The organism is Bradyrhizobium uaiense (assembly GCF_010811875.1).
Lineage (GTDB): Bacteria > Pseudomonadota > Alphaproteobacteria > Rhizobiales > Xanthobacteraceae > Bradyrhizobium > Bradyrhizobium uaiense.
The window spans coordinates 1-44,937 of the sequence record NZ_VKHP01000046.1 but is presented as its reverse complement, the minus strand read 5'-3'; the positions used below and the strand labels follow the sequence as shown (position 1 = coordinate 44,937).

The 44,937-nt window shown below is 58.3% G+C and carries 35 protein-coding genes, 1 tRNA gene and 2 pseudogenes; 27 read left to right on the top strand and 11 right to left on the bottom strand.

The genetic code is table 11. The features are described 5' to 3' along the window. Positions 1-228: 228 nt before the first annotated feature. Both FNJ47_RS14030 and FNJ47_RS53915 read right to left on the bottom strand, forming a co-directional pair. On the bottom strand, positions 229-771 hold the full coding sequence (locus FNJ47_RS14030; protein WP_163153931.1) for a hypothetical protein: 543 nt from the start codon (positions 769-771) through the stop codon (positions 229-231). Positions 772-812: 41 nt separating this feature from the next. Next, complete coding sequence (locus FNJ47_RS53915) at positions 813-2,042, bottom strand: tyrosine-type recombinase/integrase (protein WP_347341665.1); 1,230 nt, start codon at positions 2,040-2,042, stop codon at positions 813-815. 381 nt (positions 2,043-2,423) lie between these two features. On the opposite strand from FNJ47_RS53915, the gene FNJ47_RS14020 reads away from it, so the two are divergent. The 6 genes and pseudogenes from FNJ47_RS14020 (at position 2,424) to FNJ47_RS13995 (ending at position 6,446) form a co-directional block, all read left to right on the top strand. After that, the gene (locus tag FNJ47_RS14020; RefSeq protein ID WP_347341664.1) at positions 2,424-3,593 is read left to right on the top strand and encodes a tyrosine-type recombinase/integrase; all 1,170 of its coding nucleotides are present in this window, start codon (positions 2,424-2,426) and stop codon (positions 3,591-3,593) included. Positions 3,594-3,795: 202 nt separating this feature from the next. Continuing rightward, positions 3,796-4,014 (top strand): helix-turn-helix transcriptional regulator, encoded by a 219-nt coding sequence (locus FNJ47_RS14015; RefSeq protein WP_163153927.1) that lies wholly within the window; start codon positions 3,796-3,798, stop codon positions 4,012-4,014. Between the two features lie 28 nt (positions 4,015-4,042). Then, entirely contained in the window at positions 4,043-4,423 is a 381-nt protein-coding gene (locus FNJ47_RS14010; protein WP_163153925.1) for a hypothetical protein, read from the top strand. Between the two features lie 743 nt (positions 4,424-5,166). Then, positions 5,167-5,350, top strand: a pseudogene (locus FNJ47_RS51195) (DUF2312 domain-containing protein); the annotation flags it as partial. Between the two features lie 196 nt (positions 5,351-5,546). Next, complete coding sequence (locus tag FNJ47_RS54685; protein WP_163153940.1) at positions 5,547-5,621, top strand: GapR family DNA-binding domain-containing protein; 75 nt, start codon at positions 5,547-5,549, stop codon at positions 5,619-5,621. A 99-nt stretch (positions 5,622-5,720) separates the two neighbouring features. Then, positions 5,721-6,446: a hypothetical protein gene (locus FNJ47_RS13995; protein WP_235999872.1), complete on the top strand. Its 726-nt coding sequence runs from the start codon at positions 5,721-5,723 to the stop codon at positions 6,444-6,446. A 1,730-nt stretch (positions 6,447-8,176) separates the two neighbouring features. Here the strand turns inward: FNJ47_RS13995 and FNJ47_RS13990 are convergent. Then, entirely contained in the window at positions 8,177-9,091 is a 915-nt protein-coding gene (locus FNJ47_RS13990) for a hypothetical protein (protein ID WP_163153924.1), read from the bottom strand. A gap of 6 nt (positions 9,092-9,097) precedes the next feature. Next, positions 9,098-9,502 (bottom strand): hypothetical protein, encoded by a 405-nt coding sequence (locus tag FNJ47_RS13985; protein WP_163153922.1) that lies wholly within the window; start codon positions 9,500-9,502, stop codon positions 9,098-9,100. 176 nt (positions 9,503-9,678) lie between these two features. Here FNJ47_RS13985 and FNJ47_RS13980 point away from each other — a divergent pair, with 176 nt between their 5' ends. Continuing rightward, on the top strand, positions 9,679-9,915 hold the full coding sequence (locus FNJ47_RS13980) for a helix-turn-helix domain-containing protein (RefSeq protein ID WP_163153920.1): 237 nt from the start codon (positions 9,679-9,681) through the stop codon (positions 9,913-9,915). Positions 9,916-10,164: 249 nt separating this feature from the next. Here the strand turns inward: FNJ47_RS13980 and FNJ47_RS53200 are convergent, their stop codons facing one another. After that, on the bottom strand, positions 10,165-10,293 hold the full coding sequence (locus tag FNJ47_RS53200) for a hypothetical protein (protein ID WP_283811243.1): 129 nt from the start codon (positions 10,291-10,293) through the stop codon (positions 10,165-10,167). 517 nt (positions 10,294-10,810) lie between these two features. Further along, positions 10,811-11,116 carry a hypothetical protein gene (locus FNJ47_RS13970; RefSeq protein WP_163153918.1) on the bottom strand — a complete coding sequence of 102 codons (306 nt, stop codon included), beginning with the start codon at positions 11,114-11,116 and terminating at the stop codon, positions 10,811-10,813. A 444-nt stretch (positions 11,117-11,560) separates the two neighbouring features. Between FNJ47_RS13970 and FNJ47_RS54680 the strand changes: the two genes are divergently transcribed. The 4 genes from FNJ47_RS54680 to FNJ47_RS13950 all read left to right on the top strand — a co-directional run bounded on the left by FNJ47_RS54680 (position 11,561) and on the right by FNJ47_RS13950 (position 16,070). After that, a complete protein-coding gene (locus FNJ47_RS54680) occupies positions 11,561-11,740 on the top strand; it encodes a histidine kinase dimerization/phosphoacceptor domain -containing protein (RefSeq protein ID WP_430649378.1) in 180 nt (59 codons plus the stop codon). Then, positions 11,734-12,120 carry a sensor histidine kinase gene (locus tag FNJ47_RS13960; protein ID WP_163153914.1) on the top strand — a complete coding sequence of 129 codons (387 nt, stop codon included), beginning with the start codon at positions 11,734-11,736 and terminating at the stop codon, positions 12,118-12,120. Before FNJ47_RS54680 ends, FNJ47_RS13960 begins: the two co-directional genes overlap by 7 nt. A gap of 217 nt (positions 12,121-12,337) precedes the next feature. Further along, positions 12,338-14,116 carry an adenylate/guanylate cyclase domain-containing protein gene (locus FNJ47_RS13955; RefSeq protein WP_347341663.1) on the top strand — a complete coding sequence of 593 codons (1,779 nt, stop codon included), beginning with the start codon at positions 12,338-12,340 and terminating at the stop codon, positions 14,114-14,116. 196 nt (positions 14,117-14,312) lie between these two features. Beyond that, positions 14,313-16,070 carry an adenylate/guanylate cyclase domain-containing protein gene (locus FNJ47_RS13950; RefSeq protein ID WP_235999871.1) on the top strand — a complete coding sequence of 586 codons (1,758 nt, stop codon included), beginning with the start codon at positions 14,313-14,315 and terminating at the stop codon, positions 16,068-16,070. 76 nt (positions 16,071-16,146) lie between these two features. Here FNJ47_RS13950 and FNJ47_RS13945 read toward each other — a convergent pair whose 3' ends face one another. Together FNJ47_RS13945 and FNJ47_RS13940 are read right to left on the bottom strand one after the other, a co-directional pair. Continuing rightward, positions 16,147-16,992 carry a metal-dependent phosphohydrolase gene (locus FNJ47_RS13945; RefSeq protein WP_163153912.1) on the bottom strand — a complete coding sequence of 282 codons (846 nt, stop codon included), beginning with the start codon at positions 16,990-16,992 and terminating at the stop codon, positions 16,147-16,149. Between the two features lie 113 nt (positions 16,993-17,105). Then, positions 17,106-18,278, bottom strand: a complete 1,173-nt coding sequence (locus FNJ47_RS13940; protein WP_163153910.1) for an OpgC domain-containing protein — start codon at positions 18,276-18,278, stop codon at positions 17,106-17,108. Between the two features lie 353 nt (positions 18,279-18,631). Here FNJ47_RS13940 and FNJ47_RS13935 point away from each other — a divergent pair. The 15 genes and pseudogenes from FNJ47_RS13935 (at position 18,632) to FNJ47_RS13865 (ending at position 41,803) form a co-directional block, all read left to right on the top strand. Then, positions 18,632-19,314, top strand: a pseudogene (locus FNJ47_RS13935) (TenA family protein). A gap of 174 nt (positions 19,315-19,488) precedes the next feature. Then, entirely contained in the window at positions 19,489-20,091 is a 603-nt protein-coding gene (locus tag FNJ47_RS13930; RefSeq protein WP_163153908.1) for a recombinase family protein, read from the top strand. A 627-nt stretch (positions 20,092-20,718) separates the two neighbouring features. Next, positions 20,719-21,297 carry a BrxE family protein gene (locus tag FNJ47_RS13925; RefSeq protein WP_163153906.1) on the top strand — a complete coding sequence of 193 codons (579 nt, stop codon included), beginning with the start codon at positions 20,719-20,721 and terminating at the stop codon, positions 21,295-21,297. Continuing rightward, positions 21,294-22,064 (top strand): hypothetical protein, encoded by a 771-nt coding sequence (locus FNJ47_RS13920; protein ID WP_163153904.1) that lies wholly within the window; start codon positions 21,294-21,296, stop codon positions 22,062-22,064. Before FNJ47_RS13925 ends, FNJ47_RS13920 begins: the two co-directional genes overlap by 4 nt. Beyond that, positions 22,061-22,636 (top strand): BREX protein BrxB domain-containing protein, encoded by a 576-nt coding sequence (locus FNJ47_RS13915; protein WP_163153902.1) that lies wholly within the window; start codon positions 22,061-22,063, stop codon positions 22,634-22,636. Before FNJ47_RS13920 ends, FNJ47_RS13915 begins: the two co-directional genes overlap by 4 nt. Positions 22,637-22,648: 12 nt before the next feature. Then, the gene (brxC, locus tag FNJ47_RS13910) at positions 22,649-26,179 is read left to right on the top strand and encodes a BREX system P-loop protein BrxC (RefSeq protein WP_163153900.1); all 3,531 of its coding nucleotides are present in this window, start codon (positions 22,649-22,651) and stop codon (positions 26,177-26,179) included. A gap of 10 nt (positions 26,180-26,189) precedes the next feature. Beyond that, a complete protein-coding gene (locus tag FNJ47_RS13905) occupies positions 26,190-28,115 on the top strand; it encodes an Eco57I restriction-modification methylase domain-containing protein (RefSeq protein WP_163153898.1) in 1,926 nt (641 codons plus the stop codon). Next, entirely contained in the window at positions 28,112-30,175 is a 2,064-nt protein-coding gene (locus FNJ47_RS13900) for a BREX-1 system adenine-specific DNA-methyltransferase PglX (RefSeq protein WP_163153896.1), read from the top strand. Before FNJ47_RS13905 ends, FNJ47_RS13900 begins: the two co-directional genes overlap by 4 nt. Continuing rightward, a complete protein-coding gene (locus FNJ47_RS13895) occupies positions 30,172-32,751 on the top strand; it encodes a PglZ domain-containing protein (protein WP_165445680.1) in 2,580 nt (859 codons plus the stop codon). The genes FNJ47_RS13900 and FNJ47_RS13895 overlap by 4 nt, the downstream gene beginning before the upstream one ends. 3 nt (positions 32,752-32,754) lie before the next feature. Continuing rightward, positions 32,755-34,791, top strand: a complete 2,037-nt coding sequence (brxL, locus tag FNJ47_RS13890; protein ID WP_163153894.1) for a protease Lon-related BREX system protein BrxL — start codon at positions 32,755-32,757, stop codon at positions 34,789-34,791. Positions 34,792-34,877: 86 nt separating this feature from the next. After that, positions 34,878-35,669, top strand: coding sequence for an FRG domain-containing protein (locus tag FNJ47_RS13885; RefSeq protein ID WP_163153893.1), 792 nt, complete (start codon positions 34,878-34,880; stop codon positions 35,667-35,669). 96 nt (positions 35,670-35,765) lie between these two features. Continuing rightward, positions 35,766-37,466 (top strand): SIR2 family protein, encoded by a 1,701-nt coding sequence (locus tag FNJ47_RS13880; RefSeq protein ID WP_163153891.1) that lies wholly within the window; start codon positions 35,766-35,768, stop codon positions 37,464-37,466. Beyond that, positions 37,463-38,050 (top strand): hypothetical protein, encoded by a 588-nt coding sequence (locus FNJ47_RS13875; protein ID WP_163153889.1) that lies wholly within the window; start codon positions 37,463-37,465, stop codon positions 38,048-38,050. The genes FNJ47_RS13880 and FNJ47_RS13875 overlap by 4 nt, the downstream gene beginning before the upstream one ends. Beyond that, positions 38,050-40,500 carry an AAA family ATPase gene (locus tag FNJ47_RS13870; RefSeq protein ID WP_163153887.1) on the top strand — a complete coding sequence of 817 codons (2,451 nt, stop codon included), beginning with the start codon at positions 38,050-38,052 and terminating at the stop codon, positions 40,498-40,500. The genes FNJ47_RS13875 and FNJ47_RS13870 overlap by 1 nt, the downstream gene beginning before the upstream one ends. Positions 40,501-40,681: 181 nt before the next feature. Then, positions 40,682-41,803, top strand: a complete 1,122-nt coding sequence (locus FNJ47_RS13865) for a hypothetical protein (RefSeq protein WP_163153885.1) — start codon at positions 40,682-40,684, stop codon at positions 41,801-41,803. Positions 41,804-41,922: 119 nt separating this feature from the next. Here the strand turns inward: FNJ47_RS13865 and FNJ47_RS13860 are convergent, their stop codons facing one another. Next, positions 41,923-42,984, bottom strand: a complete 1,062-nt coding sequence (locus FNJ47_RS13860) for a hypothetical protein (protein WP_163153884.1) — start codon at positions 42,982-42,984, stop codon at positions 41,923-41,925. A 932-nt stretch (positions 42,985-43,916) separates the two neighbouring features. Between FNJ47_RS13860 and FNJ47_RS13855 the strand changes: the two genes are divergently transcribed. Continuing rightward, a complete protein-coding gene (locus FNJ47_RS13855) occupies positions 43,917-44,309 on the top strand; it encodes a hypothetical protein (RefSeq protein WP_163153882.1) in 393 nt (130 codons plus the stop codon). A gap of 74 nt (positions 44,310-44,383) precedes the next feature. On the opposite strand, the gene FNJ47_RS13850 is transcribed toward FNJ47_RS13855, so the two are convergent. Together FNJ47_RS13850 and FNJ47_RS50505 are read right to left on the bottom strand one after the other, a co-directional pair. After that, positions 44,384-44,473: transfer RNA gene (locus FNJ47_RS13850), tRNA-Ser, on the bottom strand. Between the two features lie 245 nt (positions 44,474-44,718). Next, positions 44,719-44,937 (bottom strand): hypothetical protein (locus FNJ47_RS50505; RefSeq protein WP_206685316.1); only part of this gene is annotated, 219 nt, incomplete at its 5' end.

The following is a 44,937-nucleotide window of genomic DNA, read 5'->3' as shown; positions in this document are numbered from 1 at the left end:
GCCGCCGCCGCTCTACCGATGTGATCACCTCTGCCCGCGATATCGTCATAGCGCTTCTCCTAGGATTACCCCTAGGACCTGCAGCGCTCGCCTTCCTCAAACAAGGCGGCCGTCAGCGGAGGCGTACAATGATCCGGCGTAGTCGTGCCTCGCTATTCTCGAAAATCTGGCAAGGCTCGCTGCGCTGTTGAAACAGCGATCTTCGTTCACGAGCGCGTATTGGAATTCTCAGTCTTCAGAAGACGAAAAGGCCTTCTCGTATAAGAACCGATGAATGGAACGGGCCGGCGGATCATGAGGTACATGGTCTGGCCCCAGGAAATCAGCCATCGATCGCATCGAATCTGCAAAACCCTGAGTCTGAATTGCTGAAAGACGATCGAGGTCGGCAGTGCACGACCATCCCTCATAAACGTCAGCGAGGCGGGACATCTCCAGGCTTGAAAGCGTACCCAGCAATCCTCCGCCGGGCACAGCGTAATAGCCTCGCAAAGCCTCCACTTCGACCGGTGTTATGTCGCGTGCCAATTGAACCTTGCGATCGCTCCACCTTTGGAGATCGTCTGGCAATTGCCGCCGGCGTCGCTCACGCTCAGAATTAGTCTCCTGAACCGCGGATTGTCTGACGTATTGCAGCAATGCATTCAGCTTGTCCCGCTGCTCCGCATCCACTGCCAAAATCAGCTGCCGAGTGAGGTCCGCGAATTTACGTGCGCAAAGCGCGATGTAGTAGTTTGGGTCGCGCATATGGTCGCCCATCCATTGCGGCACGAAAATTATCTCGGCGGTAGCCGCCGTATCTACCGAAAAGTCTAGGCACGCGCCAAGCGGGTCACATTTCCTGGCGCAAGGAGGAGTTCAGCCCAGTCGCGCATAAGGGTACGACGCTTTTCCAGCTTAGCCCCACGCTGGTAGGCGGCGGTCGTTTCAGATTTGTATTTGTGGGCCAGCGCAGCCTCTCGAACGCCGTCGGGATAGTCTGTGCATTCCTCCGCCCAGGTCGCAAAAGTCGCCCGGAAGCCATGGACAGTGACGTGCCCGTAACCGATCCGATCGAGTACCGCGAGCATCGCGTTCTCAGAAAACTCGTGGCCGTCCGGGTTGGTGAAGATTAGTTCGGTCTGCTGGCCTTTGCTCAGTTCGTCGAGCACATCCAGCGCGGGCTGCGAGAGCGGGACGCAGTGGTCCTGGTCCATCTTCATCCGCTCGCCGGGGATCCGCCACACCGCACCGGTCGGATAGGTCCGATCGATCTCGGACCATCTGGCGCCGAGGATTTCATTCGTGCGGCACACCGTGAAGATTAGGAAGCGCAGCGCCATAGCAGCGCGTCCCTCAGCCGTACGAAGCTCACTCATGAAGTGCGCCGCATCGGCATAGGGAAGGGCCGGGTGGTGACGAATGACTCGCTTGGGCCGCTTTGGTAGCTTTTCGCGGAGCTGCTTCGTCAACTCGGCCGGATTGCGGAAGTCGAGGTCATCAATGTCGGCGTTCTTTGCGATGATAGTTTCGATCCGGCCGCGCACCCGGTTGGCGGTCTCCCGCTTGGTCAACCAGATGGGCGCGAGCAGTTCGTGGATATGGCTCGGCTTGATATCCGCGATGGTCAACTTTCCGATCGTCGGATAGGCATATCGCTTAAGCGAGGAGGGCCACTGATCGCGATGTTTTTCGCTCCACGTGGTCCACAGCGCGCGGATGTAGACCTCTGCGCACTCCTCAAAGGTCGGCGCAGCTTTCTGCACTTCTACCGCCTTCGCCTCTTGGCGAGCCTCACGGCGCTCCTGCACGATGTCTATGCCGGGCGTGTTGCGGTCCCCCTTCACGCATAGACGAGCTGCGTCTCGTGCGAGCCGAGCGTTCTTAAGGGATACATCCCTGAAGGAGCCGAGGCCATGCCATCGCTCCTTGCCGTCCTTCCAGTAACGATAGGACCAGCTCTTCGCCGCGGGACCAGTTACGATCAGGTAGAGCCCGTCGCCGTCAGCATACTTTCCGGGCTTCGTTTCGCGTTCGACGTCGAGCGGCTTGAGTTTTCCCACCACGTGCTCCTCCGATGAAAACCATCCTCCGAACCCACGGTCCCAAGCTACGGTTTGCGCTTTGATTGTGAGGAACGACGGCGAACTAAGGAATACAGTCTGCCGACGAAAGCGCTGATTTTACTGGGGATTCCGAACGGTGGAGAACAACGGAGAACAGTGTACTGGCGGAAGGGGTGTCCGCCGAACTGGAGTCCAGCGACGTCTCGCGACGTCTAAATTATCCACATTTTCCAGTTACTTATATGAATCGGCTGTCCGACGCGGTCTTGCCAAATCCGGCTCGATCCCACATAAAATGTGGGATCAAATGTGGGGCGCGAGTTAGGCGGAGCGATGGGGAATCGAACAAGGAAGAAGCATCCCGAAAAGGCGCTGACCGTGGTTCAGATCAGGGCGCTGAAGAAGCCCGGTCGCTACGCTGATGGCAACGGCCTGTATCTGAAGGTGGCCGAGTCCGGCGCCAAGCGCTGGGAGTTGCGCACCGTGGTCCGCGGCAAGCGGTGCGACATCGGCTTGGGTGGGCTGAAACTGGTCTCCTTGGCCGAGGCGCGCGAAGAGGCGCAAAAATACCGGAAGATGGCTCGCGACGACGGCGACCCGCTCGCCGAGAAGCGCCGGGCCAGGCGGGTGATGCCGACCTTCAAGCAGGCCGCCGAGGCCGTCCACAAAGAGCACGCCAAAGCCTGGAAGAACGCCAAGCACGGCGACCAGTGGATCAATACCCTGAAGGCTTACGCCTATCCGGCCTTCGGCGATCGCCGTATCGATCAAATCGACACTCCCGAGATCCTCAAGGCGCTGTCGCCGATCTGGCTGACCAAACAGGAAACGGCGCGGCGGGTCCGCCAACGTATCGGCACAGTGCTCGATTGGGCCAAAGCGGCCGGCCATCGCACCGGAAACAACCCCGTCGAGGAGATCAGCAAGGCATTGCCGCGGCAGTCCGAACGCAAGAGTCATCATGCCGCGCTGCCCTATATCGAGGTGACGGCATTCCTCCAACAATTGAAGGAGGAGGGCGAGCCCACCAAGGCCACGCTCGCCTTTGAGTTTTTGGTGCTGACGGCCGCTCGGACCAATGAGGTGCTTGAGGCCCGCTGGGCCGAAATCGATCTGGAGCAGGCAGCCTGGACGGTGCCGGCAAGCCGTATGAAGGCGGCCAGGGAGCACAGAGTACCCTTGGCGCCGCGCTGTATCGAGCTCTTGCGCCATGCCAAGCAGCTAGCGGCCGGAAGCGAGCTCGTTTTTCCGGGGCGCTCGAACGACAAGCCGATGTCCAACATGGTCCTGCTGATGATCATGCGCCGAATGAAGTCGACCTACACCGTGCACGGTTTTCGCTCCGCCTTTCGGGACTGGGCGTCCGAACGCACAAATTTTGCCAGGGAAATCTGCGAGGCCGCGCTTGCCCATATCGTCAAGGACAAGACCGAGGCGGCCTATCGCCGCGGCGACCTGTTCGAGAAGCGGCGTGAACTGATGGCGACGTGGGCCGCGTACGTCGAAGCACGAGGTGCCGAAGTCATCACTCTTCGACAGTCTGGCTGAATGCCGATTGATCCTGCTCGAAAGTCGTGGATGGCGCTCAGAAATTTCATTGCACCGAGAAAGTCTGGTGTAGTCTAGCAACACGTCGAGATGCCGTAATGCATCCTTCCCTTGCCCTCTATGGCGAGGGATTGCCTTGGCTGATGGCAGCCGCTTTCCCAGAATTGACCGGCCAAAGTCCTTCAGCAGGAGCGTCACACCTATGACCAAAATCCCCAAAAGCAACAACGATGCCTGGCCCGAAAATGGGTTTGTTCGGCTGACATCGATCTTGGCACCCAACGGACCGTTGCCGATCTCGCGCTCGTCCTGGTGGGCGGGCGTCGCATCGGGGCGTTATCCGAAATCGGTGAAACTCGGACCGCGCATCACGGCGTGGCGGGTGGAGGAACTGCGTGCCTTGATCGACACCGCGCGATGAGCCCGATTGTCAAAGCGGTGGTGGTGACGTGAGCAGCTATCAAGAGGAAGGTCCGGACATCTCCGACGCCGTTATCCCCGACCAGGACGCGATCGCGGTTTACAAAAACGATCAGGGAGACATCGCCATCAAACAATTTCGATGGCCCGATGAAGATGGCTCCATCTTCGTTCGCCCGGAATATGCTTTCGCATTTTGCAGAGCGGTTCTCGAAAAGGCGGGATTCGATCCCGACTTGTTGCTGCGCGAAACGAAAGCAAAGGACGTGACCGCGAACGAACGTCAGCGTCGTCACCGCGAAAAACTGCGTGACGGTCACGGCAAAGATAGCGTGATCGTCACGGCAGAAAACAAATCCCTCCAACCTCGGCAAGAAGACCACACCGGGCAATCGTCGGGAGCGCATTGACGGAGGTGCAGAAAAAAGCCGCCTGATCTTACAAACGAGACTCGTGCGCCGCGAGGCGCATGGGCATAGCCAGCCCTCCAATGGGCCGATCTCCGGGACTACGACCGGCGTGGCAACAGCCGAATGGCATCGGCGACAAGGTGTGCTGAAATGTACACTAGGAGTGGGCGCCGGCTAGCGCCGACCCACAGACAGTCCCGACACTGACGGATGGTGCAGGGATGGTTCCGCGTCAAAGCGAGTGTAAAGGCCGACCGCATGACCCCGGCCTTCCTCATTCAGAGGTTTCTTCAATCCGTCTGTGTCTGATCCATCCCGGCTCGGAGGTTCAGACAGCTTCGCCCTCAAAGGCGAAGCTGTGCCCAAAACCAAGCCCTCTCAAAGGTTCACTGAGGGCCGGCACACCAGGCGGCCCTTAACCCGTGCGGCGGCAAAACGCGCACTCGACCCAATCTGCGTATCGGAATTGATAAGGCGGCGACAAGTCCGGGACCTCGAGCAGCACGCGGCCGGCAATGAACTGAAGTTCTGGGCGGAGTGGGGCATCGATCCCTTCGCCCTAGGGATCTCGTACCAGTCCTAAACCCCCAGCAAAACCGGAGAAGACCATGACGCTCAATGTCGAGAGCACGACCACGCACATCGGCGCGCCACCGCCCGCCGGGCACAACACCGCAACCGGCGCGCCGAGCGTCGCGAAGGAAAGCGCGACTGGTAGCGCGACTGGTAGCGCAACCGGTAGCGTGACCGGCACCGCAACCGATGCGAACGGCCCGTCGAAGGTTGCGCGTGACCAACTGCGCTCCATCGTCGGTCGCATCGAAACCTTGGAGGAGGAAAAGAAGGGCCTCTCCGACGACATCCGAGACATCTACACCGAGGCCAAGGGCAACGGACCTGAAGGCCCTGCGCACCATCGTCCGGCTCGCGATCCGGACGGCACCATCTATTTCGCGTCGCATGAGGCGCGACTTCGAGAAGGCCGAGCAGGATAAGGCCAATGGCAGAGGCGGAGAATCCGAAACTGAAATCAAAAGACACGGCTGAGGTTAAGGGGGGTAACCCCCCGGTTAACCCCGGTTAACCCGGGGATGGCGAGGGGGATAAGCCGACGCTCCGGAAGATGAAGGATGGGGACCGGCAGGAGCAGGAAGCAATCCTCGACACCTACATGCAAGCGCTCGGGATGCTCGTGTGACCGCAAAGCATCCTTGGTTGAAATTCTACCCGTCAGACTGGCGATCAGACCCGATGCTTCGGCTCCGCTCGCTGGCCGCGCGGGCTCTGGATGGAGATGATGTGTCTGATGCACGAAGCGGAGCCATACGGCTCGATGCTCGTCCAACGGCAAGCGACTGAGCAGACAGCAGATGGCGGCGTAAGCCTCCGTGTGACAATCAAAACAACTGAGAAGGAGAACGAACAAATGTCGGATGCAACTTATAATCTCAACGGCGGCTTCAAGCCCACGATGAAGCGTTTTGCCGATCTCAACGGGCCGGACTTCTTCCCCACTCCGCCTTGGGCTACCCATGCCCTCATCGAGAACGAAAGCTTCGAGGGCGAGATTTGGGAATGCGCGTGCGGCGACGGTACCATGTCGCGTGTTTTGGAAAAGACCGGCCAACCCGTTCGCAGTTCTGATCTCTACGATCGGGGTTTCGGCGAGTCGGGTGTCGACTTCTTAACTTCGCAATCAGGAGCGGACAACATTGTGACCAATCCGCCTTACAATTGCGCCGAAGGGTTTGTCGCGAGCGGTGTTCAGCGCGCAAAACGCAAGTTCGCACTTTTGCTCCGGCTGGCGTTTCTGGAAGGAGCAAACCGGCACAGAACGATCTTCGGAAACAGTCCGCCCTCCCGGGTGTGGGTGTTCAGCGAGCGGATCACTTTTTATCCGAGTGGCGTTAAGCCGAAGGGTAGTGGGACCACGGCCTACGCATGGGTTGTCTGGGATAAGATGGCGCCCACCGCAACAGAATTGAAATGGTTCAAGCCAGGCTATAAATCGAAGTTCAGTTAGATCGCCGAAGCGAACGTTCCTATTCGCTCAGCCTGGACCAAATATCTCTCCAAAAACCTCTTCCAGCATCGCCATGCAACTCGGCGCCGGTCACTGGGCGACGGACAGTGCCGTGCTCGTAGCACGTCGCCGGGCGAGGGGACGACGGGGTTCCCAACGAACGGAAGCATAAACGCTTTGAAGACGGAGCTCCGCGACAGCGGAAGAGACCTTATACCGGACAGCGGGCAGCCCCGAATGCGCCGGTTGGGACCAGAGGATTGTAGCAGTGAGCGCACACCTTATGACGGATTCTTCGTACCGCCCGCTAGCCGATCGCTAGCGATCAGCTAGCGAATGGGTGGCAATGCTTGAGCTTGTGCATCATGCAATGCTCGAAGCATGCCCAGAGCATCCGCTAAGCATCGCTTAAAGCAGCTCAGCAGGGACCGGCCAATGGGTCACTCACCCAGCGGACGGAGGATCCTGTGAGACCGCCTGTGACAGCAGCGAAGCTCAACGATTTGAAAGCGTTAATTTGGACGGCTGGGACATCTGTGACAGAAAGCTGGGACATCTGTGACAGAAAAAGGCCCCTTAGCGTCGGTTGTGACAGGGGGCATGTCACGGTGAGACAGACTCGCACCGAATTGGAAGCCGATCAGCGTCTAGTTCAAGGCAAACAGAGGCGGGGGCCGGCCTTCCCAACAGACGGAACGTTTGATTGCCGCGGCGCGAAGTGGCCGAGGTTGACCCCGATGGTGCCTTGCGCTCCCTGCTCGCCGCTACTGACGATCATGGACCGTAACCATGGACCGTAACAACGTGGAAGGCTTCGGTAGGCTTTCGCCGTCACGTCCAAAACGAGAAAAAACGGCGAGGGGGCCGAATTCGGCCCGACGGGGGGCGTGCACCTGCGGAGCACAACTCCAGCAACCTGCAAGGGGTGTTCGCGAACATGCTCTCGAACAGTTCGCGAAGGGTTCGGCCGAACGAACCGAACAAGGTTCGCGAACTCTGTCGTGTTACGATCAGGTAACAAGGGAGGCCTCGCGCGGCCTCGCGAATGCTCGCGAGCCTTCTCTACCCTTATGATGATGACGCGCGAGTCCTCATCGAGGGATCGCTGAACGAGTTGGAGGCAGGCTCCGCGGTCCCTTAGCGGGGACGACGCGCAAAAGGCAGCTGAGGCCCCCGTTGGGGCCAACTGGCAACGCCACGCTACCTCGCTGGGCCCGTGCTTTTTGCGCGCTCCAGGTTGGGGATGAAGCGACTATCCCTAGCGTTTATTGCGCAGCGTCGCTGCCAGCATCTAGTCCGCAGGCGCTCAGGTTACGATCAAGGAAAGCGATAATTTTATGCGAGTGACCGATCGGCTGCCTCACGAAATTGCCTCTCAGCGCCTGCGCGTCGTCCTACCAGAGAACCTCAATCGCCTTATCGAACGACCGCACAGCCATGAGCTTTTCGACCAGGGACCCGATCTCCTGGAACAAACTTCTTGGTGTAGTCCCGGTAGGCATTCGCGATAGTTTGAATACTGACTGGACAGTTGTCCGCCGGCGTGACTGCCTCGATTGGAGGAGCATCGCCGGCGCGACTCGCCGATCAAGGGCACATCCGCCGGGGCGGGTGCCCGGCTTGAGGGGCGCTCTATCGGTGCATCCGGACGTTCCGATGCGGCGCGTTTGCCTAATTGTGCGAGGGGGTTCGCTGTTTGCTACAGAAACGAGCTGCCCGCGCGAGACCGGTCATCCGTTACCATCAGGCATTTGTTGACGTCGAAGCCCCAAGGGCGCTCGCCCCATTTGTTCGATCAGCAACACAGACTTGATGACTCGATCAAGGCTGATGGCAGGAGTAACAGGGCATCTCCGAACATAGGCTGCGAGATATTCATCGGAGGCAGTGTCGATGCCGAGCCTGGTGCAAACCAGATAGCTGACGGATTCAGCCTCAAACTCGCAAACGGCAAGAGATAGGTTTTGCCGATCTGGCCACCATCGAGGATTCGGCGTCCCCAAGTGGCCACAATACACATGCGCCAGCTCGTGAACGAGAGTCCCATATCGGGCTTCAGCCGAAAGGAGGCTATTCAACAGAAGCTCGAACCATACAGGGACATGCGTCGATTTTAGTGACGGGTTTTTGGCAGGAATTTCCAGGTGCTGCCCGGCTGCGGCCCATTCGATGGATCCCGCCTGCTGTGAACCGTCGGCACGCTCGGAGACCCGGATGCCGTCGCGCTTCGCATTGTCGATAGTCAGCATCAATTGTCCGCCGATCTGGCCGTTTCGTACTTGAAACGGGTCTTCCACCTGAGGGGGCAGGGAAGGCGCGGTCGGCAATGGCGTAGTATCGCTTACATCAAACACAAACAAAACGGGTCCCATCGGTTGCAGGATCACAATCGGTCGGGCGCCGATTTTGATTTCTCGACGGTAGTCCTTCCGCCACCGACCAGCCGTGCAGACGAAGTGCGCGCCCGGCATTTGCGTGTAGATCAGCATTGCATTGAACGGGGAATAGAACCGGAACCGGCCCACAAACCGCATCAATTCGAAGTAGGCATCGCTCGAATTATATTTGCCAGCGAGGGTAAAAAGTTCGTCGAGCGCCGTGCGCGCCGAATCCTGATCCAACGGAGCTACGCCACGCTCAGTCATCGCTGCCTATTGATGTGGGTTGCCGTCGTCAAAGCCGCCGAGACCGTCGTCCGGACAGGCCGCCGCCTGGGTGTCTAACAACTGGCGGGTCTCCACGGGCAGTGAGGATGACGTCTCATCGAGCGCGCCCAGATAGTATTTCAAAGCCTCACACGAGTTCAGATGCAGCGGAGGCGTTCGGTTGACCACGAGGGCGACGCCCCAAATGGCCACTAAGCACAGGAGCGTAAAAAAACCTGCGCGGTAACCGAACAGCCGCTCTTGAAGCCGCTTGTTCTCGCCTTGCACCTCGTGGAGGCGGGCGAATGGAACATCCACGGTCAACTTTCGCGCAGTAAACTCCTGCTCAACTAGATCAGCCTCCCTCGGCGGTAGGCTTTTGAGGAGTTGGTAGAAGCTTTCACGTTCCATCACTTGCCCCCAGAGTGTCAGCCCGCGCTGCAAAGCATCCGCGCTCGTCCTCGTCCGGAATCGGTGCTGCGGCATCTTGCGATCTGGGTCGCCCAGGTCGGGCATCTAGGCCGATTGAGGGTCATTACATATTATAGTTGGTAAACTTAAATTGTGTAATCCCTTTCTTTCTGTGCATGGATATGCGCAGATTGGTGGGGGAAAACGTAAAGCGAATCCGGCTCGAAAAACGCCTGACGCAAGAAGAATTCTGCGAGATTTCTGGATTTAGCCAGCAGTATCTTAGCGGTCTTGAGAATGGCCGCCGTAATCCTACGATAGTTACGGTATACGAGCTCGCAAAGGCTCTGGGCGTCAGCCATATTGACTTGCTCAAAGTACCTTCGTCTCGTCAAAAGCGCTCGCAGTCCTAGCCGCCCACTCGGGGGCCCGCCACGATGGATAACGAACGTTTCTATGTGGTCACCTCAAAGTTGGTGGACTACGTCAACAGTCCATCCTAGGGCACATCCGCGATAGTCTTCATAAACTCAAAAGAGATTGTGCAATGGAAGACTGCCCAAAAGAGTAAGGTCGAGGCATATCACGCGAGCAGGTCCTTACCCGGTTGCAGCATCCTCACGAACGTTCCGCTCTCGTGGTACTCGAGCCAGCCCTGATCTCTAGCTTGCTGTAAGCCAGCCCACTATTCGGACCGGCGTCGCCTTGTCCTCGTCGATCAACGGGCGGTTGATCTTCTCGATATAGATGCGGCCATCCTGGATCGGCTCGAACGCGCAGGCATGCTCCATGAGCCTGCGGGCGGCCCGGGATCCGCGTAGGGACGATCTGCGGTGAGTTTCATCGGCGGGGAATCACGACTTCCGTGCCGCACTGAATGGCATCGCGTGACCGACCCTGTCATGCCAATTCGGAACGATGTTAACCAGCGTCAGCGGAGCCGCAGACGGTGCACACCAGGCGCCAGCTGACACGAGACCAGGGTTGATCTTGGGGCAGGGCGTCGAGCCTGAAGTCGACCATGCGCCCCGCCAGCCGACGCCGTGGCATTGAATGCTGCATCTGACATGGCCATCCGCGAGCCAAGCCCCAGGGCTGCCAGGTGGGCAGTGACGGCGACGCTGGCGCATGGCCAGATAATCGCACCGATCATGCGCGGAGAGAAGCCGCTAGGGATTAGTCGCCTATGGCGGCAATCACCGAGTGCTTGGTCAATAGAGTTCGGCTGAAAGCGTGTCTCATCGACCGCCATCGGACAGTCCAAAAGGGGACGACGCAGTGGTCTTATCGATGAGACCGGTCTTACGATTAGCCAACAACAATCCAATCGACGGGAAGATCAGGCACGTTCCAACCGTTTGGCTTGACGGCAGCTACGACTAAATTGAAGTAGCCCTTTCCTTTAAGCGTGACGGCTGCGTTAAATAGCGGACCGTAGCCTTGGGGAAAACATGTAGCTGGCGGATTTACTCCGTCAGGCGTTCCGGACCGGACCGAAAGAAAAACGAGGCTGCTTTCGGTCATCTTCTCAACGTCTTTGCCGTTGATCGCGTGATTGCCGACGTCGTTTTGAACCGCAACGTGTACCGTTCCCGAAGCAATAATTGACGCCATATCTTTTCCTCACTGTCTATATGAATGAGTAGAACAATTTAAAGTAGTGTTCTGAGCGTCGCATGGATGCGAACGACGCGCTACTAAAAAGTGCACGTCAATTTCCAGGCGAGCGGCCTGCAGTCCGTGATTTTACGGAGGAAAACACCGGGCGAGCGTGACCCTTGCTGCCCAAATATTCTGACCGACTCAGCCCTTTTGCACGTCGGGCGCAATTCCGCGCTTGTGACGGAGCGAAACTATGTGGCGTTCACCTGTAGGTGCCGTTCAACGGAAGGGGCTCACGGACGAAAGGCAACTCGGATGTTACAGACGTTCCGCGGCGGGCGCACTTAAGGGGCTTTGGGTAACGAAGGCTCGCTTCAGGGCCTATTGCGATGCTCAACGGTCTGGTGCGTCTCGCAACCAAGGCACTTGACCTCAAGATGGCAGCACCCGGCGTTTATGATGAAGGCAAGATCGGTGGAATCGGAGGAAACGCGACGCCATCTACACGACGCTCACACTAGGGTGATTTCGGTTGCGGCCGTGCAAGAACACCTTCACGCTTCGGCGGGTCTTGGCTCAATGGAAATGCAGCCCTATCTCACCAAGCTTGTGAGGCGCTCGCCCACTCCATGGTAGGCGAGGACCAGCCAATTTCGTTGAGGGTGCTCGGTCAGGGCGGGAGAGCGACTTGTCGCGACGCCGAGAGCCTGGGATTAATCGTCACCGAACTTGTGATCAACTCGCTAAAGCACGCATTTAAGCCAGGAACGAAGGTCGGACAGATCGCCGTCTCCTATGAAGTTTCCGGGACGGACTGGAAACTTTCCGTCGTTGATAACGGCGTTGGAAAACCTGACGGCGTCTTTGCACAACCCAAATCCGGGCTTGGCACCGGCATTGTCAAGGCGCTCGCCAAGCAGCTCGACTCCCAAGTCGTTACCCTGAGTGGAGCAAACGGAACGGCCGTCACCGTTACTCACGCGACCTTTGCAGGCAGTGAGTCGAAAAACCAATAGGCGGCGTAGCTGCGCGAGGCTATCGACCTTGAGTCCGGAACTGGCCCTTTTCGGAAGTGCCGCGCCAGCTAGCGAAGCTCCGGTGTCGGGGGGTGAAGCGGACCTTGCGGCTGCGCGTTCCGACTTCCGAGTGTGATCCAACAGAGGCATCGACCGAGGTCGCCAGACCTACTATGATCGCATATCGTCAAAGTGGCTCTTGGGTTGGGAAAAGCAGGTGAGCGGCAGTCGGGTTGAGCGACGACTGGTAGCTGTGCTGGCCGCGGACGTGGCCGGCTACAGCCGACTTATGGGGTTGGACGAGGTCGGCACCCTTGAAGCCCTGAAGTCCCACCGGCGCGATATCGTTGATCCCGCCATCAAAGCGCACTATGGGCGCATCGTCAAAACGACGGGCGACGGCATGCTGGTTGAGTTCGCCAGCGCCGTTGACGCTGTCACATGTGCGGTCTCGGTCCAGGAAAGGATGGCAGAGCGAAACGCCGCAAGTTCCGGTCCCCATATTGCTTTCCGTATCGGCATCAATATTGGTGACATCATCATCGAGGGTGACGACATATTTGGCGATGGCGTCAACATCGCTGCGCGCATTGAAGGCGAATGCAAACCTGGCGGCGTCAGCCTTTCGGCAAGTGCCTTCGAGCAGGTAAGAGGCAAGACAGAGTTTTCTTTTGAAGACCTCGGAGAGAAATCACTTAAGAACATCGACCGACCGGTTCGCATCTACGCTACGCATTCGCTCAAAGCGCCAGCGAGCGCACTTGCTGCAAGTCAGATTGCCCAACCTAAGGCGGCTCCTCCCATTCTCGAGAGGCCCTCGATCGCCGTCTTGCCATTTCAGAACATGTCTGGTGATCCCGACCAGGAGTATTTCGCGGATGGGATAGTTGAAGATATCATTACGGGTCTTTCTCACTTCAAATCGCTGTTCGTCATCGCCCGGAATTCGTCATTCACCTATAAGGGAAAGGCAGTCGACATAAAGCAAGTAGGTCGCGAGCTTGGTGTTCGATACGTTCTCGAGGGCAGCGTCAGAAAGGGAAGCGGAAGAGTGCGCATCACGGGGCAGTTGATCGATGCCACCAACGGCGCTCACCTTTGGGCTGACAAGTTTGATGGCGCGGTGGCCGACGTGTTCGAGTTGCAGGATGAAATCACCGAGAAGGTCGTTTCGTCGATTGCCCCCGCACTTGAAGTCGCCGAAATCGAGCGGGTCGGCCACCAGCCAGCGGCACTTCATAGCTATGACCTATTTTTGAAAGGTATGGCTTTCTATTATCGAAGGACGGGTCCGGATTTTATGCAGGCCTACGCCATCTTTAAACAAGCGTTGGAGATTGATCCAAGCTATGCCGCCGCGCATGCGATGTTGGCCTTCAGTGGCTTAGCCTTTCAGGCGTTCACCGGGGTAAAACTGTCCGTTGACCGATTACAGGAAGCACTCGAAAGTGCGGAGGCGGCAAGAAAGTTGGACGAAGCTGATGCATTCGTTCAAGCCGCCGCAGGGCATGTTCTTGTCTATCTTGGGCAAAAATACGATCTCGGTCTTTCACTGGTCGACCGCGCGGTAAAGCTCAACCCGAACCTCGCTCCGGCATGGTACAGTCGGGGGGCAGTAACGCTGATGTGCGATCAGCCGGAGGAAGCAATCAAGAGCTTCAATCATGTGATGCGGCTGAGCCCTCGAGATCCCTTGTTGGTTCGAGTCTGGTACATGACAAGTTGGGCATATTTTTCGCAGAATGACTATGCGAATGGATTTCGTGTCGCCGATCAGGCGCTACAGAGGGCACCTGATGTTCATTCGCTGGCAGCGTTCACTGCCAACGCAATTCGAGATGAGAAGCCGCTTGAGGCGAGGCAGGCAGCTCAACGTCTGCTCGAATTTCAACCGGATTTCCGAGCTTCCCACGCACACTATCTGTTTCCGATTAGATCACTCCTTGTCCGGGAAGGCATCCAGGGCGCGCTTCGGGACGCGGGCATCCCCGACTAATTGGTGGCCCATGACGGTCCGCTGTTGGCCCTTTTCGGGAAGTGCCGCGCTGGCTATGGAGAGTCCGGTGACGGAGTTTAAGCGGACGTCACGGTTGCGCCCCGCGACTTCCGCGTTTGACCCAACTGAGACATTGGACCTAGCCCAACTGCCCTTCGTCATGGTTTGATGGGGCGGCATTGAGAGAGGGAACGGTTTGGTCAACGAACCTGTGCAGCGGAGACTGGCGGCCATTCTGGCAGCGGACGTCGTTGGCTTTTCCGCACTGATGGAGCGCGACGAGGAGGGAACCTATGTTCGCATTGGCCGGTTGCGGCGCGAGTTGATAGAGCCGCGACTCTCCGAACATCAGGGAAGATTAATCAAATCGACCGGCGATGGCTTTCTGGCCGAATTTGCCAGCCCCATCGCAGCCCTGCGCTACGCGATCGCAATACAGGACGCCTTGAGCTGCGATCCCGATCCACTTCGGATGCGGATTGGCCTCAACCTCGGCGATGTCATCGTGGACGATGGCGGCGACGTCTACGGCGAAGGCGTCAACATCGCCGCGCGGCTGGAGGCGCTCTGCGATCCCGGAGGGGTCCTGATATCGGGAAAGATCCACGACGAAGTCGACGGCAAGATCGAAGCCGCTTTTGAGGATCGCGGCGAGCAGCAGGTCAAGAATATCTCACGACCCGTTCACATCTATGCTGTGCGGCCGGCCGGGATGGCCAAAGCACCGGCAACAGCCGCTTCCAAGGAGGTCAGGAAGCCGCTGCAACTCCCCGACAAGCCTTCGATTGCCGTGCTGCCGTTCCAGAATATGAGCGGCGATCCTGAACAGGAATACTTTGCCGACGGTATGGTGGAAGACATCATCACCGCGTTATCGCGGTTCAAGTCCCTGTTCGTGATCGCCCGCAATTCCAGTTTCACCTACAAAGGCAAGGCGGTCGATATCAGGCAAGTCGGTCGTGAACTCGGCGTGCGCTATGTGCTCGAAGGCAGCATCAGGAAGTCAGGCAACCGCGTTCGCATCACTGGACAAATGATCGAGGCCGCAACTGACAGGCATCTATGGGCGGATAAATTCGACGGTGCACTGGAGGACGTGTTCGATCTGCAAGACCGGGTGACCAGCAGTGTCGTGGGCCTGATTGCGCCAAAACTCGAGCAAGCCGAAATCGAGCGGACGAGACAGAAGCCCACCGAGAGCCTGGACAGCTATGACTTCTTCTTGCGAGGCATGGCGCTGACGAACAAGCGGAAGTTTGCGGAGGCGCGTCAATATTTCACCAAAGCCTATGAACAAGATCCCGAATACAGTTCCGCATATGCGATGGCTGCGGCGACCTTGATGTTCGAACAAGGGATAAGCGGCATGCCCTTGAGCGACGAACAGCGCGCCGAAGCAATTCGGCTCGCGCATTCTGCGGCCCGGGCGGCAGGCGACGACGCGTTTGCGTTGGCCAGAGCTGGTCATGTCCTGACCTATCTCGGCCGCGAATATGATCGGGGCGCATCCTTGGTGGAGCAGGCCGTTGCGGTTAATCCAAATCTGGCGATAGCCTGGTATAGTCGCGGGTGGGTCACCATGATGTGCGGCGAGGCGGAGCGTGCCATTGAGAGCTTCGACCGGATGATCGGGCTCAGTCCTCTCGACCCGTTGCGGGTCAGTGCCTGGAATGGAAGTTCATTCGCATTTTTCATTCTTGGACGTTATGAGGACGGCTGTGCAGCGGCGGCGAAATCAATTCAATTCGTCGCGGATTTTCATACGCTCGGAGCCTACATCATCAACGCCGTTCACGCCGGCCGGACGGCCGAAGCTCAAGAGGTGGCCGCGCGGCTCTTGAAATTGCAACCCGACGTCCGTGCCAGCGACGCGGAAGAAGCCTTTCCTACCCGCTCACCGGAGTTGCGCACTCGCCTGATCGCAGCTCTTCAGGACGCGGGTTTGCCGGGCTGAGTATGCAGTAGGCGACTTCCGCTTATGACCCGCAGACATTACAGCTTGGAAACAAGACCCTTCCTCGCGCCCGCCGTCATAGCTGTGGTCCGGATAGCCCCGGCTCGCGTTCAGCCCGGAAAACATTGCTATAAAGATTTGCGATCCATTGCCGGCCGCTCGAGGTGATATTGAGATAGCGTATTGCGGTCTGAATTTGTGGAGCAACATTGTTCCAGTAAAACTGCGGATACTTGTAGACGACGTCGGCAGGCGTCTCATAGCCGAGCTTTTTGTTTAAACCGATCTCCTCAAACTCGTGAAACAGGGCATTCGACTTTCTCAGGTAGTTGGGATCGCCTAGCTGACCGATCAGGTCGGCAGCGCGCAGCAACATACCTTCCTCTTCCATCGAATTGTCGTTTGCGGAGTCCGCATAGGGAAAGCGCGTAAATTCGATGGCTCGGGCAATTCGGCTTGCGTCGATCTCCTCAACGTCGTCGAGTCGTTCCAGGACGAACAATTTCGAGCGGTCCACATGATAGGGGGCGAGCGAAGCGTCGGAGGCCCCCCGTGGCAGACGAGTCATGCGACCAGTTAAATCCACGACATAGGAGTCGTCGTCATCCCCCTGAACGACTCCGCGCACGTACCCGATGTCATGGGCGAGGCAGGCCAGAGTAAAATTTGCGTAGTCTGCGGCTGTCGTCGGCCGCAACAACATCCGCCCCATCAGGATGTCGTGCCCCGCAAGCGTGACAAGCATAGTGTGCTCTATGTCGTGATAAAGGGCGTCGCTGTTACCGATGCATTCCAACGTAAGTCTGGCTGCAAACGGAAGGACTTCCGCGAGGCGGGCGTGCGAAGAACCAAACCGATCTCGAGTATCGGACGTCAGAAACGACGATAGAGTGTGCGCCAGCACTTCTGGAATCGTGATCATCTGAAGAATCGTCCCGTGTGTGAAACACAACAGAGAATGGCTCGTCGCCGCCAACCCAAGATCGGCGCTGATGTTTGCCCGAAAAGCTTGACCACTCGTGCTCCTTCGTTTGACTACTGAGCCTGGGCCTCAACAGTACTAGGTACCGCGAACAGGGTGGGAAGACTGCGGTACCAGGTAGCAACCCAGGCGATTCCAACCAGCAGAACGATGCCGGTGATGCCGACCAGAAGCTGCGCCAGGGCGCCGCCGTCGATCTGGACGAGGATCCAGTGCGCAGCGAACGACAGGAAGACGCCGAAACAAAAGACCGGGAGCGAGCGCTGACCACACAGGATCAGAGGTCTCAGCCATTTCGACGTGAGTGCCGGCAAATCGCGTGGGAGGAAACGAACCACGACAACGAGCAAGGCCAGGAAATGGGCGAGACGCAACGGATCGAGATTGGATTTATCGATCGGATACATCACGCTGATCAGGGCCTTCGGCACGAATTGCCCCAGGCTCGGTATGTGCCAGGTCATGACGATCAGGAACGCAAAGACGAGCCACGCCACCGCCGCTATCGTGACCGGGCGTGACAGTGCTGCGGACCTGAATTGGGGGCCGCCACCAAAACCACACCAGGCGCCGAAGACAAACAAGACCTGCCAGCAGAAGGGGTTGAAGTACCACTTGCCGCCCGGAAACGAAGGCAAATTCCAATCAAAATGCCGGGCTGCGAGGTAAAGGACAACCGAGCCGAGCATGGTCCAGTTCGGCCGCCGCAGCAGGCCCCATAAGGTCACCGGTGCCAGCAGCACCAGTACGACGTAGAGCGGCAGGACATCCAGGTTGACCGGTTTGTATTTGAGCATCAGGGCCTGCGCGATCATGATGTCGGTCCGCTGCAGAAACTGCGCGACGTTAAATTCATCCCTGTACATCGGGTTGTCGAAGCGAAGTGAGGTGCGAGCAATCTGCGCCGTGAAGAACAGGAACAGGAAAACGTGAGCAACATAGAGTTGCCAGGCGCGGGTCCAAAGGCGCTTGGTCGCAGCCACGAACTGACTGCTCCTGAGTGCTGGCCCATAGACAAATCCGACCGTATAGCCGGAAATGAAGACGAAAAACTCGGCTGCGTCGCTGAAGCCGTAGTTGCGAAGCGTAAACCAGTTCAGGAAGTCATACGGAATATGGTCCAGAAAGATCATCCACTGGCCGATACCTCGTAAGAGGTCGAGCCGCAGATCTCGCTTGGGGGGCCGCAGGAGAGCGGTGTTTCGAACCTCTGTGCTCTCGTCCATGGTCGGAATCCTTCACGGAAACGACAAAGCTCAGCAGAATTCCATCACGTGATAGCTCACCCTATTCTGAGGTAATTAAATAGGACGCAGTTGCTGCGATGCGTGGGGCCGGATTTGACCCTTTCGCGCCCCTACGACCCACGCTGAATGTCCGCTTGGCGGCCCCGAAGCGGATGTTGAACCGGTTTTCGTCGAAGACCGCTTGTGGCCCAAACTTGACGTAACCGCTGCCTTGAAGAATGTCCCATGTTGAGGTGAAGAGCGGACATTGTTCTTGACCTGAGAGGTCTGCTTATGACGGGGTAGGTAGCGAGCCAAAGACCCTTATTGAGAAGCAACCCCTGCGAAAGATCATGACCTTCTTCGAGCGACTCAAGGAAGCAGCATCAGCCGAGTGGCGGGCCTACACCGAGCACCCCTTCACGGAAGGGTTGGCAGACGGTTCGCTCGCCGAAGCGGGGTTTCGCCACTACCTCGTTCAGGACTATCTGTTCCTCATCGAGTTTGCTCGCGCCTACGCGCTCTCCGTTTACAAGTCGCCAAAGCTTGCTGACATGCGCGAAGCGGCTGCCGGCCTCTCGGCTATTCTCGACATCGAGATGAACCTGCATGTGAAGCTCTGCGCTGGCTGAGGCTTGTCACCAAGCGATCTTGAACAAACCCTTCCGGCGATCGAGATGCTGGGCTATACCCGCTACGTGCTCGACGCGGGAATGCGCGGTGATCTGCTGGCACTCAAGGTGCCGCTTGCCCCCTGCGTGATCGGCTACGCAGAGATCGCGACGCGGCTCGCCTCGCGACCCGATGCGCATGCGCACGCTGCAACGAATCCCTATCGCGTTTGGATCGCCGAGTATGCCGGTGCACCATACCAGGAGGTCGCGGCGAAGCGCGGGCGCACCTCGAAGGTCTTGCCCATCTCTACGCCACGCCGGCCGGCGAGGCAGAGCTGATCGCGATCTTCAAGGAGGCCACCCGGCTCGAAGCCGATTTCTGGGAAATGGGATGGCGCGCTGGTGCGACGTCCGTTCATTAGCGCAGAGCGGGGCGTCACTTTGATCCCTTTGTGCGCATACCAAAAACCCCCCGCGTAACCGATCCGAATAAGCCTGCGAAATCAAATGGCCATCTTATTCGTTCGAAGTATACGAAAAACAGTTGATTTGCGTATATTCCAACTTATTGTGCTGGTGGACAGGAGAAACCTTTTATGAAGCGCGTCGCCATCTACCTACGGGTCAGCACATCGAAACAGGACACCGAAAATCAGTTGCGCGAGTTGACCGCGGTCGCGGACAGATCGGGCTGGGAGATTTGGAAGGTCTATGAGGACGCGGGGATCAGCGGTGCCAAGGGCCGCGACAAACGTCCTGGGCTCGACGCCTTGTTGAAGGCAGTCAACGCCAAGGAATTCGACATGGTCGCGGCCTGGTCTGTGGATCGCCTCGGACGATCATTGACGGACCTGCTCAGCATCCTCCAGGGGCTCCACGAGAAGGGCGTCGACCTGTTCCTTCACCAGCAAGGTCTCGATACATCTACGACCGCCGGTAAAGCGATGTTTCAAATGCTGGGGGTATTCGCCGAGTTCGAGCGAGGCATCATTCGGGAACGGGTCAACGCCGGCCTCGCGCGGGCGCGGGCAAAGGGCAAAAAATTGGGCCGACGCCCAGTCGACGCTTCGGTGGAGATGCAGATACGAGATCTAAGGGCCAATGGTGATGGCATCCTCAAGATTGGCAGGAAACTTGGCGTCGGCACCAGCGTCGTTCAACGAGTCGTTCGCGGAGTCCCCAAACACCTGACCGCGTAAGAAACAATTGGGGATAGTCGGTCAAGGCAAGCGGAGCGGGTTCTCCGGCAGATCGAAAAGGCCCTGACCGAGCGAGACCGTGCAGCTTGATGATGTGCGTCGCGAAAGTGAGCGGATGCGCAACCCAAGTTCACCGGTAGCGCGGGGAATCAGCAAGCTTCAAATTCCGGCCGCGTCGGCCGAGGCGCTGTCGGACCGGATGCTGATCCGGACACGGGCCGGGGAGGGCGTGAACGAAGGCGGGGGAGTAATCCTCGGTATGTGCGTGCTGCTCCCGCTAAAGAAGCGGTTGTCACCTAGTGAGAAGAGTGAAAGCACTGAAACTAAAAGATAAATCGATTCGATCTGGCTGGGCAGTTTAGGGAAACTTGGCCTCGGATATGCAGCCTGAGGAACCGGCTAAAAGCGCGCGTGGATTGTGCTTGCCGCCAATTGCAACGCGTGGGACTGTTTCGACGGTTCGAAGCAAGAAGATGATCCATCAGAAGGCAAAAAGAGGATGACGAAGTCTGCCTTAAATCCGCGACAGGCGGCGAACCGGAAGGAGCGAACCCGGGGCGGCGCCCTACGAAGAAACAGCGTAAGAATTCTTCTCGGTTTTCACGCGGAGATAAAGGCACGGACGCTATGAGCGCGGCCGATACCTATAACGACATCGATCTGGCCTGGCTGATGAAGTTGAGGACCGTTGTGGCGCGCTTAGGCGAAATGGACTGTGCCCGCTGGTGGAACTCCCAGGGGCAGCTCGGGCGCCAAGGCGTGACCGTGCTGAGGCGAAGCTTTCCCCGGACCCATTTTTTTGCCCAGGCGAAATCTGTGCAGATGATCGCGGCCGCCCGCTGCGCGGAGATATTCAACCCGCCGGGATCCGTCAATCTGTGGCATCTCACGGATGATCTGGAAGACCGTCTGGATTCGATCTGGGAGAGCTGGCTCGACGCCGCCTCGACTTGGCAGCCGTTCTTCGAGCACGTCGCAGGCATGAAGTCGACCGATGTTTTGGCTGCCTTGAACGACTTCGATCTGGTGACCGACGCCGACATCGAAGCCCATGCAAAGATCAAAAAATCGTCCGACGGCCGCTCGATCCCGATTCCGGAGAAGTTCGAGGGGCGCCGGCGCACCGTCGCCTTGCTGGCGCTATCATTCTCCGCAAGCGTGCCCGGCAGCCTGGTCGTTCCTTATGCGCGGAAAGCCGACGCGTGAAGATCCGTCCCCAATGGTCGCAGCGCCTGCTGCGAAAGGGCGTGTTGGTCCAGGAAACCTATGAGCTCTTTGCCTTGTGGGACGATGGCCTATTGGTCGCCGACAACCTGAAGTTGGGCCTATCCGGGCGACACAAGACCGCCGGCTGGGAGCGGGAGGTCAATGCTACCCTCAAGCGCCGGCTGCGTGACATCGAGCCTGCGCGGCCCCTGATAGCGCTCGCGAAGAGGGGCATGACCCTCGTCGACTGGCGCGACTGCCTGCGTCTGTGGATCGGCGCCACGGAGCAGCCGTTCCACGATTTCGCGCTGGGGTGGCTCTTCAACGAGCAGGGGAAGGGGCGGTACCAGATCCGGTCTGAGGACGTGCACCCGTTCATCGAAAGGGCCGCCGCCGGCCGTGGCTCGAAGGCGAAGCCGCTTTCCGAGTACGGTCAGCTCCGGAGTGCCCGGGATCTGCTCAGAATTGCCCTGGATCTCGGCATGTTGGTCGGCGACGGGCCTACCAAGACGTTCGCGTCCATCGCGATGAGCGACGACGTGATGATGTTCTACGTCCACATGATCAGCGATCTCGAGGGCAACGCCACGAAGATGCTCTCCAGCCCGCTTTGGCGTCTCGCTTACATGGCTCCGACGGATGTCCATGTCGCGCTTTTGCGCCTCCACCAGTACAAGCGGCTCAACTACGAGGTGGCGGGCAACATCGCCCAGGTGGGGCTCCCGTTTAGGAGCGCGTTGGAATGCGCCGAGAGGATCGCGGCATGACAGATTTCGAGAAGCGACTGCGCAAAGATCTGGAGCCGCACTTGGTGGCAACGGACCCACGCGCCAAGATCAGCGCCTATCACGACATGCCCTATGCGCTCTTCCGGTACGACCCGGAGCAAGAATACCCCTTGCGTCGGGAACTGACGATGCTGGCCACGCGCCTGATCCAGAGGGGCAAGAGAGTTACGCGTATCTCTCTAGCGGAGTGTCTTTCGGAGGCCATGACCTCGATGCGTCCCCTTGAGGACTGGTACGAAGCGGAGCGGTCGGGAACGGTCGAGGAGGCCATCCAGACCGTCACGAACATTCTCGAGGATTATGCACCTCTGGTGGATCTCGTCGCGGCCCACATGCCTACCGATCCGGACCCCAAGAAGGATATCGTTTTGATCTCGCGCACCGGAGCGCTGTTCCCGGTCTATCGCACCTTCTCACTGCTGGAGCAGCTGAAGGGGCGGGTGCATGTGCCGACCATTCTTTTCTATCCCGGCGACCTCGATGGTGCATCGGGGCTTCGCTTCATGGGCGAACTCGACGCCGAGCATAACTATCGACCGAAGATATTTTGAGGAACGAGTAACGTGACCAAGATCGCATCACTCTTCGCAAGCGACATCACTCGGCAAATCGAGGAAGTCATCAAGGTCGACCAGACGTCTTCCGAGATCATCGCATCCGAAATCGACGAGTATGTCGTCACCGACGCTATCAAGAAGCACTACATCCACGTTCTGGAACGCTATCAAGAAACTCCTCAAAAGCCCCATGAGGGCGTCGCGATCTGGATCTCTGGCTTCTTCGGCTCCGGCAAGTCGAGCTTCGCCAAGGTGATGGGCCTCGCGATCGAAGATCGCGATATCCTCGGAGTGCCCGCTGCGGAGCGGTTTGCCGCGCGCGCCGGCGACCCGAAGCTCTCGGTCGTCCTCAAGACCATCAACGAGAAAATCCCCACGCATACCGTTATCTTCGACGTCTCGACCGACAGGGGTATCCGGTCCGGCAACCAGATGCTGACCGAAATCATGTATCGACTGTTCTTGGCGAGTCTGGGCTACGCCAAGGAGATCGATCCCGCCGAACTGGAGATCGCTCTTGAGAGTGAGGGGCGCCTCGACAAGTTCAAGCAGGTATTCCAGGAGCTTCACGGTAAGTCCTGGGACACCCAGAAGAACTTGCCGATTTTCGCGCTCAACCAGGCAAGCGCAGTGCTTCATAAGCTCGAGCCGGCCACGTACCCGATGGCGGATTCGTGGTCGAAGGGGCGTCCGAAGATCGACATCACTCCGGGCCGTCTAGCTGACCGGATCGTGGAGCTCATGAAGCGTCGCAAGCCCGGACACTCGCTCATCTTCGTCGTCGACGAAGTTGGTCAGTTCGTCGCCAGAGACACCCAAAAGATGCTCGATCTGCAGGCCATCGTGCAGCAGCTCGGAATCAAGGGCCGCGGAAAATATTGGATCGCGGTCACCTCCCAGGAACGGCTGAGCGAGGTCGTCAGCGGCCTCGACGATCGCAGGATCGAGCTGCCGAAGCTGATGGACCGCTTCCCGCTCCAAGTTCATCTCGAGCCGTCCGACATCTCCGAGGTCACCGGCCGTCGCGTGCTCAAAAAGAACGCCGGCGCCGAGACCGCGCTCGGAAAGCTTTACGACGACAATCGCGCCCGTCTCGACCTCAACTCGCGGATCACCTCCGACGTCTCGTTGCCGTCCCTTTCCCGGGAAAAGTTCGTCGACCTCTATCCACTGTTGCCCTATCAGATCGATCTGATCATTGACATCGTTTCGGGCCTTCGGATGCAGGGCGGCGCCAGTAAACACGTGGGCGGCGCGAACCGGACTATCATCAAACTCGCCCAGCAGCTCCTGATCAATCCGACCACCAAGGTCGCCGACGCGCCCATCGGAGCCTTGGTGCGCCTAGATCAGGTGTACGATCTGGTCGAAGGCAACATCAATTCCGACATCCGTGCCAAGATCATCTCCATTCCTGAGAAGGTTAAGCATCCCTTGGCGCAGTCCGTGGCGAAGGTTGTGTGCCTGCTCCAGTTCGTCCGGACGGTTCATCGGACGCCGGAGAACATCGCGGCTGCGTTGATCGAGCGGGTTGATGCCGATTCCAAGCTGACTGAGGTGCGCGAGGCGCTGGCCAAGCTTGAAAGCGCACTCATGGTCCGTCAGGGAGAGGGCGGTTACCGGATCCCTACTCCGGCCGAAGATGACTGGGATCAGGCTCGGGCCTCGATCGAACCCAAAAGAATGGATGAACGCCGCCTCTACGCATCTGTGCTCGCTGGTTTTTGGGCCCCGCAGCCCGGCTTCACGCTGGGCGACGCCAAGACGTTCAAGGCCGGCTTGATGGTCGGCGGTAATGAAGAGGTGGCCGGCGACGTCTCTTTCCATGTCGATCTCGCAGACAACGCGGAGCAGGCGCTCATCGAAGCGGAAAACCTGCGGAAACGCAGCCAGATGGATCAGAAGGACGTCTTTTGGAGCGTCGCACTCGACCAGGACATCAAGCGCGAGATGCGCGACGCGTTCCGCTCGGACGAGATGATCAAGCGCAAGGGGCGCGGTACCCCGACCGCCGACGAGACCGCGCTGATTGCGGAGGAGAAGGTCCGGCAGCGCAATCACATGCAGGAGCTCGGCCGCCGTCTGAAGACCGCCTGCCTGGCCGGCAAGGTGTACTTCCGCGGCAACGATCGCAGTCCCGCCGGCACCGTCACCGAAGTCGGGAAGGCCGTGACGGGCGTGCTGCAGCAGGTGTTGCCCGACGTCTATAACCGCTTCTCGGAAGCCTCGGCTAAGAAGGCCGACGTCACAAGGGGCATCGACGCCCTTCTCACCGCGGAGAACCTCTCGGGCCTGCCCAACGTCTTCTCGCATCTCGAGCTGTTGCGTGACGAGCAAAACAAAAGGGTGTTCCGAACCGACGTGGTGCCGCTGTCGGAGATTCTCGCGAAGATCGAAGAGCGGGCCGCTTATGGCGAGCAGGTGACCGGCAAGTACCTCGAGGACGAATTTCTAAAGCCGCCCTTCGGCTGGGACTTTGACGTCGTGCGGCTTCTCACGCTTTCTCTCCTGAGGGCGGGGAAGATCGAGGCGACCTCGAAGGGGCAAGTGATCGACCAGGCAACCACGACCGCTGCGAAGGACTGCTTCTCCGGCAACAACATGTTTCGTGCCGCGAGCTTCCGGCCGAAAAAGGGTATCGACTTTACCGTCCTCGCCGAAGCCGGCGAAAACTATCGCGACACGTTCGGTGATGAGGTCAAGGAGCTGGCGCCGGGCCCAATCGCGGCCGAGATCCGGGCCGCGGTTGAGCGCCACGAAGAGGGTCTCGAGGGTGTTCTAGGCACGATGCGGTCGTCCCAGCTTCCGGGCGCAGAGGTTCTCGAAAGTGCTGTCAACCAGATGCGAGCCATCCGGCGGGGCAACGAAGAAAACGCTATCCTTACTTTCAATGCTTCGCACAAGAGCCTCAGGGATGCGATCAAGCGTGGCTCCGATCTAGCTGTGAGCCTCACCGATTCGACGCTGAAGACGATTGCCGACGCTCGCTCCGTTACTCAGCTCATCCCCGCCTTGGAGGAGGAACCGGATCTTGACGGCGTCCATTTGGAACAGGGCAAGCTTCTCGGCGACCTGCTGAGCAGGGAAACATTCTACCGCGAGATCGCGCCGATCTCGACTGCGGCGGCCACCATCAAGGCCGAGTACAAGCGCCGGTACGAGGTCGCCTTGGACGCCCGCATCAAGGCCTACATGCACGCTCTTGAAGTGCTGATGAAGACGCCGGGCTGGGAGCGCCTCGACGAGGCGCAGCGAGACGAGGTCTCGCGCCACCTCCGACAATGTGCGGACAAGAACTGGAACAACCAGACGATCCGTCACCTGAGGTCGGAAGCGGAGTTGGCGGAGAGTCGCTTGGCCGCCGCTACGGCCAAGATGCACCAGATCCTCGAAGGGGAGCGCCTGGCGACCGTGTCGGTCGGCCAGTTCTTCTCGGGCGGTATCGAAACCGAGGAGCAGTTAGATCAGGCCCTCGAGGGGATCCGGGATGAGTTCTCGCGGCTCATCGGCGAAGGCAAAAAAGTCATCGTCAGGTGAGCGACAGCTGATGGACAAGGAAACGCGAAACGCGATCGAGCGCGCCACTCAGCGGATCCGGCGCATCCTCCAGGAAGACTTCGCCGAACAGCTCGACGCCGTATTCGATGTGCGTCTCGACGGCCGTGTTGCCGAGGAGGGCGGTCAGCATTTGACCGGTCGCGAGCTCCTGCTGCGCGACAGGATCGTGGCGGCCGTCGAGCACAAGCGACGTGCCGGCATGAAGCAGGCCGATGCCGTGCGCGACTACATCCGGGATGCCGCCTTCACCACCCTGAACCGCTTTGCCGCTCTCAAGATGCTCGAGCCGCGCGGGCTGGTCCAGGAGTGCATTGGTCGCGGCGAAAATTCGAACGGCTTCACAGAGTTCTGCGGTCTGGCCCCGGCTCTGAAAACGGCCGACGGCGCCGGCTATCGACTCTACATAGAAAGCATTTTCGATGAGCTTTCCACGGAGGTTAAGGTCCTATTTGACCGCCGGGATCCGGCATCCGTACTCTGGCCCAAGAAGGCGATCTTCGACGAAATGCTCGAAATCCTGAACGGCGCCGACCTCAAAGTTGTTTGGAAAGAGGACGAGACGATCGGCTGGATCTACCAGTTCTTTAACTCCGGCGAAGAGCGCCGCCAGATGCGCGACGAGAGCCAGGCCCCGCGAAACAGCCGCGAGCTTGCGATCCGCAATCAATTCTTCACGCCGTCGTACGTGGTGCAGTTCCTGACCGACAACACACTTGGGCGCATCTGGTACAAGATGTGCGAGGGCCGCACCGGCCTCGCCGAGACTTGCACGTACATGGTGAAGGCCTCGGGATCCGCCCCGAAGTCGTCAGACTCGGCCAAGAAAGACCCTCGCGATCTACGAATTTTGGACCCGGCATGTGGCTCGGGACATTTCTTGCTCTATTGCTTCGCCCTGTTGCTCCTGATCTACGAAGAGGCATGGCACGACGAGACCTCGCCAACATCAAGCGTGACGGGCAGGACGCTCCGGCGAGACTACGCTACGCTCGAGGACCTCAAGAAGGCAACACCCGGGCTAATCCTGCGGCACAACCTTCATGGTGTCGATATCGACCCTCGCTGTGCGCAGATCGCGCAGCTCGCGCTTTGGATGCGGGCGCAGCGAGCTTTCAACGACGCGAAGATTTCTCGCGGCGAACGCCCCATCATCCGCCGCGCTAACGTCGTCATCGCGGAGCCAATGCCAGGTGATCCCAAGGTGGTAGAGGACTTCTCGGCGACTCTTCAGCCCGCGATGGTCGCCAACCTATTCAACGAGATTGTCTCCGAGATGCGCCTCGCTGGCGAGATGGGGTCGTTGCTGCCTATTGAACGCACCTTGGCACGATCGATCGACCGTGCACGAGCTGCCTTCAATGAAGAGCAATCCCACACGAAAAAATTTCTTCCCGGCTTGGCCCCGATAAAGCGCCAGGGCGAATTCGACTTGTCCGGCATCAGCAATTCGGCCTTTTTCGAGAAGGTCGAGGATAACATCTTCTCGGCCCTGAAGGCGTTTGTCAGCGACGCCGTCAACGGCAAAGGAACCCGACGCCGCCTCTTTGCCGATGACGCAGAGCAAGGCATCGCATTTGTAGAAATGATGGGCCGAAGATTCGATGTCCTTCTCATGAATCCTCCGTTCGGAGCAAGTAGCCTGATCGCCAAGCGCGATTTCGAGGCTGCGTACCCGAAAACCAAAAACAACCTTTATGCGGCGTTTGTCGAGCGAGGCGTCCAGCTCTTAAACCAAGGCGGCTGCTTAGGCGCCATTACGTCCCGGTCAGGCTTTTATCTCTCGACTTTTAAGTATTGGCGCGAAGAGATCCTTCTCAAAACTGCACCTCCAATGGTTGTTGCCGACCTAGGCTATGGCGTTCTAGACGGTGCAAAGGTCGAGGCTGCCGCGTACTGTCTAGAGGTTCGTAAATGACCGTGTTCGTTCGACTGTTGGACGTTCCTGTCGATCAGAAGCCGAATGAGCTTCTGGCGAATGTCGCGCCATTTGGCGGGCGATCCGTCGAAATGGATCCGCTTGAATTCGCGAGTATCCCAAACAGTCCCTTTGTGTATTGGGCAAGCGCAAATATTCGCAGGCTCTTTACCGCTTTACCTCCCTTTCAGTCGGAGGGCCGGACGGCTCGCCAAGGCCTTGCAACGGCAGATGACTTTCGCTTCGTCAGGGCATGGTGGGAGTGTCCGATCGACAAATTGGGTTCAAAATGGTTTCCGTTCGCAAAGGGCGGGAGCTATTCACCGTACTTTTCGAACCTCTTCTTGGTCGTGAATTGGGATCAGTCGGGGAAGGAACTTACGACGTTCGTAAATCCAGAAACTGGGAAGCACTATTCTAGACCACAGAGCGTTGACCGGTACTTCCAGCCTGGACTGACGTGGCCTTCGCGTCCCTATCGCCGCGGCTCATTCTCGCTGGTGAGTCCTGGAGCCATATTTAGTCACACGGGAACTATGGCCTTTTCGGCAAGTGAAGACGAATTGCCGGCGCTCGCCTGCGTGCTCAACAGCGACGCCTTCATTGGATTGCTTCATTTGCTACTGCCTCGGGGAGGAGAGGGGTCGGACCGCACCTTGCAGTATGAAGTGGGGTACGTGACTAGCGTCCCGGTGCCGACGATCTCGGTGGATACCTCCGCGAAGCTCTCTCTCCTTTTCCGACGGGCTTGGTCGCTGAGGCGAAGCTATTTCGAGATCGACGAGACCTCTCGCGCGTTCGTGCTGCCGTTGCAGCTCCGACGTCGCTTGGGAACGTACAACATCGATGCGATCTTCAGCGAGCTTGAGCAGCTTGATGCGGAGATAAATCGCATCGTGTTCGATTTGTATGGAGTTGATGCCGCGGACCGCTCATCGCTCGCGGCATGGAGCCGGGCTGCCCCCACTAACGAAGACAGCGATCCGGCCGACCCAGCTCCGACGGCAGACAGCGAAGTTAACGACGATAATGAGGGCGTCGGTGTCTCTTCCGACGACTCAACTACAATGCTTTCCTGGGCAGTTGGGGTGGCATTCGGCCGTTTTGATGTTCGTTTTGCCACTGGCGAGGCTACGTTACCGACGCAGCCGGATTCTCTCGATCCGCCGTCGGCTAAGTCTACCGGAATGAGGGCTGTAAGCACCTCGGATAATCCGATTGTGGGATACCTCGTTGACGACGATGGCCACCAGCACGACATAGTCGATCGGGTTTGCTCTGTTTATGACGCTGTTGGCGGATACGACTACGATAGCACTAGCGTGCGAAGCGCGATCGCTCACGACCTATTTCCGATGCATCTTAAGATGTACGGGAAGAGCCGCAGGAAGGCGCCGATTTATTGGCAGATCGCTACGCCCTCGCTCGGCTACTCAATCTGGCTGTACGCTCATGCGCTGACAGGCGATACGCTGATGCAGTTGCAGACTGATCTACTGGAGCCAAAGCTTAGCCTCGAGCGCCGCAACCTCGATAATCTAAAGACTGAGCACGCCGGCGAGGGGACAGGCCGCAGCCGGAGAGAGGTTGAAGAACAAGAGAGGAAGGTCGACGAGATTCAGGCCCTGCTCGATGAGGTAAAGCGTCTCTCTCCGCTGTGGAGGCCGAACCTTGACGATGGAATTATCGTGAATTTTGCGCCTTTCTGGCGATTGGTGCCACACAATCGGGCTTGGCAAAAGGAATTGCGTGCAGTTTGGGACGCTCTGTGTGCTGGAGAGCTCGACTGGACACAGTTGGCAATGCATCTCTGGCCTGAACGTGTGGTTCCTAAGTGCGCCATCAATCACAATTTAGCTGTCGCTCACGGTATTGAAGATGTCTTTTGGTTCGAGGATCGCGATGGCAAATGCAAACTTCGGGAGAAGCCGAGGCAGTCAGCAGAGCAGCTCGTTCGTGCTCGCTCGTCTGCGTCCGTCCAAACCGCGTTAAAGAGCTTCATGGCAGCTCCCACCTCAACCACAACGAGGGGCGCGCGCCGAGCGCGAACCGCGAGATGAATTCGATCCACCCGCTCCACGAATACATCGCCAATCAGATCGGCGATCGCATCAAGGATCGCCGTGTTGTAGTCATGTACGACAAGCGCGAGGAACTGCGCCCGTTTTTTGCGGAGATAGCCGACGGGCGGAACGTGAGCGACGGCCCCGTGGCGGTCAGCTTCGGCCGGCGGAAAGCTAATCTCTATGTCTTCGACGGCTCCTTCCTGAAGGCGCGTTTCGCCGCCGAGAGTTTGACGAGTGGAGACCAGCCCGACGACCTCGTGATCTACGTTCCTGGTCTTGACCGGGACGCGAAAGGCTCGCTGTTGATGGAGCTGGAGAAGGCCGGCACCTGCTATCAGCAGCCGGCTCTGAAGCAGTTCGCCCGGCTTGTCCTCCGAAAACGGTTTACGGACGTCGCCATCGACGAGATGCTGAAATCGGATATGCTGACGTATGCCGATTTGGCCGGGATGGCGCAGGACAACGCAGGGGCCGCGCAAGGGACGTCTCTACTGAAGAGTGTGTTCGGTGGCTCGGACACGGTCGCGATCGTCACGGACTGGCTGGGCGACACTTGCTTCGACGCCGACATTCAGGCGAAAGGAGCCTTCGGAGAGCTGCGGGATGCCGTCCTCGCCAGGATCGGCCTTACCTTGCCCCCGGATGCGACGTTGGCTCGGGTACGCCAGGTCACCTTCAGGTACGTGTTGGTGAACGAATTTCGATCCGACTTAGCACCGAAGGCAGAGCTCCAAGGACAAGCTGCTGCGGCCATCAAGAACGTGCCCGAACCCAAGGCCAATGATCACCAAAAGGCGATCCGGGAAGTCGCCAAGCGGCTCCGCGAGCGCTATTCGGCTGCCTATGTCGAGGCGACGGACAAGATCGAGGTCGAACTCGGTCTTTCGGCGGCGTCGGTAAGCGGCACGTCGCTCGGTTCGATCGACACCTTCAGATTCGAGGAGGCCGCCGTGGTCGCGGCCTGCTTCGACCTCGTCGCTTCAGAGAAATTCGAAGACGCCCGCACCCTCATGGGGGCACGCGAGAGCAGTTTCTGGGTCAACCGGGAGGTGACACGAAAATCGGTGTGGGCCATCTGCAAGCTGATGGTCGACCTTGGCTTGGTCGCCGTAGCGGTTGACGCGACGATCGCGAAGGCCAACGGCAATCCTTCCACCTGGGTCGATCGCTACGTGTCGGAAAAGGATGGGTGGTACGCGCTGGACCAGGCACAACGGCGGCTGGAGGCTTTCCTCTCGTCCGTGGACGAGGGGGTGGAAGAGCGGGCCGTGGCAAAGATCCGGGCCGTCTACGAAAACGCCGTCCGTCGCATGAGCGAAGGTTTCCTCAGGGCTCTTCAGAAGGCCGATTGGACGGTGCCGGGTGTTCTCGAACAGACCCGGATCTGGTCAGATGTGGTCGCAAGCCGCCCGGTCCCTGTGGCCTACGTCATGGTAGACGCCATGCGGTTCGAGATGGGGCACGAGCTGATCGGTCGCCTCACGCGCGCTTCGGAGGTCCAAATTCGCCCTGCCATGGCGGCGCTTCCGTCCATCACCCCGGTCGGCATGGCGGCGCTGCTGCCAGGAGCTTCGTCGACTTTCTCTGTTGTCGCAACCAAGGACAGGCTCGGTGCGTCCATCGACGGCGTCTTCCTTCCTGATCTTTCGGCTCGCCAAAAGTTTCTGAAGTCGCGCGTGCCGGACCTTGTTGATCTGACGCTCGATGAGGTCATTTCGGCGAGCGCGAAGGCGCTGCAGAAGAAGGTGTCGAACGCGAAGGTCATCATCATCCGCTCCACAGAGATCGATGCTGCCGGGGAAAACGCCACCACCACGACGTATGCCCGCCGTGTCATGGACAACGTAGTCGAAGATCTCGCCCGGTGCCTCGGCCGCTTGGCGACCATTGGGATCGGAGAGGCGGTCGTCACGGCCGATCACGGCCATCTCTTCTTCGCCGCCGATCGCGACCCCTCTATGCGCCTGGACACACCCGGCGGCGATCCGATCGATCTGCATCGTCGCTGCTGGATAGGCCACGGCGGTTCCACGCCGCCGGGAGCGGTACGAGTCCAGGGCGCCAAGCTCGGTTACGCAACGGACCTAGACTTCGCGTTCCCCGCCAGTACGTCCGTCTTCAAGAGCGGAGGCGATCTCGCCTACCATCACGGCGGCACTTCGCTGCAGGAAATGATCATTCCAGTCATCGCCGTGAAGCTGAAGGTCGACGGTAGCGCCAAAGCGGAAAAGGACGCCGTGACCCTGACGCATGACTTCGAGACGGTGACGAACCGCATCTTCACGGTCCAGATCGAGCTGGGTGCGGCTTCCAAAGATCTCTTCGCCGGCGCCCGCAAGGTTCGTCCGCTCGTTGTATCCGACGACCGTCCTGTCGCCCGAGCAGCCATCGCGACGGGCGCCGACCTAGTGGACGGTGTCCTGACGTTGCCGCCAGCCGTTAAGTCGAACGTCGGCTTTATGTTGACCGATGATAGGGTCAAGCACGTGCGCATTCAGGTTCTGGACGCGGAGACCGACGCCGTCCTGTACGTTTCCAAGAAAGACATCCCCGTTCGTTTGGGAGTTTAAGTGATGAGTAACGTTCCCGCACGCGACGCTCTTGATGAAAAGGTCAACCGCACCTTCGCCGGCAAGGTGGTCCGGAAGGATCTCGTCCGGAAGGTGAAAGTCGGCGCCAACGTACCGGTCTTCGTTCTGGAATTCCTACTCGGGAAATACTGTGCATCGTCCGACGAGATGGCCATCCAGATGGGTCTGCAGGTCGTCAACGATACGCTGGCCAACAACTACATCCGCTCCGACGAGTCGATGAAGGCGCAGAGCAAGGTCAAGGAAAAGGGTAGCTGGACCTTTATCGACAAGGTCAAGGTCCGCTTGGTCGACTCCGACTACTGGGCAGAGCTGAGCAATTTCGGGAACAAATTCGTTCATATCCAGAATCAGTACGTCAGGGATTACGAACGTCTGCTGACGGGCGGCATCTGGGCCCAAGTCGACATGCGCTTCGAATACGATGAGGAGGGCAAGGGAAAGAACCCCTTCTGGATCGAGAAGCTCACCCCGATCCAGATCGCCGCTTTCGACCTCGCCGAGTACCAGCGCCTCCGGGCCGAGTTCACGACGGACGAGTGGATCGACCTCATCCTCCGCAGCATGGGCTATGAGCCTGGCGAGATGACGAAGCGCCTGAAGCTTCTGTTCCTGACGCGACTGATCCCGCTGTGCGAGCGCAACTACAACTTGGTCGAGCTGGGCCCCCGCGGCACCGGCAAGAGCTACGTCATTCAGGAGGTTTCGCCGTATGCCGCACTCATGACCGGTCCGACCACGGTCGCCAACCTGTTCGGACACATGGGCGGCCGGGCGAAGGGCCTCGTCCAGATCTGGGACGTCGTCGGCTTCGATGAGGTGGCCGATCTTGAGAAGATGCCCAAGGAAGTCATCACCACGATGAAGACCTACTGCGAGTCCGGGTCCTTCCAGCGCGGCCAGGAAGCCGCCTCCGGAGAGGCCGGCATCGCCCTGTTCGGCAATACGCAGCAGCCCATCGACGTCATGGTCCAGACCGGACACTTGTTCGAGCCGATGCCCGAGGTGATCCGGGACGACATGGCCTTCATCGACCGCCTGCACTTTTATCTCCCCGGCTGGGAGATTCCGAAGATGCGCAACGATCTCTTCACGGACCACTACGGTTTCGTGGTGGATTTCCTTGCCGAAGCGCTGCGCGAGCTCCGCCGCCACAATTTCACCGAGATCTGCGACCGCCATTTCACGATGGGGGCGCACTTGATTACGCGCGACCGAAAGGCGGTTAAGAAGACCGTCTCGGGCCTGATGAAGATCATCCATCCCAGCGGGGAGGCCACCCAGGAGGAGATCGCCGAACTCCTGGAGTTCGGGATGGAAGGACGGCGTCGGGTCAAGGAGCAGCTCAAGAAGATGGGCTCCTTCGAATATTACCACACGTCCTTCAGCTACACGCTGAACGACACCGGCGAGGAGCGGTTCGTCGGAGTTCTGGAGCAGGGTGGTCGCAACATGATCTCGGCCGACCCGCTGCCACCGGGTAGCGTCTATACAGCGGCTGTGGCCCACGATGGCACCGTCGGGATGTATCGTGTCGAAGTCTCGGTCTCGTCCGGATCCGGCAAGCTGAAGACGGCCGGCGGCGTCAACGGCGTCACCAAGGAATCGATCAACCGCGCGTTCAGCTACATGCTCGCCAAGAAGGGCGATCTCTCCATCGCCCGCGAACTCGACGTTTCCGATCTCCACGTTGAAGTAATCGACCTCATGAATAATCGAGTCGAAGGTGAGATCGGGTTGGCCTTCTTCGTCGCAGCGTTTTCTGCGCTCAAGAAGGCTCCGCCGTCTGCCGCCATGCTGATCGTCGGAGATCTCAGCGTCCAGGGCAACATCAAGGGCTTGCGCTCGTTAGCCGAGCCGCTCCAGCTTGCTATGGATAACGGCGCCAAGCGAGCGCTGATCCCGATCGAGAACAAGCGCAGCTTCCTTGAGGTAACCGGTGATGTGGTCGAGCACGTCGACCCCATCTTCTTCGGCGACCCGAAGACGGCAGCCTTCAAGGCGCTGGGCATAAATTGATCGTGACGAGAAAAAACACTGATGCTCTCGAAGTGGACGGTTGAAGCGAAGTCGACTAGCAATTTGGAAAATCGCGGGAAGCAACCATGGCAGCGTCGTTCTTTTCGGGAGCCGATCCGACTTCGATCAATTCCATCGGCCAATTGATCGATATCCTCGTGAAACGCCATAATACGGCGAACGGACACATTCTTTGGTATCGCGGTCATCGACGCTCTAGTTGGGATGTGCTCCCAACGATATGGCGCGATTATACGGCTGAAGACGAGCGAAACTTCGCTCACCGGTTTCGATCGAGAGCAGCGATTCGAGTTGCTTCCGCGCCTCGCTATGGTGATTTCGCGCACTGGCTCAGCTTAATGAGGCACTATGGATTGCCCACGCGCCTAATGGATTGGAGCCGATCTCCGCTGGTGGCGCTCTACTTTGCTCTGGCGTATCTGTTCGAAAGCGCCGACCCCCCAGAGGATTCTGTCTTATGGATCCTTGATCCACACCGACTGAACCAAATTGAGAACTATGACCAAGTCGGAAGCTTAACACCATCGATCAACTCTGAAATGTGCGACCCGATGGTTTTGCCGGCGTTTCGCGCCGACGTGATCGAGCCGGAAAGAGTCTTGGCAGTTATGGCTCACGACGTCGATTTGCGAATTTTTGTTCAGCAAGGCTGCTTTACGATTCACTCCAGCCGTTTGGCCTTAAACCTGCGTCAGGACCATACTCTATTCCTTTTTCCGATTATCATACGTGCTGAGCACGCAAAGCAGGTCGCCAGCGAACTTTTCACCGCGGGACTTCGTCGCGGCGATATATTCCCAGACCTCGGTAACTTGGCATCTGAATTAGTTGACACCTACCCGAAACGACCAACTTAGGCGGAAGCATTGGCGAAAGCTCGATGCGAGACACTATGTCTACGAATTTTCTGACCGAAAATTGATCTACAAGCGAGATCGCGAAAGGGAGGGGACTTGCCTACGGCTACCAACATCACCGTGAAGGAGACCCTCGATCTACTTGATTCGAAGTTTTCAGGGATTAGCGACGGAGTAAGCCAAGGTGCATACGCCCTGTGGCTTGGTTCGGGCATATCGCGAGATCGCGTCATCGGACTTGACGGCGTCCTGACGAAACTCCTGGAATTTCTAAGAGTCAGGATTACGCAAGACCCACACTGCGCCTTCCGGCGCGCCTTAGAGAAGATCATCGGGTTGGCCGCTCCATCAACCGAACAGCGCAGTCAAATCGACTTCTCCCGACCATGCTCAGAATGGCTATGCGTTGGCGATCTGCTTTCACGATTATGGAACCAGTATTCGGCGGTGCTATCGATCGAAGTCGACGGCCAAGGGCTCGATTATCTCCTGTGGACGGGCCTGGATTTTCCAAAGACGTTCGCCAATCAAGATCCTGACGCAGAGCATTTGGCAATAGCAATCTTGGCTCTAGAACAAGCAGTCGAGCAGCTAGCGACCTCAAATTGGGATGGATTGCTTGAAGCTGCGATGCGCACGCTCGGGCGGCCTCTCGAGTTCTATCGGGTAACGGTCACCGGGGAGGATCTGCGAGGGCCGGCTGCTGCAGCAATTCTTTACAAATTTCACGGCTGCGCGCTGCGCGCAATCGCGGATGAGACGACTTATCGGCCGCTGCTCGTTGCCCGCAGTGCGCAGATCATTAGCTGGATGGCAAGTACCAAATTCAAAATCGTGCGGGACCAACTCGAGGCGCTGATCCAGCGCAGTAGGACACTCATGATCGGCTTGTCTGCGCAGGATACCAATATCCAGAACCTGTTCGCGCAATCCGGTGCTCAACACGGTTGGAAGTGGGATGAGCCACAAACCCCGATTGTCTTTTCGGCTCAGGAGCTCAATAACGACCAGAAAACCATCCTCAATGTCGCTTATGGAGACGACTACGAACCAAATCGGGAAGCGATTTGTGATGCGGCTCGTCTGCCAGCTTATAGTAAACCACTCCTGCTGGCTCTGGTATTGGCGACCTTGACGGCGAAGCTCGAGGTCTTGGCTAAGGACGCGTCAGCTCCTGGTCTCGATGCCAATGCTCAGCAACGCATCGTTGATGGCTTGATGCATTTGCGAAATCGCGCGGCTGACGCAGGAAACGCAGATCGCTTAGGGCTCGTGAAAGCCATCGCGCTCGGGTTGGCTCGTGCCCGTCACCAATTACAGGATGGCATGAGCCCATCCGGTCCCTTGCCATACTATCCATTGGATGAAGCACCCGTGCATCTAATGTGTGGAAAACAGGCACTTGCCGCAACTGGCCAGCGAGAGTCTGCCTCCGCACTTGGACTTATCGGCCTCGATGATAGAGCCGGTCACTGGACAGTAAGCGTTGACGACCCCGAAGATGCTCGATCTGGCGCACTTAGGCTAAACAGGGGAAGTGTTAGTGCCCGCGTATTCTTCGCGGCAAACGATGACGTAATAACCAGCCTCTTGGAGTGCGGTGCTCTCAGAGCTGACGATTCCGACGCAGTCGTAATTTGTTCGAAGAGGGTCACGCCCCGGCAACACAGGAGCCCGGCCGCGAAAGTGCGCACTGGCAAGGTCGGTCCGAGATACATCGCCTATGGACCAATGCTGGCGAATGCTTCAGATGTAGCTTCTCTTTGCGATGCGCTTCGGGCGGAAGTTTCAATATGACTACGAGCGAGCGCGTGGTGGAAATCCTGGTTGGCGAGGGCGGCTATCGGCTGTTGCCGAAGCCTCTAAAAATCGGCTCGCTTTCGTTTGATTTCACACATTCCTTGGTCGCCGAAAGCAAGGCGAACGACCTCGTTATCGTGGTCGAACTGAAAGGCGATACTTCGGAAGACGTCATCACCCGGAAGGTACTCGCGTTTACGCGAGCTCTGGACGTTCTTCAGTCGCGGCGTTCCGTTACCGCGGTCCTGACATCCGGTCAACCTTCGCCAGAGTTGGTACAATCGATCGTTAGCGTATGCCGCGTTTTGTCGATCGGGGCGCCGACTGGACCAAGGGCAGTTGAGGTGGTGCGAGACTACTTGTCAGTCTTGCTCCCACTAGTTCAGCCGCCGGCAGTTGAAACCATGATAGACTGGGAAGGGGATGTCCGTCGGGCGGTGTCAAGCCTCTCCGGGAGCTTCACGTTAGATGAACTCTTAGGGCCGGCGCTGGAGGATCGAGAATCAGTGGAGGACGTGCTCCGAGGCAAAATTAGCCAGATTATTGATCCCGTCCTTTCGAGCCACGAAGCGGAGGATTGATGCCACCTCGACTGAAATCTTTGGTCGTCGAAAATTTCCGCAGCATTCGCGGGAAGATTGTTGTTCCTCTTGATGCGCAAGTGGTGCTCATTCATGGCTCAAACGGAATGGGTAAATCCAGCGTACTTTCCGCGATAGAGCTGGCGTTGACGGGGCAGATTGCTCATCTTGCGGGTGAGGGAGACACATATTGGTCGTACCTCACGCACTTTGGCATGAAGGACGGAGCGATCGAGCTGAGCACTTCGGCACCGGTGCGTCCCAACGGCAACACCGAGGGGGCCCTACGCTTCAGTGACAACAGCTTTTACTCAACGCCTCTTCTTCAGCACGCGGAAGCGAGATTCTTCTCGGAGCGTTGCTATCTACCGCAAGCCACTCTCGGGCGCCTCCTAGAAATATATGATGATCGAAGTACAGGCACAGCATCACCCTTAACGCTGTTTGTAAAAGAACTTCTTGGGCTAGACCCATTGGATGCCCTTGTTGATGGGCTATATCCAGCCTTTCACGTATCGCGGATTCGAAATCTTGCACCCGCATACCGGCGTCTGGAACGCCTGAAGACTTCAGCAAGTGAGGAAAAAACTCGTATCGACACTGCGATCAGGCAAAATTCTAGCGCCGCATCAAATCGGCTTACTCAGCTAAACGCTGTCCTTGCTCAGCTCGGGCCGGATCTGTCTATTGGGCTCGAGCCCGCGTCGGAGGTATCTCAGATCCGCGCACGACTTAACTCGCCGCGTGATGAGGAACGTCAACTTCGAGAATTCAGCCGCCTGCAAGCTCAACTATCCACGGCGATGGAACGGTGGCGATCCATTTCCGAAATTGGCCAGGTGCAAGACGCCGCCGAGCGAGAGCGCGTTGAGGCACGCGCAAGAGGTGCCTTGGATACCTGGCGCCAAAAGCCGGGCCAGGTTCTAGCCTCCCTTCTTGATGAATTGAGAAAGACTCTCGCCGATATTCCAACCATGGACGAGAGCAGTCCGGAGCTGGCACGATCGCTTGCTGAAAAACGCGCGGAGCTTGAGGCCCAGCGGTGTGATGCCATTCTTGCTGAGGGCGATATGGCTGCCAATCGGTTAGCGGCGATCGAGGCAACCATTCAACGATCGTCCGCGCGGATTGGCGAGCTGGACGAAGTGCTGGGGGCTGGCATCGCCGATGTTCGATCATTGGCCAATGCGCTGGCGAGCGTTGCACCTCACATTGATGCAGAGCGGTGTCCGGTCTGCGAACGTGACTTTTCCGAAATGAATGAGGGTACCCTTGCTGCACACGTTGCGGCTAAGATCGCCTCTTTGACTACGGAGGCCGGGCGGCTACAAGCACTTGCGGCGGAACGAGCAGAGGAGAGCGAAAGATTAGCCACAGTGCGGCGCGAGCTACTTAGCGTAGAGCGCGAACAATTACCGCAAGAGGAGCGTGCGGTTCTCATCCTGCGATCTGCATCGATGGCCAGTATGGTTCAGCGGTTGAAGCCCTTGATGCCGGAAGCGCAACGTGGCACAGCCCTCATGACGCAAGCAGCAACTGCGATATCGGAAGCGGCTGCTGCGCGCAATTGGGGCGTGGTTTCATCGAGGATTCTGCCCGAAATCGATCAGCTGACGCGGTCGATAACCGGACGCTCTGCGAGCGACTACGATAGCCTCGATGCCGCATTCGAGGATGCACTTGAAAAGCTCAGCATGATGATTAGAGGCGCTGAGGAAAAAATTGCTCTGAGGATTCGCGTGTTAGCGGAACTTGATTATTACGAAGGTGATCTTGCAGAGCTCGCGCGCTTGAGAGAGGCCAGTGAGGGCGCTGGAATCAAGCTCCATGCAGCAAATGGGGCCATTTCGCAGGTCGACAGATGCAGGGAAGACGCGAAGCAGATCGCCACGGCAGCGGAAAGAGTCCGCTCCAATACGGTGAAAGCGGTTTTCAACAATTCTCTGAATAAGGTGTGGCGGGATCTATTCGTTCGACTTGCACCTTCAGAGCAGTTTGTACCGCAGTTCAAACTACCCGCTGGTGATCAAGAAAGCGTTGAGGCGGTACTTGAGACTTTACATCGGTCAGGTCAGGCGTCTGGCAGGCCAGGCGCGATACTCAGTCAAGGCAATTTGAACACAGCGGCTCTCACCCTATTTCTAGCACTTCACTTGTCAGTTCCGTCGAAGATTCCCTGGCTCGTGCTGGATGATCCAGTGCAGTCAATGGACGACGTACACATTGCTCAGTTTGCTGCGTTGTTGCGAACGTTCTCAAAAAGCCTCGACCGGCAGTTAATTGTTGCGGTCCATGAACGCGCGCTATTCGAGTATCTAACTCTCGAACTGAGCCCGGCGTTTCCGGAAGATAGCTTGGTCTCCGTTGAGATCTCACGCAACTTCGTGGGTGAGGCGATCGCAACGCCACGGGCATTTGCATACAAAGAAGATCAGGTAATCGCAGCTTAAGCGCGCAGTCGTCTAAGGAGGAGCCAGTTCAGCTTCAACTGCGCAAAAAGCTAGAAGATAGGGATGAGAGGGTAGCCAGTTCGATAGCATTGTGATGAAAACTCAACTGCCTCGACCTATGACGCGCCCACAGCTACATGAACTTGTGTGGTCTGCCAGCTTCGGTGCGTTGGCAGCTCGATTGGGCGTCTCACCACCAACGCTGAAAAACACCTGCATCAAGTTCGACATCCCAGTCCCGCCGCGCGGCTACTGGGCGAAGCTCCAGGCGGGCAAGCCGACGCGAAAGTTCGCGTTGCCGGCCCGCGCGCCTGGCATGAGCGACGAAATCTATCTCGGCGCACGCTACTACTGGCAGAGGACGCCGACCAACGAGGAGCTGCTGGGCCCATTGGGTGAGCCGCCCGCGTTCGCCGAAGACATTTCCGAAGTTCGAGATGAGATCCGCAAGATCATTGGCAAAGTGACCGTCGGCCGGGTGATGACGCTACAGCACCGCGTGATCTCGCGCCTGCTCGCCGAAGATGAGGCCCGGCGCGAAAAGCAGAAGACATCGGCTTATGCATTCTCCTGGCACAAGCCAGTCTTCGACAGCCCGTTCGAGCAACGCCGGCTGCGGCTGCTCAACGCGTTATTCCTGGCCGTCGCACGCTGCGGCGGAAAGCCCGAGGTGAGGGGCGATCAGGCCCGCGAGATCAGCATCACGGTTCATCAGACGAGGATCGCCCTGTCATTCGATCGGCCGAAGGTTTCCGGGCGGAGGTCCGATGCAGACAGCAGCTCGAGCGGGAGCAAGTCCAACCCGTTACGCCTTGCGATCGTCGGGGGCTACGAGCGTGAACAGGAGCGGACCGCTTGGCAGGATGGTGAGGAGAGGCCGCTCGAGCAGAGGATGTCCGATATTGCTGTCGAAATCGTCACCGCAGCCGAGGCGAGCTATCGCGAGGGCTGTATGCGCGATTTCGAGTGGCGCGGACAGCGTAAGGCGCAGCTCGAAGAGGAGCTGCGGCAGCGTCAACTCGAGCTTGAACGAAAGGAACGCGAGCGGCACGAAAAACTCGCGCAGGCCCGTATCGACCGGTTGCTCGAGGAGGCTACGTCGCTGAGCCGCGCGGCGGATATTCGCGCCTACGTACGCGCCGTCGAACAGGCGGCAGAACGCGAGGGCATCGTTGCGCCGGCGGACGCGGTTGCAACTTGGGTGCACTGGGCGCTTTCGCAGGCCGATCGCATCGATCCCGTCAAGAACGGACGGTTTCTTCAAGGAATTGAAAGTGATGACTCCAGCGAGGACCGGTCGTAGGGCCAGATGGCGCTCATCTGTCTGCTTCTTCTGGCCGGGTCAACGGGCGCTACAAGAAATTCAGCTGCGCCGTTTGTGCCATCCCCTTGGTGGTCGCGACTAGGGAAAAATTGACGAGCTTATGGGACAGTTACTCCCGTAGGCGCGATCGCCGGACGTAGGGCGGTTGCTACCGCACTTCCAATTTCCTGAGCGAGATGAGAACTTGCAGCACTATTAGAAGGACCAACGGTTTTCGAGACAACTTGGCCCTTTGAGTTCTTCACCGTTGTGGTCGCTCCGGGCCCGATCGTGAGGAGAAGTTCGTGCGTCCGCGTCCGGCTGGTGTCGAAAAGCGCGGGACTTGATGCCGTCGTCACGCGCAACAGTTTCCACGTCGGTGTTAAATTGCCATCGGTAACTATGACAAACTTCACATCATAGGAAAATGAATCGGAAGCGAAGCTGCCAGCCGTTCCAAGTGGCGGCCCTTCGCCACTCGCGGCGCTTCGAGATGATCGCAGATAAGCACTCGTTTCTGTTGCTGCCGGAAGCCAGTCTCTGATGCCGAGGTCGCTGAGCACGGTGAACGGAGAACTGTGACTCGGCTGGCCAATAAATTGCTCCTGCGGCTTCTCGCAAACTTGACTTTCACTGAGAACATTTGCGATTTCGGCAATTGTATAGAAGGTCGAGAACTTATCCGTGCGTGTCGCATCAGATGAAAGCTGGCCACCTGCCGTAAGAGCAAAGGTCTGTGACGCCGCAGTGTTCAGCGGCCACGTGTAAGTGGCGCTTGGCGTCACCTTGCTCTGCTCATCGACTGTAAAGGTAAGGGTCTGTTGCACCCCCCAGGAATCAGGAATGGGCTGATCAGCAGCCGTAGAAACGAGCTTACCGTGGTAGTACGTTTTGTATTGCACCCTGTTGCGAGCTATTCGAACGGCGTCGCGCAGCTCGCAAAAAATCGCGCGCTTGATCTGCATTTCCATATGTTGGGTTGCATCGGTGTCGGCCACCAAATCCCACGCCTCAGGGATCTTGGGAACGACGGTACCGCAGCCAGTCTGTTGGAGCGCTAGCCCGGAAATTGCTATGATTTGAAGACATTTTCGCATGAGCCTGCCTTCCGAAATATCAAGCCCCTCACTTCTGCTCGTTGAGAAGGTTCCGGATTTTTTGCTCCAGATCAGGGGACACATTGTGTATCGTAAGATCGGTGCCGGCAGTCAGAGGGACGATACCCTGCGGACAGATGCCGCCAACGCACTTCCCATTCACCCATTTCTCCGTGCACGGCCCGGCGCACTTCAACTGTTGGCAAGATTGTGCTGGGGGCGTGGGGTTGCACGCAGAAGTCGGGTTGATTGAACTAACCGGAGCTTGCGCCATGCCGACCGACGGCAATTGCAAGAAAACAAGAAGGGTCAATCCATATGCAAATCGCATTGTCAGGCTCCCTCTAAAAATAAATAAAATGATTTTTCTCACTCAATCAAAGCGAGTTTTTTTAGTCAACACAGCTCAATCGGTTTTATTGGAGTTGACCGCTGATTTGGTCTTCCCTGTGTCCTACTAGATACACCTAAGAGTAGCGACGCAGGCCGTTCTTTTTGGATGCAGCCTTTGAGCGAAAGCGGGCCGGCAGCAAAACCGGGGGGCCTGCTAGGAAGCGCCCGGTTTTGCCGAAGACATCGCTGAGGTTCGGGATTGGATCCGCAAGATCAGCCGGGTCATGGCGGTGCAGCAAGTGTTGTCTCACGCCTGCTCGCCGAAGACGATGCCCGCCGCAAAAAGCAGAAGACCTCGTGTTATACATTCTCCTGGCACAAGCGGTCTTCGACACCCCGTTCGAGCAGCGACGGCTGCGGCTGCTCAACGCCGCTGTTTTTGGCGGTTGCGCGCTGCGGCGGAAAGCCAGAGGTGAGGGGGGACCAAGCACGTGAGATCAGCATCACGGTTCATCAGACGAGGGGGCGCCCTTGCGCTCGACCGGCCAAAGATTTTCGGGCGGGCGTCTGGTGCAGACAGCAGCTCGAGCGGTAGCAAATCCGACCCGTTACGTCTTGCCATCGTCCAGGGCTACGAGCGTGAACGGGAGCGGACCGCTTGGCAGGATGGGCTCGAGCAGAGGATGTCCTATATTGCTGTGGAGCCGAGGCGAGCTATCGTGAGGGCTGCCTACGCGACTTTGAATGGCGCGGGTGGCATAAGGCGCAGCTGGAAGAGCAGCTGCGGCAGCATCAACTCGAGCTTGAACGAAAGGAGCGCGAGCGGCAGGAAAAAACTCGCCCAGGCCCGTATCGACCGGCTGCTCGCGGAGGCCGCGTCTCTAAGCCGCGCGGCGGACATTCGCGCCTACGTACGCGCCGTCGAGCAGGCGATCGAACGCGAACGTATTGCGGCGCCTGCCGACGACCCTGCGCGTTGGAGCAACTGGGCGCTCACGCAAGCGGATCGCATCGATCCGGTGAAGAACAGGCAATTTCTTCAAGCATTCGAAGAGGGTGACTCCAGCGAGAGATAATCGTGGGGTCAAATGTGGGGCGTTACGCCATCGAAAAAAATAGTGAAACAATATCAATATGTTGGAGTTAGTATTGGCGGAAGGGGTGGGATTCGAACCCACGGTACCCTTGCGGGCACGCCGGTTTTCAAGACCGGTGCCTTAAACCACTCGGCCACCCTTCCAAACCAACAATTTCAAGTGCTTAGCGGTGGGCTCGAAGAGAACGAACCGCGAAATTGGCACCCGATTGGCACCCAATGCGCCAGCGCCGCATGATCGCCGCCGCCGCCTTGCCATCGTCGTTCCTAAACAAGTGGGCGTAGACGCGCAAGGTGATGTCCGGCTTGGCGTGCCCGAGCCGCTTCGAGAAGTGAGGCCCAAGCGGCCCGTATCCAGTGATTTTACGGTGGAAGGTGGATAACGGCAGTCATCCCTTGATGATGAGGCGACCGAGGAACGCATTGCAGGCCCGCTCGGCTTCAGCGAACGTGCTGAAGGGCGATCCCGACACTTGAGCCGCAGGCATATTCAGGAAGTCGGGGCGATATGATGCAACAAAACCCGGCTCTCCATGCAAGCCAGGTCCGGTCTGGCTCTCGTTGCTGATGACGAATGAATAGTCGTCGCTGCTCGCGATCCATATCTC

What these genes read in the sequence shown, in the direction of transcription:
- brxL (WP_163153894.1), top strand. Translation starts at nt 32,755, where the DNA reads ATGAGTAACGTTCCCGCACGCGACGCTCTTGATGAAAAGGTCAACCGC.
- FNJ47_RS13875 (WP_163153889.1), top strand. Translation starts at nt 37,463, where the DNA reads ATGACTACGAGCGAGCGCGTGGTGGAAATCCTGGTTGGCGAGGGCGGC.
- FNJ47_RS13860 (WP_163153884.1), bottom strand. Translation starts at nt 42,984, where the DNA reads ATGTGTCCCCTGATCTGGAGCAAAAAATCCGGAACCTTCTCAACGAGC.
- FNJ47_RS13990 (WP_163153924.1), bottom strand. Translation starts at nt 9,091, where the DNA reads ATGACTGAGCGTGGCGTAGCTCCGTTGGATCAGGATTCGGCGCGCACG.
- FNJ47_RS13855 (WP_163153882.1), top strand. Translation starts at nt 43,917, where the DNA reads ATGTCCTATATTGCTGTGGAGCCGAGGCGAGCTATCGTGAGGGCTGCC.
- FNJ47_RS13895 (WP_165445680.1), top strand. Translation starts at nt 30,172, where the DNA reads ATGAATTCGATCCACCCGCTCCACGAATACATCGCCAATCAGATCGGC.
- FNJ47_RS53200 (WP_283811243.1), bottom strand. Translation starts at nt 10,293, where the DNA reads ATGGAGCATGCCTGCGCGTTCGAGCCGATCCAGGATGGCCGCATCTAT.
- FNJ47_RS13980 (WP_163153920.1), top strand. Translation starts at nt 9,679, where the DNA reads ATGGATATGCGCAGATTGGTGGGGGAAAACGTAAAGCGAATCCGGCTC.
- FNJ47_RS13945 (WP_163153912.1), bottom strand. Translation starts at nt 16,992, where the DNA reads ATGATCACGATTCCAGAAGTGCTGGCGCACACTCTATCGTCGTTTCTG.
- FNJ47_RS13985 (WP_163153922.1), bottom strand. Translation starts at nt 9,502, where the DNA reads ATGGAACGTGAAAGCTTCTACCAACTCCTCAAAAGCCTACCGCCGAGG.
- FNJ47_RS13940 (WP_163153910.1), bottom strand. Translation starts at nt 18,278, where the DNA reads ATGGACGAGAGCACAGAGGTTCGAAACACCGCTCTCCTGCGGCCCCCC.
- FNJ47_RS13900 (WP_163153896.1), top strand. Translation starts at nt 28,112, where the DNA reads ATGACCGTGTTCGTTCGACTGTTGGACGTTCCTGTCGATCAGAAGCCG.
- FNJ47_RS13930 (WP_163153908.1), top strand. Translation starts at nt 19,489, where the DNA reads ATGAAGCGCGTCGCCATCTACCTACGGGTCAGCACATCGAAACAGGAC.
- FNJ47_RS13960 (WP_163153914.1), top strand. Translation starts at nt 11,734, where the DNA reads ATGGTAGGCGAGGACCAGCCAATTTCGTTGAGGGTGCTCGGTCAGGGC.
- FNJ47_RS13925 (WP_163153906.1), top strand. Translation starts at nt 20,719, where the DNA reads ATGAGCGCGGCCGATACCTATAACGACATCGATCTGGCCTGGCTGATG.
- FNJ47_RS13915 (WP_163153902.1), top strand. Translation starts at nt 22,061, where the DNA reads ATGACAGATTTCGAGAAGCGACTGCGCAAAGATCTGGAGCCGCACTTG.
- FNJ47_RS54680 (WP_430649378.1), top strand. Translation starts at nt 11,561, where the DNA reads ATGATGAAGGCAAGATCGGTGGAATCGGAGGAAACGCGACGCCATCTA.
- FNJ47_RS13970 (WP_163153918.1), bottom strand. Translation starts at nt 11,116, where the DNA reads ATGGCGTCAATTATTGCTTCGGGAACGGTACACGTTGCGGTTCAAAAC.
- FNJ47_RS13995 (WP_235999872.1), top strand. Translation starts at nt 5,721, where the DNA reads ATGTGTCTGATGCACGAAGCGGAGCCATACGGCTCGATGCTCGTCCAA.
- FNJ47_RS13870 (WP_163153887.1), top strand. Translation starts at nt 38,050, where the DNA reads ATGCCACCTCGACTGAAATCTTTGGTCGTCGAAAATTTCCGCAGCATT.
- FNJ47_RS14015 (WP_163153927.1), top strand. Translation starts at nt 3,796, where the DNA reads ATGACCAAAATCCCCAAAAGCAACAACGATGCCTGGCCCGAAAATGGG.
- FNJ47_RS13885 (WP_163153893.1), top strand. Translation starts at nt 34,878, where the DNA reads ATGGCAGCGTCGTTCTTTTCGGGAGCCGATCCGACTTCGATCAATTCC.
- FNJ47_RS13905 (WP_163153898.1), top strand. Translation starts at nt 26,190, where the DNA reads ATGGACAAGGAAACGCGAAACGCGATCGAGCGCGCCACTCAGCGGATC.